Source organism: Synechococcus sp. M16CYN (assembly GCF_040371545.1).
In the GTDB taxonomy this organism is placed as follows: domain Bacteria; phylum Cyanobacteriota; class Cyanobacteriia; order PCC-6307; family Cyanobiaceae; genus Parasynechococcus.
In genome coordinates, this window is record NZ_AP029048.1 from 980,418 (window position 1) to 1,034,499 (window position 54,082).

64 protein-coding genes, 3 tRNA genes and 1 pseudogene (2 of these 68 only partly in view) are annotated in these 54,082 nt (G+C 50.0%); 23 read left to right on the plus strand and 45 right to left on the minus strand.

Translation table 11 applies throughout. The features are described from left to right. The 11 genes in view from rplN to rplC are tightly spaced (at most 35 nt apart) and all read right to left on the minus strand, a layout consistent with a single transcriptional unit that may run on beyond the window. Window positions 1–213: the 5' portion of a 50S ribosomal protein L14 gene (gene rplN / locus ABWV55_RS04720; RefSeq protein ID WP_353291045.1), read on the minus strand. Its footprint begins 153 nt before the window's first position; only the first 213 of its 366 coding nucleotides appear in the window; it begins with the start codon at window positions 211–213; the stop codon falls past the left edge of the window. Continuing rightward, on the minus strand, window positions 210–509 hold the full coding sequence (rpsQ, locus tag ABWV55_RS04725; RefSeq protein WP_353291046.1) for a 30S ribosomal protein S17: 300 nt from the start codon (window positions 507–509) through the stop codon (window positions 210–212). The genes rplN and rpsQ overlap by 4 nt, the downstream gene beginning before the upstream one ends. 15 nt (window positions 510–524) lie before the next feature. Further along, a complete protein-coding gene (gene rpmC, locus ABWV55_RS04730; protein ID WP_353291047.1) occupies window positions 525–734 on the minus strand; it encodes a 50S ribosomal protein L29 in 210 nt (69 codons plus the stop codon). A 3-nt stretch (window positions 735–737) separates the two neighbouring features. Next, window positions 738–1,214 carry a 50S ribosomal protein L16 gene (rplP, locus tag ABWV55_RS04735; RefSeq protein WP_353291048.1) on the minus strand — a complete coding sequence of 159 codons (477 nt, stop codon included), beginning with the start codon at window positions 1,212–1,214 and terminating at the stop codon, window positions 738–740. 15 nt (window positions 1,215–1,229) lie between these two features. Continuing rightward, window positions 1,230–1,958, minus strand: a complete 729-nt coding sequence (gene rpsC / locus ABWV55_RS04740; RefSeq protein WP_353291049.1) for a 30S ribosomal protein S3 — start codon at window positions 1,956–1,958, stop codon at window positions 1,230–1,232. A gap of 18 nt (window positions 1,959–1,976) precedes the next feature. Further along, window positions 1,977–2,348 (minus strand): 50S ribosomal protein L22, encoded by a 372-nt coding sequence (rplV, locus tag ABWV55_RS04745; protein WP_353291050.1) that lies wholly within the window; start codon window positions 2,346–2,348, stop codon window positions 1,977–1,979. 3 nt (window positions 2,349–2,351) lie between these two features. Next, entirely contained in the window at window positions 2,352–2,627 is a 276-nt protein-coding gene (gene rpsS, locus ABWV55_RS04750; RefSeq protein ID WP_353291051.1) for a 30S ribosomal protein S19, read from the minus strand. A gap of 35 nt (window positions 2,628–2,662) precedes the next feature. Then, window positions 2,663–3,526, minus strand: a complete 864-nt coding sequence (rplB, locus tag ABWV55_RS04755) for a 50S ribosomal protein L2 (RefSeq protein WP_353291052.1) — start codon at window positions 3,524–3,526, stop codon at window positions 2,663–2,665. A gap of 17 nt (window positions 3,527–3,543) precedes the next feature. Next, window positions 3,544–3,846 carry a 50S ribosomal protein L23 gene (locus ABWV55_RS04760; protein WP_353291053.1) on the minus strand — a complete coding sequence of 101 codons (303 nt, stop codon included), beginning with the start codon at window positions 3,844–3,846 and terminating at the stop codon, window positions 3,544–3,546. Next, window positions 3,839–4,474, minus strand: coding sequence for a 50S ribosomal protein L4 (gene rplD / locus ABWV55_RS04765; RefSeq protein WP_353291054.1), 636 nt, complete (start codon window positions 4,472–4,474; stop codon window positions 3,839–3,841). Before rplD ends, ABWV55_RS04760 begins: the two co-directional genes overlap by 8 nt. Then, a complete protein-coding gene (gene rplC, locus ABWV55_RS04770; protein ID WP_353292580.1) occupies window positions 4,474–5,130 on the minus strand; it encodes a 50S ribosomal protein L3 in 657 nt (218 codons plus the stop codon). Before rplC ends, rplD begins: the two co-directional genes overlap by 1 nt. A 396-nt stretch (window positions 5,131–5,526) precedes the next feature. On the opposite strand from rplC, the gene ndhN reads away from it, so the two are divergent. The 6 genes from ndhN to recA all read left to right on the plus strand — a co-directional run bounded on the left by ndhN (window position 5,527) and on the right by recA (window position 10,768). Beyond that, entirely contained in the window at window positions 5,527–5,988 is a 462-nt protein-coding gene (gene ndhN / locus ABWV55_RS04775; RefSeq protein ID WP_353291055.1) for an NAD(P)H-quinone oxidoreductase subunit N, read from the plus strand. Next, complete coding sequence (locus ABWV55_RS04780; RefSeq protein ID WP_353291056.1) at window positions 5,955–6,992, plus strand: LdpA C-terminal domain-containing domain; 1,038 nt, start codon at window positions 5,955–5,957, stop codon at window positions 6,990–6,992. The genes ndhN and ABWV55_RS04780 overlap by 34 nt, the downstream gene beginning before the upstream one ends. 22 nt (window positions 6,993–7,014) lie before the next feature. Further along, window positions 7,015–8,445, plus strand: coding sequence for an AAA family ATPase (locus ABWV55_RS04785; RefSeq protein ID WP_353291057.1), 1,431 nt, complete (start codon window positions 7,015–7,017; stop codon window positions 8,443–8,445). A 274-nt stretch (window positions 8,446–8,719) separates the two neighbouring features. Continuing rightward, window positions 8,720–8,791, plus strand: a tRNA-Gln gene (locus ABWV55_RS04790). A gap of 10 nt (window positions 8,792–8,801) precedes the next feature. Further along, window positions 8,802–9,551 (plus strand): HAD family hydrolase, encoded by a 750-nt coding sequence (locus ABWV55_RS04795; protein ID WP_353291058.1) that lies wholly within the window; start codon window positions 8,802–8,804, stop codon window positions 9,549–9,551. Between the two features lie 86 nt (window positions 9,552–9,637). After that, entirely contained in the window at window positions 9,638–10,768 is a 1,131-nt protein-coding gene (gene recA / locus ABWV55_RS04800) for a recombinase RecA (protein WP_353291059.1), read from the plus strand. A gap of 449 nt (window positions 10,769–11,217) precedes the next feature. Here the strand turns inward: recA and ABWV55_RS04805 are convergent, their stop codons facing one another. Continuing rightward, entirely contained in the window at window positions 11,218–11,466 is a 249-nt protein-coding gene (locus tag ABWV55_RS04805) for a DUF2839 domain-containing protein (RefSeq protein ID WP_353291060.1), read from the minus strand. 75 nt (window positions 11,467–11,541) lie between these two features. Next, window positions 11,542–12,987, minus strand: a complete 1,446-nt coding sequence (locus ABWV55_RS04810; RefSeq protein WP_353291061.1) for a helicase — start codon at window positions 12,985–12,987, stop codon at window positions 11,542–11,544. Between the two features lie 83 nt (window positions 12,988–13,070). Here ABWV55_RS04810 and ABWV55_RS04815 point away from each other — a divergent pair, with 83 nt between their 5' ends. Beyond that, window positions 13,071–13,946 carry a prephenate/arogenate dehydrogenase gene (locus tag ABWV55_RS04815; RefSeq protein ID WP_353291062.1) on the plus strand — a complete coding sequence of 292 codons (876 nt, stop codon included), beginning with the start codon at window positions 13,071–13,073 and terminating at the stop codon, window positions 13,944–13,946. Here ABWV55_RS04815 and crtD read toward each other — a convergent pair. Next, on the minus strand, window positions 13,936–15,438 hold the full coding sequence (gene crtD, locus ABWV55_RS04820) for a C-3',4' desaturase CrtD (protein ID WP_353291063.1): 1,503 nt from the start codon (window positions 15,436–15,438) through the stop codon (window positions 13,936–13,938). The two genes, ABWV55_RS04815 and crtD, sit on opposite strands and share 11 nt — an antisense overlap. Window positions 15,439–15,488: 50 nt before the next feature. On the opposite strand from crtD, the gene ABWV55_RS04825 reads away from it, so the two are divergent. Then, on the plus strand, window positions 15,489–16,379 hold the full coding sequence (locus ABWV55_RS04825) for a fructosamine kinase family protein (protein ID WP_353291064.1): 891 nt from the start codon (window positions 15,489–15,491) through the stop codon (window positions 16,377–16,379). 4 nt (window positions 16,380–16,383) lie between these two features. On the opposite strand, the gene ABWV55_RS04830 is transcribed toward ABWV55_RS04825, so the two are convergent. Continuing rightward, complete coding sequence (locus tag ABWV55_RS04830) at window positions 16,384–16,782, minus strand: CAAD domain-containing protein (RefSeq protein ID WP_353291065.1); 399 nt, start codon at window positions 16,780–16,782, stop codon at window positions 16,384–16,386. On the opposite strand from ABWV55_RS04830, the gene ABWV55_RS04835 reads away from it, so the two are divergent. Next, on the plus strand, window positions 16,781–17,347 hold the full coding sequence (locus ABWV55_RS04835; RefSeq protein WP_353291066.1) for a M67 family metallopeptidase: 567 nt from the start codon (window positions 16,781–16,783) through the stop codon (window positions 17,345–17,347). The genes ABWV55_RS04830 and ABWV55_RS04835 overlap by 2 nt on opposite strands. Beyond that, a complete protein-coding gene (moeB, locus tag ABWV55_RS04840; protein WP_353292581.1) occupies window positions 17,301–18,467 on the plus strand; it encodes a molybdopterin-synthase adenylyltransferase MoeB in 1,167 nt (388 codons plus the stop codon). Before ABWV55_RS04835 ends, moeB begins: the two co-directional genes overlap by 47 nt. 19 nt (window positions 18,468–18,486) lie before the next feature. Here moeB and ABWV55_RS04845 read toward each other — a convergent pair whose 3' ends face one another. After that, window positions 18,487–19,638, minus strand: coding sequence for a cob(I)yrinic acid a,c-diamide adenosyltransferase (locus tag ABWV55_RS04845; protein ID WP_353291067.1), 1,152 nt, complete (start codon window positions 19,636–19,638; stop codon window positions 18,487–18,489). Between the two features lie 53 nt (window positions 19,639–19,691). On the opposite strand from ABWV55_RS04845, the gene larE reads away from it, so the two are divergent. After that, the gene (gene larE / locus ABWV55_RS04850) at window positions 19,692–20,573 is read left to right on the plus strand and encodes an ATP-dependent sacrificial sulfur transferase LarE (RefSeq protein WP_353292582.1); all 882 of its coding nucleotides are present in this window, start codon (window positions 19,692–19,694) and stop codon (window positions 20,571–20,573) included. A gap of 54 nt (window positions 20,574–20,627) precedes the next feature. Here larE and speD read toward each other — a convergent pair whose 3' ends face one another. After that, the gene (gene speD, locus ABWV55_RS04855) at window positions 20,628–21,077 is read right to left on the minus strand and encodes an adenosylmethionine decarboxylase (protein ID WP_353292583.1); all 450 of its coding nucleotides are present in this window, start codon (window positions 21,075–21,077) and stop codon (window positions 20,628–20,630) included. 30 nt (window positions 21,078–21,107) lie between these two features. Further along, window positions 21,108–22,202, minus strand: coding sequence for a DNA replication/repair protein RecF (recF, locus tag ABWV55_RS04860; protein WP_353291068.1), 1,095 nt, complete (start codon window positions 22,200–22,202; stop codon window positions 21,108–21,110). A 106-nt stretch (window positions 22,203–22,308) separates the two neighbouring features. Between recF and ABWV55_RS04865 the strand changes: the two genes are divergently transcribed. After that, window positions 22,309–22,382, plus strand: a tRNA-Arg gene (locus ABWV55_RS04865). An 18-nt stretch (window positions 22,383–22,400) separates the two neighbouring features. Here ABWV55_RS04865 and ABWV55_RS04870 read toward each other — a convergent pair. From ABWV55_RS04870 to ABWV55_RS04905, 8 genes are all read right to left on the minus strand, one after another. Continuing rightward, the gene (locus tag ABWV55_RS04870; RefSeq protein WP_353291069.1) at window positions 22,401–22,859 is read right to left on the minus strand and encodes an N-acetyltransferase; all 459 of its coding nucleotides are present in this window, start codon (window positions 22,857–22,859) and stop codon (window positions 22,401–22,403) included. A 3-nt stretch (window positions 22,860–22,862) separates the two neighbouring features. Beyond that, a complete protein-coding gene (ppc, locus tag ABWV55_RS04875) occupies window positions 22,863–25,904 on the minus strand; it encodes a phosphoenolpyruvate carboxylase (RefSeq protein ID WP_353291070.1) in 3,042 nt (1,013 codons plus the stop codon). Next, window positions 25,901–27,043 (minus strand): glutamate--cysteine ligase, encoded by a 1,143-nt coding sequence (gene gshA / locus ABWV55_RS04880; RefSeq protein ID WP_353291071.1) that lies wholly within the window; start codon window positions 27,041–27,043, stop codon window positions 25,901–25,903. The genes ppc and gshA overlap by 4 nt, the downstream gene beginning before the upstream one ends. Then, entirely contained in the window at window positions 27,040–28,560 is a 1,521-nt protein-coding gene (locus tag ABWV55_RS04885; RefSeq protein ID WP_353291072.1) for a chorismate-binding protein, read from the minus strand. The genes gshA and ABWV55_RS04885 overlap by 4 nt, the downstream gene beginning before the upstream one ends. A gap of 61 nt (window positions 28,561–28,621) precedes the next feature. Beyond that, complete coding sequence (locus ABWV55_RS04890; protein ID WP_353292584.1) at window positions 28,622–29,053, minus strand: photosystem I reaction center subunit II PsaD; 432 nt, start codon at window positions 29,051–29,053, stop codon at window positions 28,622–28,624. A 115-nt stretch (window positions 29,054–29,168) separates the two neighbouring features. Continuing rightward, window positions 29,169–30,536, minus strand: coding sequence for a sensor histidine kinase (locus tag ABWV55_RS04895; RefSeq protein WP_353291073.1), 1,368 nt, complete (start codon window positions 30,534–30,536; stop codon window positions 29,169–29,171). Beyond that, complete coding sequence (rodA, locus tag ABWV55_RS04900) at window positions 30,533–31,771, minus strand: rod shape-determining protein RodA (protein ID WP_353291074.1); 1,239 nt, start codon at window positions 31,769–31,771, stop codon at window positions 30,533–30,535. Before rodA ends, ABWV55_RS04895 begins: the two co-directional genes overlap by 4 nt. 2 nt (window positions 31,772–31,773) lie before the next feature. Further along, window positions 31,774–32,853 (minus strand): Mrp/NBP35 family ATP-binding protein, encoded by a 1,080-nt coding sequence (locus tag ABWV55_RS04905; protein ID WP_353292585.1) that lies wholly within the window; start codon window positions 32,851–32,853, stop codon window positions 31,774–31,776. 118 nt (window positions 32,854–32,971) lie between these two features. Here ABWV55_RS04905 and hemF point away from each other — a divergent pair, with 118 nt between their 5' ends. After that, window positions 32,972–34,060, plus strand: coding sequence for an oxygen-dependent coproporphyrinogen oxidase (gene hemF / locus ABWV55_RS04910; protein WP_353291075.1), 1,089 nt, complete (start codon window positions 32,972–32,974; stop codon window positions 34,058–34,060). On the opposite strand, the gene ABWV55_RS04915 is transcribed toward hemF, so the two are convergent. Further along, on the minus strand, window positions 33,990–34,613 hold the full coding sequence (locus ABWV55_RS04915; RefSeq protein ID WP_353291076.1) for an N-acetylmuramoyl-L-alanine amidase: 624 nt from the start codon (window positions 34,611–34,613) through the stop codon (window positions 33,990–33,992). The two genes, hemF and ABWV55_RS04915, sit on opposite strands and share 71 nt — an antisense overlap. 7 nt (window positions 34,614–34,620) lie before the next feature. On the opposite strand from ABWV55_RS04915, the gene ABWV55_RS04920 reads away from it, so the two are divergent. Continuing rightward, entirely contained in the window at window positions 34,621–34,785 is a 165-nt protein-coding gene (locus ABWV55_RS04920) for a hypothetical protein (protein WP_353291077.1), read from the plus strand. Between the two features lie 108 nt (window positions 34,786–34,893). Here the strand turns inward: ABWV55_RS04920 and ABWV55_RS04925 are convergent, their stop codons facing one another. Beyond that, window positions 34,894–35,451 (minus strand): cofactor assembly of complex C subunit B, encoded by a 558-nt coding sequence (locus ABWV55_RS04925; RefSeq protein ID WP_353291078.1) that lies wholly within the window; start codon window positions 35,449–35,451, stop codon window positions 34,894–34,896. On the opposite strand from ABWV55_RS04925, the gene ABWV55_RS04930 reads away from it, so the two are divergent. After that, on the plus strand, window positions 35,450–35,593 hold the full coding sequence (locus ABWV55_RS04930; RefSeq protein ID WP_353291079.1) for a hypothetical protein: 144 nt from the start codon (window positions 35,450–35,452) through the stop codon (window positions 35,591–35,593). The genes ABWV55_RS04925 and ABWV55_RS04930 overlap by 2 nt on opposite strands. A 347-nt stretch (window positions 35,594–35,940) precedes the next feature. Then, window positions 35,941–36,585 (plus strand): ribonuclease D, encoded by a 645-nt coding sequence (locus ABWV55_RS04935; protein WP_353291080.1) that lies wholly within the window; start codon window positions 35,941–35,943, stop codon window positions 36,583–36,585. 26 nt (window positions 36,586–36,611) lie between these two features. On the opposite strand, the gene ABWV55_RS04940 is transcribed toward ABWV55_RS04935, so the two are convergent. Together ABWV55_RS04940 and ABWV55_RS04945 are read right to left on the minus strand one after the other, a co-directional pair. Continuing rightward, window positions 36,612–36,869, minus strand: coding sequence for a hypothetical protein (locus ABWV55_RS04940; RefSeq protein WP_353291081.1), 258 nt, complete (start codon window positions 36,867–36,869; stop codon window positions 36,612–36,614). Between the two features lie 26 nt (window positions 36,870–36,895). Beyond that, window positions 36,896–38,104 carry a lipid-A-disaccharide synthase-related protein gene (locus ABWV55_RS04945; RefSeq protein ID WP_353291082.1) on the minus strand — a complete coding sequence of 403 codons (1,209 nt, stop codon included), beginning with the start codon at window positions 38,102–38,104 and terminating at the stop codon, window positions 36,896–36,898. A 60-nt stretch (window positions 38,105–38,164) separates the two neighbouring features. Between ABWV55_RS04945 and ABWV55_RS04950 the strand changes: the two genes are divergently transcribed. After that, window positions 38,165–38,235 (plus strand) — tRNA-Cys (locus ABWV55_RS04950). A 212-nt stretch (window positions 38,236–38,447) separates the two neighbouring features. Then, window positions 38,448–38,585: a hypothetical protein gene (locus tag ABWV55_RS04955; RefSeq protein ID WP_353291083.1), complete on the plus strand. Its 138-nt coding sequence runs from the start codon at window positions 38,448–38,450 to the stop codon at window positions 38,583–38,585. Between the two features lie 58 nt (window positions 38,586–38,643). Here the strand turns inward: ABWV55_RS04955 and ABWV55_RS04960 are convergent, their stop codons facing one another. Next, window positions 38,644–38,820, minus strand: a complete 177-nt coding sequence (locus tag ABWV55_RS04960; protein ID WP_353291084.1) for a hypothetical protein — start codon at window positions 38,818–38,820, stop codon at window positions 38,644–38,646. A 1,850-nt stretch (window positions 38,821–40,670) separates the two neighbouring features. Next, window positions 40,671–40,835: a hypothetical protein gene (locus ABWV55_RS04965; RefSeq protein ID WP_353291085.1), complete on the minus strand. Its 165-nt coding sequence runs from the start codon at window positions 40,833–40,835 to the stop codon at window positions 40,671–40,673. A 26-nt stretch (window positions 40,836–40,861) separates the two neighbouring features. Between ABWV55_RS04965 and ABWV55_RS04970 the strand changes: the two genes are divergently transcribed. Next, window positions 40,862–41,845, plus strand: coding sequence for an aldo/keto reductase (locus ABWV55_RS04970; protein ID WP_353291086.1), 984 nt, complete (start codon window positions 40,862–40,864; stop codon window positions 41,843–41,845). 9 nt (window positions 41,846–41,854) lie between these two features. On the opposite strand, the gene ABWV55_RS04975 is transcribed toward ABWV55_RS04970, so the two are convergent. Next, window positions 41,855–42,469: a histidine phosphotransferase gene (locus ABWV55_RS04975; protein ID WP_353291087.1), complete on the minus strand. Its 615-nt coding sequence runs from the start codon at window positions 42,467–42,469 to the stop codon at window positions 41,855–41,857. A 121-nt stretch (window positions 42,470–42,590) separates the two neighbouring features. Then, window positions 42,591–43,628, minus strand: coding sequence for a phosphoribosylformylglycinamidine cyclo-ligase (purM, locus tag ABWV55_RS04980; protein ID WP_353291088.1), 1,038 nt, complete (start codon window positions 43,626–43,628; stop codon window positions 42,591–42,593). A 486-nt stretch (window positions 43,629–44,114) separates the two neighbouring features. On the opposite strand from purM, the pseudogene ABWV55_RS04985 reads away from it, so the two are divergent. Beyond that, window positions 44,115–44,432: pseudogene (locus tag ABWV55_RS04985) on the plus strand (septal ring lytic transglycosylase RlpA family protein); the annotation flags it as partial. Further along, window positions 44,429–45,949 carry a bifunctional pantoate--beta-alanine ligase/(d)CMP kinase gene (locus tag ABWV55_RS04990; protein WP_353292586.1) on the plus strand — a complete coding sequence of 507 codons (1,521 nt, stop codon included), beginning with the start codon at window positions 44,429–44,431 and terminating at the stop codon, window positions 45,947–45,949. The pseudogene ABWV55_RS04985 and the gene ABWV55_RS04990, both read left to right, overlap by 4 nt. On the opposite strand, the gene ABWV55_RS04995 is transcribed toward ABWV55_RS04990, so the two are convergent. The 10 genes from ABWV55_RS04995 to ABWV55_RS05040 all read right to left on the minus strand — a co-directional run bounded on the left by ABWV55_RS04995 (window position 45,933) and on the right by ABWV55_RS05040 (window position 52,071). Continuing rightward, a complete protein-coding gene (locus tag ABWV55_RS04995; protein ID WP_353291089.1) occupies window positions 45,933–46,412 on the minus strand; it encodes a low molecular weight protein-tyrosine-phosphatase in 480 nt (159 codons plus the stop codon). The genes ABWV55_RS04990 and ABWV55_RS04995 overlap by 17 nt on opposite strands. Next, window positions 46,412–47,041, minus strand: a complete 630-nt coding sequence (locus tag ABWV55_RS05000; protein ID WP_353291090.1) for a HEAT repeat domain-containing protein — start codon at window positions 47,039–47,041, stop codon at window positions 46,412–46,414. Before ABWV55_RS05000 ends, ABWV55_RS04995 begins: the two co-directional genes overlap by 1 nt. After that, window positions 47,041–47,814, minus strand: a complete 774-nt coding sequence (locus ABWV55_RS05005) for a HEAT repeat domain-containing protein (protein ID WP_353291091.1) — start codon at window positions 47,812–47,814, stop codon at window positions 47,041–47,043. The genes ABWV55_RS05000 and ABWV55_RS05005 overlap by 1 nt, the downstream gene beginning before the upstream one ends. Then, the gene (locus tag ABWV55_RS05010) at window positions 47,815–48,417 is read right to left on the minus strand and encodes a chromophore lyase CpcT/CpeT (protein WP_353292587.1); all 603 of its coding nucleotides are present in this window, start codon (window positions 48,415–48,417) and stop codon (window positions 47,815–47,817) included. Window positions 48,418–48,501: 84 nt separating this feature from the next. Then, a complete protein-coding gene (gene cpcA / locus ABWV55_RS05015) occupies window positions 48,502–48,990 on the minus strand; it encodes a phycocyanin subunit alpha (RefSeq protein WP_353291092.1) in 489 nt (162 codons plus the stop codon). Window positions 48,991–49,037: 47 nt separating this feature from the next. Continuing rightward, entirely contained in the window at window positions 49,038–49,556 is a 519-nt protein-coding gene (locus ABWV55_RS05020; protein ID WP_353291093.1) for a phycocyanin subunit beta, read from the minus strand. A 188-nt stretch (window positions 49,557–49,744) separates the two neighbouring features. Continuing rightward, window positions 49,745–50,518: a phycoerythrobilin:ferredoxin oxidoreductase gene (locus ABWV55_RS05025; RefSeq protein WP_353291094.1), complete on the minus strand. Its 774-nt coding sequence runs from the start codon at window positions 50,516–50,518 to the stop codon at window positions 49,745–49,747. Beyond that, entirely contained in the window at window positions 50,515–51,222 is a 708-nt protein-coding gene (locus tag ABWV55_RS05030) for a 15,16-dihydrobiliverdin:ferredoxin oxidoreductase (RefSeq protein ID WP_353291095.1), read from the minus strand. Before ABWV55_RS05030 ends, ABWV55_RS05025 begins: the two co-directional genes overlap by 4 nt. Further along, complete coding sequence (locus ABWV55_RS05035; protein WP_353291096.1) at window positions 51,215–51,841, minus strand: phycobiliprotein lyase; 627 nt, start codon at window positions 51,839–51,841, stop codon at window positions 51,215–51,217. The genes ABWV55_RS05030 and ABWV55_RS05035 overlap by 8 nt, the downstream gene beginning before the upstream one ends. Beyond that, window positions 51,838–52,071 carry a hypothetical protein gene (locus tag ABWV55_RS05040; protein WP_353292588.1) on the minus strand — a complete coding sequence of 78 codons (234 nt, stop codon included), beginning with the start codon at window positions 52,069–52,071 and terminating at the stop codon, window positions 51,838–51,840. The genes ABWV55_RS05035 and ABWV55_RS05040 overlap by 4 nt, the downstream gene beginning before the upstream one ends. Window positions 52,072–52,448: 377 nt before the next feature. Between ABWV55_RS05040 and cpeB the strand changes: the two genes are divergently transcribed. Both cpeB and cpeA read left to right on the plus strand, forming a co-directional pair. Next, window positions 52,449–53,003, plus strand: a complete 555-nt coding sequence (cpeB, locus tag ABWV55_RS05045; RefSeq protein ID WP_353292589.1) for a class 1 C-phycoerythrin subunit beta — start codon at window positions 52,449–52,451, stop codon at window positions 53,001–53,003. A gap of 57 nt (window positions 53,004–53,060) precedes the next feature. Next, a complete protein-coding gene (gene cpeA / locus ABWV55_RS05050) occupies window positions 53,061–53,555 on the plus strand; it encodes a class 1 C-phycoerythrin subunit alpha (RefSeq protein ID WP_353291097.1) in 495 nt (164 codons plus the stop codon). Between the two features lie 68 nt (window positions 53,556–53,623). Here cpeA and ABWV55_RS05055 read toward each other — a convergent pair whose 3' ends face one another. Further along, window positions 53,624–54,082, minus strand: the end of a protein-coding gene (locus ABWV55_RS05055; protein WP_353291098.1) for a HEAT repeat domain-containing protein. The gene runs 477 nt beyond the window's last position; the window shows 459 of its 936 coding nt (coding positions 478–936); the start codon falls outside the window, past its right edge; its stop codon occupies window positions 53,624–53,626.

The window sequence follows — 54,082 nt, forward strand, 5'->3', positions numbered from 1 at the left end:
ATCGCGACGCAGGGTGGCCTTAGTACGAACCACGACTGCTTTGACTACATCAGACCTCTTGACACCCATGTTGGGCATCGCATCTTTGACAGTGGCGACAATGACGTCGCCCACATGGGCGTAGCGACGATTTGTTCCCAGCACGCGGATGCATTGAATTCGTTTGGCGCCACTGTTGTCAGCAACGGTAAGGAGGGACTCCTGCTGAATCATTGGGTGACCTCTGGGGATGCTCCTTTTGCATTAGCATCGGCAGTGTTCGACTTTGCACTACGACTGAGCACCTCGGCTATCGCCCAATGTTTTTGTCGACTCATCGGTCTGGTTTCCATAATGCGGACCCGGTCACCAATGCGACAGAAATTGTCTTCATCGTGTGCTTTGTAGCGAGTGGTGCGGCTAACTGTCTTTTGATAAATGGGGTGAGGGAAACGGGTTTCCACCGCAACCACCACAGTTTTTTCCATCTTGTCACTTACGACGGTGCCGACCCGTTCTTTGACTGCCATGATTTAGAGTAGGGATCAGGAGATGATGGAGCGTTGGCGTTCTGATTGCACCGTCAGCAATTGGGCCAGCTTGATACGGGTTTCTTTAAAACGGTGCGTGTTGACGAGCTGCCGTGTAGCTCGCTCAAAACGCAGCTGAAAAAGCTCGCGGCGCAAACCATCGATTTTCTCGCTAATATCCGCATCAGAAAGGTTACGAACCTCATTAGCGTTGGTATGGGCCATAACTTAGTGCTCCGCAGTAGCAGCCTTGACAGTGGCCGGAGTTAAGGCTCCAGCGTTCTTTTTTTCTTCCTCTAGGATGATGAATTTAGTTTTTACGGGCAGTTTGTATTGAGCCAGGCGCATGGCTTCTCGTGCAATCTCGGGGGTGATTTCCTCACCACTCATTTCGAAAAGGATCCGGCCTGGCTTGATCACGGCCACCCAGAATTCTGGGTTACCCTTGCCAGAGCCCATGCGGGTTTCGGCAGCACGCATCGTGACCGGTTTGTCAGGGAAAATGCGAATCCAGATTTTTCCACCACGTTTGATATAACGGGTCATGGCACGGCGACTGGCTTCGATTTGGCGCGAAGTAATCCAGCCACATTCTTGGGCTTGTAAAGCAAACTGACCAAAGGCAATGGTGTTGCCTCTAGTCGCGATGCCACGCATACGACCTCGCTGTTGTTTGCGGAATTTGACACGTTTTGGACTAAGCATGGTTTAAATCTCCGATCAACCCTCACTTGAGCGGTCCTCGAACTGTTGAGGCCTGCGACTGGCCCGGCGACGGGGACTAGCCCCCACTGGCACTGTTTGAGATTGTTCGCTTAGCACTTCACCCTTGAATACCCAAACTTTTATCCCAAGAACACCATAAGTAGTTTTGCCCACCCTGGTTGCATAGTCAATATCAGCACGAAGGGTGTGCAGAGGGACGCGGCCTTCGCGAGTCCACTCGGTCCGTGCAATCTCAGCGCCATTAAGGCGTCCAGATACCTGGATTTTCAACCCTAGGACGCCAGCTCGCTGAGCTCGCTGCACAGCCATTCGAATGGTGCGACGAAACGCCACACGTTTTTCCAGTTGTTGGGCGATGTATTCAGCCAAAAGAAACGCATCGCCGTCGACACGTTCTACTTCGACAACATTGATTCGCACGTGGCGACTCTTGTCTCTAACGGTCTTCTGGATTCCAGCACGAAGATCTTCAATACCGCTGCCCTGCCGTCCTACAAGAACGCCGGGACGTGCTGTTTTCAATTCAACTTCAAGTTGATCGGCCTTGCGAGCTATCAGTACATCACTGATACCGGCAGAACCGTATTTCTTGTGAATGAATTTTCGGATCCGATCGTCTTCTTGTAGAAGAGCCGGATATGTTTTACCGGAGGCATACCAGCGTGACCGGTGTTCTTGGGTAATCCCCAGGCGTAGACCGATTGGATGAATTTTATGTCCCATTAGGTCGGAATCCGAGGGTCAGGAGTTGGTCTGAATAGTCACAGCAATACTGATGTGGCAGGTTTGCTTTTTAATTTGGTAGGCCCTGCCTTGGGCCCGAGGCCGGTATCGCTTCATAGAAGGGCCTATGTCGGCACTGGCACGCGAGATGACGAGAGAGGTTGGATCAAGACCGAGGTTGTTTTCGGCATTGGCCACTGCAGATCTGAGCACCTTGGTGATTGGTTTAGTAGAGCGATAGGGCATGAACTCGAGCATGATCAGAGCGTCGCGATAAGTACGGCCTCGAATTTGGTCGAGCACACGACGTACTTTCGAAGCAGAACCGCGGATGAAACGTCCGTGAGCTTGAGCAGTAGGGGCCGTCGTGGGGGTAGTGGACGAAGCCATAGCTCAGCGGCCTCCTTTCTTGTCTTTGGTATGGCCCTTGAAGGTGCGAGTAGGAGCAAACTCCCCCAGTTTGTGGCCCACCATTTGCTCGGTGATGAACACCGGAACATGAGACTTGCCGTTATGAACAGCAATGGTGTGGCCGATCATTGTCGGCAGGATTGTCGAAGCACGTGACCAGGTTTTGATCACAGATCTATCGTTAGTGTTGTTTTGCCTTTCAACCTTACGGAGCAGGCTGTCAGCGATGAACGGGCCTTTTTTGAGTGAACGTCCCATAATGAGTTTAAGAAGCGGCCAAATTTATATAAAATTCAGGAATCACGCCCGCCACGGCTCCGCTTGGACGTCTTGCGACGTTTCCGCAGTACGTATCGGTTGCTAGGTTTATTCCGCTTGCGAGTTTTAAGGCCAAGAGCGGGTTTGCCCCAGGGGGTCACCGGACCAGAGCGGCCGATTGGTGCCCGACCTTCACCGCCACCGTGGGGATGATCGCAGGGATTCATCACACTGCCTCGTACCTGGGGGCGACGTCCAAGCCAACGGCGCCGACCGGCTTTACCGAGACTTGTGTTGCGCACTTCTGAGTTGCCAACCTCACCAACAGTGGCGTAGCACTCACGCCGAATCAACCGAACCTCGGTAGAGGGTAGTTTAAGAGCTACATAATCACCTTCCTTAGCCATTACCTGAGCACTAGCCCCAGCAGTTCGCACTATCTGCCCACCACGACCGGCATAGAGCTCGATGCAATGCACACTGGAACCGAGGGGTACTGACGAAAGTGGCATTGCATTACCGTTTTCAACGGGTGCTTCTGGACCTGAAACCACCGTTTGGCCGACCCGCACCCCTGCATAAGCAAGAATGTAGCGCTTTTCGCCATCGGCGTAAAAGAGCAAAGCCAACCGGGCGTTACGATGGGGGTCGTAGTGGACCCCTGCCACTTTAGCGGCGACGCCGTGTTTGTTACGGCGAAAGTCTACGAGGCGATAAAGCCGCTTATGACCGCCACCGCGATGGCGGCAAGTGATGACGCCGCGGTTGTTACGGCCTTTGTGGCGGTGCTTGGAGACCACCAGGTTCTTTTCCGGCTTGCGGCCGGTGACCTCGCTGAAGTCAGTGACGACGCGGCTGCGCGTGCTGGGGGTATAGGGGCGGAATTTACGAATTGCCATAGTTTGAGTCAGACCCTTCAGGACTCAGGAAAGAGTTGAATCGAGTTGCCCTCAGCTAAACGCACTACTGCCTTCTTAACCCGGGTACGCTTGCCTGTGAAACGGCCCATACGACGGGATCGTCTCGGAGGTATCATGGTGCTAATACCTGCCACTTTTACATCAAAAAGCTGCTCGATAGCGGCTTTGATGTCTGGCTTTGCAGCACGATGGTCAACCTCAAAGGTGTATTGGTTTAACTCGAGAACACGGGTTGCCTTCTCAGTAATCAATGGCTGGCGAATAACATCTGCCAAACGTGATCGGAAATGCTTAGTCATCTCCGTAAACCTCCTGAATGGTTGCAAGGGCTTCCTCCCCCAATAACAAAGTGTTGGCATGGAGTAGGTCGAAGACGTTGAGATGATTAGCTTGAATCAGCTTCACTCTCTGAAGATTGCGTACGGAACGATGTACCACCTCGGAGGGATTCGTCAGGATGACTAGCACCTTGGCATCCTTATTGATGCCCAGACGTCCGAGTGCATCGGTAATTTCACGTGTCTTCGGGGTTTTAAGGGCTGATCCAAAATCCTTCACTACAGTGATGTCATCAACACGAGCCATTAGCGCCGTCCGCAGCGCCAGACGACGCTCCTTGCGATTCATAACGAGGTTATAACTGCGAGGTTTGGGTCCGAAAATGATGCCGCCACCGGGACGTAAAGGGGTGCGAACAGACCCTTGGCGTGCTCGACCTGTCCCCTTCTGCTTGTAGGGCTTTCTACCACCACCACGTACCTCTGAACGAGTGAGAGTGCTTGCATTGCCTTGGCGAACGTGAGCTTGCTGACGCAAAACAGCACGGTGCATGAGGTCCCTAGCAGTGGCTTCTTTCGCTATTTTGAGATCCAAGGTTACCTCACCAGCTTCTCTACCCTGCCAATCACGAACTACACAGCTGGTCATCACTCACCTCTTTGGGCAAGAGAGGCGCCTACGCGCACGGCTGGCCGAATATTCAGCAGCGCCCCAGGTTTTCCCGGAACGGAACCCTTTACCACCAACAAGTTGCGATCGATATTCACTTTGAGAATGACCAAGCCGCGGGTTGTGGTTCTTTTACCGCCGTGCCGTCCTGACATCCTCTTGCCAGGATAGATTCGACCCGGGGTCGTGCCGGCGCCGATGGAACCTGGTTGCCGATGTTTTTTTGAGCCATGGGTCATTGGACCACGTCTAAAACCGTGGCGTTTTTGCAAGCCTGCAAAACCTCGACCCATAGTGTTGCCGCTAATGTCCACTTTTTGGCCAACTTCAAATTCGCCAACTGTGATGGAACCACCAAGTTCGAAGCCGTCAACATTGTGAATGCGGTATTCGCGAAGGTGGCGCAAAAGGTTCTCGCCTGATTTAGTGAGGTGACCTTTTGAAGGTTTATTGATCAGCTTCTCGCGAGTTTTGCTGAAGCCGATCTGCACCGCGGCGTAGCCATCAGTGTCATCGTTTTTAAGTTGTGTGATACGGCAGGGACCGGCCTCGATCAAAGTGACGGGGACCGCTCTGCCTTGCTCGTCGAAGAGCTGGGACATGCCCAACTTCTTCCCGAGAATGCCGATTGACATGGAAGGGAAAAGCACCAACTGGAACAACCACTCTCCGGTTTCCCGGATGGGGCAAAAGTGCCGATCGAAAAACACAGCCACGATCCGAGACGATGTTCCGAAATTGAACGGCTTTCGAACGGGACTAGCGTTTGATGACTCAGCGAGGCTAGGACTTGCTTAAGCAACTGCTTGCTCAAAAAGTTTCCCGGCGGATGTCAAGTCTCAGAAAGAGAATCTAGTGACCGCTTTGGCCCAAAAATCCGGCATAATCGCCGAATCTGCTCTGTCAGCCGAATGCCCGGCTAGCGGACGGGCACAGAAGTGCAGAACGGTCACTTAGTCTACACCACTAACTAAAAAACGGCCCCCTTGTTTGCTTAGCTGCCAGACTCTTGCGATTGTTATACAACCCCCATGCCCCTACTCATCAACAGCCGGGGATTTCGCCGTGATCTCGAAGCCAATGGGTGCCTTGCTGTTCACTCCCCACTTGAAGGGGGGTTTGAGACGCGCTTATTGCGACGACTCCGCTGTAGTGGTTACCGTACCCGGATTACTTCGGCACGAGGCTTGGGTGATCCTGAGGTTTTCCTGACTCGAAAGCACGGGATTAGACCGCCACACCTCGGTCATAATTGTGTCGGTCGTGGCGCTGCTGTTGGAGAAATTCAACAGGTTGTTCCATTGATGGGGGATCTGTTCGATGGTGTGGATTCTGTAGCGCTATGGCTTTTAGAAGGCCAAGTTCTTTCGCGGTCTGAGCTGTTATCTCTTTGCGATCTCTGTAAGCGTGAATCTCGCCTTCACATAATTGTGGAGATGGGTGGAGCTCGTAGCCTTCGATGGCAATCAATGCAGGCCTTACTCAACGTTTAAGCCCGGAGGAGTCGCTGACTCATGGCTGTTGGGTCAAATTAATCTGTGGCGCAAGCAATCAAGACCTGCCATCAATCACAGATCTTTGTGCAGTTTATTCCATGGTAGGCGTGCACTGCATTGATGTTGCTGCCAATCCAGCGGTTGTTCATGCAGCACGTCTGGGTCTTGCTTGGGTCGAGGAGCGCAGTGGTTACCGTCCCTGGTTGATGGTCAGTCTAAGTGATGGGTTGGATGTTCATTTTCGCAAGGCTTGGTTTGACCCAACCCATTGTCCACCAGAATGCAAACGCCCTTGCCAGCATGTCTGTCCTGCCGAAGCTATCGCTGAGTGGGCGGCTGTCGATCCACAACTTTGCTATGGCTGCGGACGTTGTTTGCCGGCTTGTTCTTACGGTTTGATTAAAGAACAAGATTACAGTTTCAACCTTGAGGCTGTCGGTGATTTACTTGTGACGCTCCAGCCTGATGCCGTGGAGATTCATACGGCACCAGACCATGATCAAGGTTTTGATGTTTTGATGGGAAGTCTCGATAAAGTTTCGTTGTCTTTGCAACGACTTGCGGTTAGTTGTGGTCTTGAAAGGCGTGGGATGGGAATGGTGCCGGAGCGCATTGCAACAACCCTTTGGCGTCGTCACGCTCGATTAAGACACAGCGGTTTTCGACCGCTATGGCAGCTGGATGGAAAACCAATGAGTGGCGATATTGGAGCAGGAACTGCACGCTCGGCTGTTAAGCTGTGGCGAGCAATGAATTCTATAGCGCCTCCAGGCCCTCTTCAGCTGGCTGGTGGGACAAACCATCATACACTTAAACATCTCGACTGCCAAGAACGCCCTGCCGGGATCGCTTTTGGTGGTGCGGCACGACGGCTTCTCATGCCACTGTTAAGAGAAGCTCAGCACCGTGGTATTTCCTTAAGAGATTGGCCCGAGGGTTGGGAGCGAGCCACGACTTTGGCGCAAGTGTTGGTAGCGCCGTGGATCAACCGATCTTGCTAAAAATCCCTGAGAGACCGATCCCATGGATACGCATCGGGTCACTGACGATCTCGATCGACTTCTCGATCTGCTGCCAGAGGCAGTGCGGGTCGAGCTGTCTAGCGAAGAGAGCCACAACCAACTTTTGGAAGTCGTTCTGGATTTAGGGCGAATTCCTGAAGCTCGCTATCCAGATCGTGCTCAGGCGTTGGGAACAAATCCCATCACTCGAGTGGATTTGAGCGACTTGGTTGATCGCTTAGGCCAGTTTGGTGCTGACAACCGCGCTGGCATTGAGCACACGTTGCACCGGATCAGTGCGATTCGCAATCGACAGGGGGAAGTGATTGGCCTCACTTGCCGCGTAGGCCGTGCCGTCTTCGGAACGGTAGCGATGGTGAGAGATTTACTTGATAGCGCTCAGTCCCTCTTGTTGATGGGGAGACCGGGAGTGGGCAAGACCACGGCGTTGCGAGAAATAGCCCGAGTTCTTGCTGACGAGATGCAACGTCGAGTGGTAGTCATAGATACTAGTAATGAGATTGCAGGCAACGGCGATATACCCCATCCGGCGATCGGCCGCGCACGTCGAATGCAGGTTTCTAGGCCTGAACAACAGCATCAAGTCATGATAGAGGCAGTAGAAAACCACATGCCCGAGGTCATTGTAATTGATGAAATCGGGACGGAACTTGAGGCCCTGGCAGCACGCACCATTGCTGAACGCGGCGTGATGCTGGTTGCTACAGCGCATGGCAATGCGCTTGGGAACTTGATCAAAAACCCTACTCTTAGCGATCTAGTAGGGGGAATTCAGTCGATCACACTTGGTGATGAAGAAGCGCGTCGCCGGCGTAGCCAGAAAACGGTACTTGAAAGAGCAGCTGAACCGACTTTCCCTGCGGCAGTAGAGATGCATACTCGACATCGTTGGTCAATTCATGCTGACGTGGCTTCCACTGTTGATCAGATGTTGCGTGGTCGGCAACCCAGGGTTGAACAGCGTGAGCTCACGAGCGAAGGGAGGGTCCGGCGGCTGAACCCTATAAAAGCAAAGAACCTACTTCGGCGTCCGGCTTTGGCTGTTGCTTCTCCACCATGCCCTTCGCTACCGCCTTCTTCAATTGATTCTTTGCAACCTCAGGTGGACAATGGGACAGAGCGCAGCAGTGACCTACAGGTTCTTTGCTGTGGCATTACTCCGCAGTTGGTGGAACAGGTAATTTGGCGACAAAGTTGGCCAGCGCGTTTAGTAAGTGATCTCAGTGATGCCGATGTTGTACTGAGCGTGCGTCAAGGACTAGGTCATAAGTCTGGTTTGCGCCGTCAAGCAAAGGAGCAGCGTGTGCCAATCTTGGTGATCAAGGCAGACACGCTTCCTCAAATTGATCGCGCTTTAGAGCGTCTCTTGAGTCGTCGAGCGTTGTCACCCAATCTTGATGTTTCATCTGTCGATTTAAATAATCTGATTTAAACAGTCAAAATGATGAATTGGTTCAGTCTCGAGGAGTTTTGTCTTGCTCTTGAGCATTTTGAGCAACATAGTGACGTTGCAAAGTCGTCTTCCGGAGCTACTTGCTTGCATGAGGAACAGGTTTAGAGGATGCAGCCGATTCGGTGAATCGTTATCGCTTGCGTAGCAGCTTGTCTAGCGTGAGTAGGCTTAGGTAGATTGATGAAGGTCGGCATGGTGTAATCAGCACACATTCTCAGGTAAAGTCGATGTGGTCAGTTACATCCGTAATTGATGGGCCGTCGCCAAGCGGTAAGGCAGCGGGTTTTGGTCTCGCCATTCCTAGGTTCGAATCCTAGCGGCCCAGCTTTTTTATCATGCTGAAACGTCGCCTCGTTGTTTTTGATTTCGATGGAGTCATCGTTGATGGCATGGCTGAATATTGGTGGAGTGCTTGGCACAGCAGCTGTTCGCTCGGTGCTGTCCTATCAGATTTCAGTCCAGATTCAGTTCCAGAGACCTTTCGGTTATTGCGTCCTTGGGTTCATTACGGCTGGGAAATGGTGCTTTTGGCGGCTGAACTTCCACGATTAGATATGCAGCTTTGGATGACGAGTTATGAAGAGCAGCAACGCCGAGCCATGGCTCGGCGTTGCTGGCATCCCAAACAGTTACAAACCACTCTTGAGCAAATACGACAGAACGCAATCCGATACAACTGTATGGCCTGGTTAGCTTTGCATCGGCCTTTCCCTGGCGTGATCGAGCGTCTGCAGTCGCTTGATAATGAGAAGACTGACTGGTCAATATTAACCACCAAAAGTGAGGCCTTTGCTACTAAGCTGTTAGAAAATCTTGGGTTGAAGCCTTGGCATCTAGATGGGCGAGAAGCAGGGGAAAAGCCTGAGGTGCTGCGTCGTTTACAATCCCATCGCCTGCTCTACGCCCTTGTTGAAGATCGTCGTGCAACTTTGGAAACGATTTGCTCTATCTCTGGGCTCAAAGTAATAAATTGTCTCTTAGCTCGCTGGGGTTACCTTAAGCCTTCTGATCTAATTGGACTACCTTTAACAATTAAACCGATTGATTTCAAGGTCTTTGCAAAACCATTAAACGAATGGCCATAGCATATCGGCGTACACTCATACTGTTTGAGCCGATTCGACGCTTCCGTGGCATTGGATCTCTCGTTCCTTAGCTTCGAGTTGTTCTGATGCCTGTTGATGTTAAATCAGTCATTTCTGACTCCGGTGCTCGTTGCTCCGAAGAGCGTGATAAAGCGCTGAATCTAGTGCTCGGTCAAATCGAGCGTAATTTTGGTAAAGGTTCAATCATGCGCCTTGGGGACGCCTCCCGAATGAAGGTGGAAACCATTTCGACTGGCGCCCTGACGCTCGACTTGGCTCTTGGCGGTGGATATCCAAAAGGTCGCGTGGTTGAGATATATGGACCTGAAAGTTCTGGTAAGACAACGTTAACGCTTCATGCGATTGCAGAGGCTCAAAAATCTGGAGGTGTGGCGGCTTTTGTTGACGCGGAGCATGCGCTGGATCCCCTTTATGCGGCGTCGCTTGGGGTTGATGTGGAGAACCTGCTGGTATCCCAGCCAGATACCGGTGAAATGGCGTTGGAGATCGTTGACCAGCTCGTTCGTTCCGCAGCCGTAGACATCATCGTAGTGGACTCTGTTGCCGCTTTAACTCCTCGAGCGGAAATCGAAGGTGAGATGGGCGACGTTGTTGTTGGTAGTCAGGCGCGTTTAATGAGTCAGGCCATGCGCAAGATCACGGGAAATATCGGCAGGTCTGGTTGCACGGTGATCTTCTTGAATCAATTGCGCTTAAAAATCGGGGTTATGTATGGAAATCCTGAGACAACGACTGGTGGCAACGCTTTGAAGTTTTACGCTTCTGTTCGTCTTGATATTCGACGTATTCAAACCTTGAAGAAGGGCACAGAGGAGTTCGGGATTCGGGCTAGAGTAAAGGTGGCCAAAAACAAAGTGGCACCTCCGTTCCGAATTGCCGAATTTGACATTTTATTCGGACATGGCATTAGTACCCTTGGTTGTCTCCTTGATCTCGCCGAGGAGACGAGCGTTGTTGTTCGCAAAGGTGCCTGGTATAGCTACGAAGGTAACAATATCGGTCAAGGCCGAGATAACGCGATCGTCTGGATGAAGCAAAATCAGGAGACTACAACCACCATAGAAACCTTGGTGCGTCAGAAGCTCAATGAAGGCTCCAAGGTGGCAGCCAATTCGATAGATTCCCCCGCCGTGACAACTACAGGATTGGCTACGGGTGAAGAATCAGACACAAAAGACACGGGTACGGCGGCTTGAATAAGCTTAATAAGCGGCCTGATTTGAAATGCTTATTTTCGCTAAGTTGCACCTCACTAGTAATATCCATTACAACTTGTAGATAGTTTTAGCGTCTTCTTAAACTTAACTAAATTATCGCCTACTTTTCCACCTTTTAATTTAATCAGGTTAATACTAATAATGTGGTAAACCAAGAAAAGCGCCACTTAATTTTGACAGTAACTGAATTTCCGTGATTATCTTTTAATCATTTCCAAGCGAGAATTAAGTGTCAGTAACTTTTGTCTATTTTAAGTCCTTAGCCAAAAGCCAAGGCCTCATTATCGAGCCCTGCGCAAAGGACCCGTTGCCAAAAAATGTAACTAATATTCTCAAAATTAAAGTGCCGGAGCTGAAATTAGGGACTTATTCCAATCCTAATGGCTGCAACTCCTCGGCAGTGATGTAGGTGTCTTGCGTGATCATATCTAAGGATTATCGGCAAGAGTCCACCATCCGCTTGCCGGACCAACGAATCGTACTATAACCCAGAACACTATCATGGCTCCGATGCCGATCCATGTTCCTCTCGTAGCAATGGACATGAAACGTCGAGTTTGGTCGTTTGTGATCGGCAGCCAGGAAGCCACTCTTGGTGAAGTATCTAAGTGCTTCGAGTTTTTCTGCGGCTTGCGTGGAGGTAAACCCTGAGCAGCGCGCCGGCGAGCTTCTCCCATCTAAGGAATCTGCGACGGTTCAAGGTTAATGAATAGGGCAATTGTTTGGCTTATCGTCAATGGTTAGTTGATTTGTCAGTCTGGAAGTAGTCGTTTCAATGGCATCCAAGGCTCCAATTGTTGTAACACCTGATCGCCCCAGGGGCGGCCGCGCAGTCGTCCATCAAGAATGGCTAATCGACCTCCTGCCCGGCGGAGCGGAGCGATCGCCGCGGGTAAAATGCACAATGCTTCTGGCAGAAGCATTGTGCGGAACCAGTCCTCGCCAAGACGCTTTAAGCGTTCCACGCGAGAAGCGGTAAGTGGAGAGGTCAGACTTGCTAACGGCAGTAACGCCACGATTAACTGTTCAGGTGCTGGTAGTTGGTCATGGTGCCGTAGCCACCAATCCCAGCGGGCACTGATCACACCATTGCTTTCCGGAGTTGTGGATTCTTCAACAACACGCTGTCCAAATTCCGCCGCCAGAGCACTGGTGAGTTGTCTCCTTAATTGTTGATCATCAATTAGCACTATGGCGAGTCCAGTGCGACCCAGGATCAAGCGGCGACTCTGCTCTAAAAGGTGCTGGGCATAAATCTCAGTATTAGGTAGAGGTTGGCGATGTGGGGCGTATAGCGGCAACGGCTCTTTTAACTCTTGCTCTCGCAAAGTAGCTGTTACTCCTACAGTCACCTGAGCTTGGCTAAGTTCAAGTTCTATTCGGGAGCATTTGCCGGATTCGGTCAGCATTAAGATTGGTCGTGTGTTAAGTAAGCCGTTAAGAAACTGCAGTGGTTCCAAGGGTCTGAGTTGCCAAGTCCATTGTAAGAGACGATGGTCAAGCTCAGCCCATTCAGCCCATTGGACCGGATCTGTCGCCAATAATGCTGACCAGGGAGGAGGACAAGGTCCAACCAAGCGCAGAAGATCGCGCAGTGCTTGGGAAGCACCACCTTGCAGCCGTACGCAGTCATCATTTCGTGTTGATTCTTGGAAGAGCTGTCGGCTGAGGCGTTCGTGAAACTCTAGTATTATTTGGTCTAGCTCAGGGTGGGCTTGTCGCAGTCGCTCCCAGTCGCTGTTATTAATCTGAATCGCAAGGCTGTGCCGCAAGCGCTGACTTAGTCGCTCTACATTCGGAATAAGCAACTGGCGATCACCCAACCGATCCTGTTGATAGACAGTGACCAATTCGTTTGTATCAAGAATCCAAAGCTGATCTCCTGGAGATTGTGCAATGCCTTGCCAGCAAGGTAAACGCAACCCGTGTTGTTTGAGACGAGGCAGTTCGAGTTGCAACAGTCTTTTCCGCTGGGCGAGTGTTAGAACCAATGCTGTAGCACCTGGGTTGAGGCATAAGGGCACTAACACTCCCAGCCACCAGCGTTCACCACTACTTGGCGGAAGTTGCAACAGCGTCGTGTCTCGTCTGCGCAAACTTCGTCCCACCAGACGACTGACTGTTAGATGATGAGGCCAAGTCGACCCCTCCTGCCTCAAGAGGGTTTTGAGTCGTTGGTGGGCCTGAGCTTCCAGCATGCATAAACCATAAGCAACGTTGTTAAGCGGAATGGTTTATCGCTATCCATCCATCAGTATGGCGTTATGACCAAGCGAGCGTGATGGCGAGAAAAACAAAACGCGTCGGCATCGTTGGACTGGGACTTATCGGGGGATCATTGGGTTTAGACCTTCAGGCATCTGGCTGGAATGTACAGGGTTTGGTTAATCGCCCAGCGACTGCTGAGCGTGCGATGGAGCGCCAGCTAGTAACGGAAGTGAGTACGGACCCAGCTTGCTTGGCCGATTGCAATTTAGTGATCTTGGCGTTGCCTATTCCCGTTCTGCTACAGCCAGAGACATCACTAGTCAAGGCCTTACCAAAAAATGCTGTAATCACAGATGTTGGATCGGTAAAGCAGCCAATTCTTGAGGTATGGCGGGAGCTTCATCCTCGCTTCGTGGCTAGTCATCCAATGACTGGAACTGCCTTGGCAGGAGTTGAGGCAGGTATTGCGGGTTTATTTCGAGGACGTCCGTGGATTGCCACACCTGAGCCAGGAACAGATGCATCCGCTCTGTCATCAGTGCAGTCGTTGGCAACTAGCTTGGGCAGTCATTGGCTGACGGTTTCTGCTGCTCAACATGATCAGACAGTAGCTCTAATTTCCCATATGCCCATTTTAGTGAGTGCGGCGTTATTGCGAGTCGTTGGGAACGAGCGCGATCCAAAGATCCGTCGTTTAGCGCTTATCCTGGCTTCAAGTGGATTCGCCGATACCACGCGAATTGGCGGCGGCAATCCAGATCTTGGTGTGGCTGTAGCATCCAGTAACCGCGAGTCTTTGTTGCGCGGTCTTGCAGCGTATCGCTGGAGTCTCGAACAATTGGAGGATACTGTGCTGCGGAAGAACTGGCCTCAACTACAGATCGAACTGCAACGCACCCAGGCGATTAGGCCTAGGTTCTTGGGGTCCCCAGACGGCATCAACCTTTGAAACTCAACCGAGCTCTTCGATGCTTCATAAGTTGTTTGCAGGCATTCAGTGCGGAGAGGGTGACGCCAGCTGTTCCTTCGCCGGGATAGAGGCTGTCTCCGCACAACCACAGTCTCGAGAGAGGGGTTCTACTGGCAAGTCCAAAGGGGCCAAAACGGCTGGGATGCTGTCCTAAGCCTCCCACTACTCCCCGAGGCCGTCCGGTCCAGCCAGCAAACCCCCGAGGGGTGGCTAGTTCTGTATGAAGCCAAGCACTTTCGGTAAGACCAAGCCAACTGCTGAGTTCTTGTTTAATTAATCCCAAGATTTTTGCTTTACGGATTTGATAGGTCGACTCTTCGAGTGCGTACCAATCAGATGTTGGTGTAAAAACGCTGGCGATTAGGGTGGCCTGACCAGAGGGTGCGCGGCCGTCTCCTTCCCGACTAACGGAAACAAAAAGTGACCCAAGCTGCTCTGTTCCCCGTTGCAGATGCCCTGGACATTCCACGGGTAATGCTGTCCTGTGGACTACTCCGTATAGAACCAACGCTCCACTTGGTTCAGGTAAGGCCTTGAGCCGTTGTTGGTAACGGTAAGGCAAATATTTTATCGGTATAAGGTCTAGAAGACATTGCGGCGGGAGGCTGCAGATGACATCACTAGCTTTCCATTTCACTGTTTGCGCATCAGCTCCTGTTGTTACGGCTACCCAACCCGAAGACGAGGGATAGATGCTAGTGACCCGATGACGCAGTCGGATCTCTCCGCCACCAGTCTCGATGGCATGCACAAGTTGCCTACTCAAGACCTGCATCGATTCTTGAAGATGCCAAAGCCCTAAAGGGGCTTGCGCCATGTGCAGTACAGTGGCTCCATAGAGAGCTGCCGTACGGTTTGCCGGTTCTTGGGAATAAAGCTTCAGTTGGAGATCTAAAAAACGACGGAGTCGTCGGTCCTCATTGCAACCGCACAATTGCAATAGATTTGCGACTGAGAAAAAGGTGAAGAGCCCTGAGGCTAAAGTCGCGGGGCGTAGCGCTGTGATTAACGTGCCTAATTCCCACCAGGAACGCGGTGTTACTATGGGATATCGTCTTGCGAATGACCAATTACTGGCATGTAAAAATCCACAGAGTTGCCAAAAGCGCTCGCTACCGGGGAACTGACACTCGCGTTCTTCTGCCCACCGCTTCGGATCATGCCAGAGGTTAACAGGCTGGGACCCATCTCCCAGATCAACTGTACAACCAGGATCAAGAAGTTTTGCCTCGGGTAAGGCCAGTCCCAGATGCCTAAACACACTGGCATGACTGCCTCCAGGTTCGAGTCCTGCCACTTGAGTCGCGCCAACGTCAAAAATCCAGGAACCACGACGGAAGGTGCCGGCACATCCTCCTGTCTGATGGTGTGCCTCTAGCAACGTCACTGGCACTCTGTCATGAGCTAGTAAAGCTGCAGCTGTGAGACCTGCGACGCCTCCACCAATTACGATCACGCGGTTATCTGTCAAAATTTAGCTTTGAATCAGGTCATGCTGGCAATAGTGGCGGCGCCTTGAGAGTGAGCAGCAATCTTTGGGACGATCTCATGGCGACCGATGGGCCTTTAGCAGGTTCTGAGCTCACCAACGCTGTGCCGGTGGGAGGGGGGTGTATTCATCAAGCTTGGCAGCTTCAACTTAGTGATGGACGCCAGATATTCGCCAAAACAGGTCCTACAGATGCCATCAAGTTGTTTGAGGTGGAGGCCGAGGCTCTCGATGCTCTTGCTCACTATGCAGATCCGGACGTTTTAATCGTGCCTCAACCTCAGTCATTGATTCAACTGCGCCATGGCGCAGTTTTACTGCTGCCATGGCTAAGGCTAGAAGGGAATAATCAGCAGTCTCTTGGCCATGGCTTAGCCCTGATGCATCAGACTTCAATGCATCAGGGCCATCAATACTTCGGATGGTATCGGGATGGATACATTGGCGCCGGTCCCCAGCCGGGGGGATGGCGAACCAGCTGGGGTCAAGCCTTTGTAGACCTTCGCCTACGTCCTCAGTTGAACCTGTTGAAACGTTTTGGAATAGATGCCGCTGGTTTAAAAGATTTTTTGAAGGCTCTAGTACGCCACCTTGATCAGCGCGACGTCGTTCCTGCATTAGTTCATGGCGATCTATGGGGAGGAAATGCTGCTTCCTTAGTTGATGGCCGTGGCACAATCTATGATCCAGCGACCTGGTGGGCGGACCCTGAAGTTGATATGGCAATGACCCACCTTTTTGGAGGATTTACCGAAAGTTTTTACCGTGCTTATTACTCGATTTTGCCTGCTGCGCCCGCCGCCGAAGAGCGAGTCGAGATTTACAACCTATACCATTTGTTAAATCACGCCAATTTATTTGGAGGTGGTTATGTGAACCAGGTCCGAGCCTGTCTAAATCGACTGGCCCGGAAACTGAGCTAAACAATCAACTAAAATATTCATGGCGAACCGTTTGAACCCGCTGGATAAGATCAGTGCGTTTCTCACTTGTGGCTAGGTTTTTCCAGCTCCATTGACCAACCACAATGAGGCCGAGTAACTCCAATATACCAGGAATGATTGGTAGTAGATTGATCGTGTCGAGGACACCCTTGATTAGAATCTGGGCAACGATCACAGCGGTAAAAATTCCAATAATCTTGCCAATACGCCCCATCTGGTTCCAGTCCACCTGATCGAGGATTTGGTTTACACTTCCCAGAACATCGCTGTAACGACTAGCAAAAGAGGTTTTCTCTTCCTCGGGCGATGCTGTTGAGCCGACATTTGACCTCCAAGTGTCGCTAGTGGAGTCTTCTTTCACTTCGGTGGTGGCATCACTCATGGGAAAAGTAGAAGTCTTAACTCAGTCAGCAGAGCGTATCGGTGAGCGGCCCTTTGTGCCATCGTTGCTGCGTTTCGATCATCAATGCCTCACGATTCTTCAGCGTTCATCGCTAGTGGTAAATCCTTACGAAGGATGTGGGTTGCTTCTCGGGACAGGTTGTTGGACCCCGTTGTTAACGCTGGTGACGGTTTGGCCTTGTTGCAATGTTTGGGGTATGAGCGAATTTTCAGTTAACGGCTCAGGGAGAGGAAGTCGCCTTAGCCGTTTCTCTTTAGATCCTCGTGAACAGATTGCTGCTCAGCGCTGGGCAAGATCACGGGACTTGCAAGTTCTAGGTGTCTACCATTCTCATCCTCGGACGCCAGCAAAACCATCGAATTGGGACCGTTGTTTGGCTGAACCCGAGCGCTTAATGTTGATTTTGTCTGGTATAGAAGGTTTGCGTGCCTGGTGGATGGGTTCGGATCGGAAACCGTTAGAAATTCTCATTGAGGTCTGTGAGAATCATCACACTTATGCAGCAGAGCCAACCCTCCTCGATGCAGAGTCTGTCCGCGAGTGAGCAGGGACGCTACGCCCGGCATCTAATTCTTCCCGAAGTGGGAACGTCTGGTCAGGAAAGACTTAAGGCCTCTTCGGTGCTTTGCATTGGGGCGGGTGGTCTGGGCTCGCCATTGCTCCTTTACCTCGCTGCAGCTGGTGTAGGTCGAATTGGCATCGTTGATGGAGATGTCGTAGAGCTCTCCAACTTGCAGCGCCAGGTTATTCACGATTCCACTTGGTTAGGGCGCTCAAAAGCCCAATCCGCTGCCGCGAAACTTCGTGAACTCAACCCTAACTGCCAGGTTGATGTGCATGAGGTAATGCTCGACATCACCAACGTCATGGACTTGATTGCTTTTTATGATTTTGTTTGTGACGGCACAGATAATTTTCCTAGCCGATACTTGATTAACGATGCCTGTGTTTTATTGGGTAAGCCACTTGTTTATGGTTCTGTTCAGCGATTCGAAGGTCAGGTCACGGTCTTCAATATCGACCCCCATAGCCCGAATTATCGAGATCTGTTACCTAAACCTCCTTCACCAGGGGTAGTTCCCTCTTGTGCTGAGGCTGGTGTGATGGGGGTGACTCCTGGTCTGATTGGTCTCATTCAGGCTGCCGAAGTGATCAAGTTGATCACAGGAATCGGTTGTTGTTTGAATGGCCGCTTGTTAGTAGTCGATGTACTCACCCTGCGCTTTAGAGAACTCACCCTGCGCCGTGATCCAGATCGCCCTCCGATTAAAGGCCTGATTAACTATGAACAGTTTTGTCATCCAGCAACATCAGAAATGACGTCTCCTGCACTTAAGAGCATCAGCGTGACTGATCTGAAGATTTTGTTGGATAGTGGCGCGGATGATATCGTGCTTCTGGATGTTCGCAACCCGGCAGAGGCCGAGGTGGTTGCCATCTCGACAGCAACCCTGATTCCCTTGGCAACGATTGAAAATGGGGAGGCTATAGAGCGTGTGCGGTTGTTAGCCGAAGGAAGTCAACTTTTTGTACACTGCAAGTTGGGCAGTCGTTCTGCACGTGCGGTCCAGATTCTCGCTGACCATGGCATAGAAGCCGTCAACGTGACAGGAGGAATCGATGCCTGGGCAAAAGAAGTCGACCCCACTTTGCCACGTTACTGAAAATTCTACGATTTACGCTTTAGTAATCCACGCCGCGTTTGAGATCCACACCTTGTTCAGCGTAGTGTTTGTGGCAAACTATCTCGGAGTGGATACTGGCTAGACCAAAATAGGCAGGTGGATGTTTGCAGCGGCCCGTGATAATTACCTCGGTTTCGGCTGATTTTTGCAGAAGTGTTTGCACAATTGGTTCCGCTGGGAGGAGTTCCAGATCCACAGTAGGGTTGAGTTCATCCAAAATAACTGTCTTATAAAGACCACTCAAGATGGCAGCGCAGGCGATCTCCCAAGCCCTTTCGGCTTCAACGTAATCAATAAGCTTCTGTTGGCCGCGCCAGACAATGGCATCCCTACCAGAACGCAAGTGATCTACCAAATGAGGATAGCTCTCCCGGAGAGCAGCTATTGCCGCATCCTCAGTGTATCCCGTGCCGCCCTTAAGCCACTGCAAAATCAGTACCCGATGACTTTCATCCTGGCTAATACCTCGACCAATTGCCTGTAGGGCCTTACCTAAGGCACTGGTGGACTTACCTTTACCCTCTCCTGTGTAAATCTCGATGCCACTACCCTTGACCTTAAGGGGGATTATCCGTTCGTCTCCAATCTCAGAACAACTGTGAGCGCGTATTTCTGAATGAAGATCTGCTTCCCGAACGAGTGCAGAAGGGGCATTTCGTCCAGTCACAATGATCTCCATCCCTGCCGGTCGATTGCTCAGAGTGTGCACCACGTCGTCGACATCGAGCAAACCTAGATCTAGAACTGGGTTGAGTTCATCGAGAACCACTACGGAATAGAGGGCGCTGGCTATTGCCCCCTTCGCAATTACCCAGCCACGCTGAGCTTCATCTCGATCAAAGCGTGTGGATTCATCCGCTGTGAAGTAGTCCGCGCGGCCAGTGTGCAAATGATCGATGAGGTGAGGAAAGCCTTGTTGCAGAGCTTCGATCGCGGCGTCTTCATCGTAGGCGCGATCAAGCCCTTTGAGAAAGCGAAGCAGTAGTACACGTGTGCGCCGTCGTTCGCAAATACCGAGACCGATTGTTCGAAGAACTACTCCTAAGGCTGCTTGACTTTTACCTTTTCCATCTCCGTCGTAGATATGCAGCTGACCGTGGCTGCGTTCGCGACTGCCTGCGGCGGTGACAATGCCGATGCTTTGTGGCATGGAGTCGGCTCCTACCGTTGGAGCCTAACGACATTGTTCGATTTCATTTGCTGATGTTCCGATTGCAGAAGTTATTACCAAATAAAGAGAAGCAAGTGCTTGCAAATCTTCGCGACTGGATGCAAGAACACTCATCGCTTTGCATCGCTTATTCGGGAGGGGTAGACAGTACTCTGGTGGCAGCCATTGCGTACGAGTGCAAAGGCGACTCTGCTCTAGCCGTGACGGGGGTTTCTCCCGCTTTGGCTCCTCATCTACTGCAAGAAGCTCGTTATCAAGCGGGTTGGTTGGGAATACGTCATCAGGAGCTGATTACCTCTGAACTTGAGGATCCCAATTACAGTAACAATCCTATTGACCGTTGCTTCGCTTGCAAAAAGGAATTGCATCGCCATCTCAAGCTAATAGCTACAGCTAACAGTGCTATGCAAGTGGTCGACGGTGTAAACCTAGACGATCTTAATGATTATCGGCCAGGAATTAAAGCGGCCCATCAGGCCGGCTCGCGTTCTCCCCTAGCGGAGCTCCGTATCGATAAGATGACGGTACGACGGATCTCTCAGGCTTTGGGTTTCCCATGGTGGGACAAGCCAGCTCAGCCTTGTTTGTCGTCGCGCTTTCCTTATGGGCAGGTTATCACGGCAGAACGCCTTTATCAGGTCGGCCGGGCCGAAGCGTGGCTGACCGCTCGGGGCCTGACCAGTGTTCGGGTTCGCAGTAATGGTCTTGAAGCACGCATCGAAGTGCCTAGCCAGCAGATTGATGTTGTTTTAGCCTTATCACAGACCGATGGTTTAGTAAAATTCTTCCGGTCCATTGGATTTATCTCGGTTAGTCTAGATCTTGAAGGGTTGGTGAGTGGCAAGCTGAATCGTCATCAACAAAGCACCGTTCGAACTGGTGCCGCTCTTCAGCCACCCTCCCAACAGCAGTAACATCGTTAAAAGGTCTTTGTGTTGTGTTTACTGAGGTGAAGGCCAAGTGGTGATCTAGACAGGTGAAGGTTCGCGAGTCCTGGTGGCTATCTTAATGGGGGTTTCCCGGAGAAAGCTTCTCAGAACGTGGCGCTTAGCTAACAGAGATTCACAAAGCACGGCGCAGGCCTGTTCTGGCATGGTGTGATCACCACAGGTGAATACGTCTACAGCCGCATACCCGGATTCGGGCCAAGTGTGGATCGAAATGTGGGATTCAGCTAGAAGAGCCAACCCGGTCACTCCTTGAGGCTCAAAACGGTGGGCAATTAAATTGAGCAGCGTTGCACCAGCACGTTTCGCAGCTATCGCGATGCTATTTCGTAGGAAAGATTCATCGTTGAGCCGGCTGGGATCACACTCATACAGCTCGAGAATGCAATGCTTACCAACCATGTCGGTGGTCTGAAGCGTGGTGTCCCCCCGTCCCGGGTGGGGATGCAGGGCAGACAAGCTCTGCTCCATCAGGCGAAAAATGAAAAACAAGTGAAGAGACTATCCGACATTGAATCCATCTCTAAGTTCTTTTTCTCCGAAAATCTGAGCCCCTTGACGCCAACCGCCATGAAAGCCATCAAGATGCGTGGCACTCACCAAGCATTGGTGATCATTCCCCACCGCTTCTAGTAAGAGTTGTTGTCGAATGGGATCCAGTTCAGCGAGAACGTCATCAAGTAATAGAAGTGGCGGTTGTTTACAAAGTTCGGTTAACAACTCCAGTTCGGCCAGCTTAAGTCCCAGCACAAGAGAGCGCTGCTGACCAGCTGAACCGAAACGTCGCGCAGCGTTATTCCCCAAAACCATCGCGATTTCATCTCGATGCGGTCCAATGCGACAATTGCCCCAACGTTCTTCCTCCGTCCTTTGGTTGCGGAGTTGCTCTGCAATCGCCATACGCCAGGGTTCTTCTGCTTCTTCTCCTTCTAGTCGGCTTCCAGGCTGATAGCGGAGTTGGAGGAGTTCTTTGCCACTGCTCAAATGCGATTGCCATCGCTGAGCAATCGGTTCCAAGCGATGTAACGCCCTGCGACGACGACGATGAATGCGTGTACTGATAAGTGCCATTTGAACGTCGAAGGCATCGAGAAGGCCATTGCGTTCTGATATACTTTGCCCATAGCTACGCCACAGCTGGTTCCTTTGTCTTAATAACCGGTTGTATCGGCTAATCAAATCTGCATAGATAGGTTCAATTTGTAAAACAATGCGGTCAAGCCATTGACGGCGTAGGGCAGGCTCACCACGAACAAGGTCAAGATCGAGTGCACTGAAGCTGATGCAGCTCAAGGGACCAACCAGATCGGCCTGTCGCTCTAGAATTTTACCGTTGCGCCGTGCTTGGCGACCACCGCTGCGACGCAATTTCAGTTCCAAGTGATCATCGTCACCCACATCAGCTTGAAGCAAGGCTACTTGGGCATTCCACTGTATGAGGTCACGATCTTGATTGCAGCGATGGGAGCGTAAGCTGCCAAGCAATTCTACTGCTTCTAGTAGATTCGACTTACCGATGCCATTAGGACCAATGATTAACAAACGTGACTCGGTCAATTTCAATTGCAAAACGGAGTAATTCCGGAACCCCCGCAATTGAAGTTTATTTAGCCGTATGGGTGATGAAGCGATGCTTGGGTAAGGTACCTCTCAAAGATGGGTCTGTTAGCCGATCTTCTACTACGGTTTTAAACCGATCAGTGGGCATGTAGCTCAGTTGGATAGAGCATCAGATTCCGGTTCTGAGGGGCGGGGGTTCGAGTCCCTCCATGCTCGTATTTTGTCGACTACGACCTAGTTTAATTTGAGTCCCATTGCGCGGATGCCATTCGGGTCAATCACAAAGCCATTAGACCGCAGGGCGCTAAGAGCAGCCGATGGTGCTAATACAGAAAAACTACATCCCGGAAGGTCCTGACGTAGAGTGTGAAGAGCCCGATGAACGAGTACAGCAAACAAATCTGGTTGATCAGGGCCTGGTCGCGCCGCAAGATTCCAAAGATTGGCATTAAGGGCTAAATCGCTTGTGGCTCGTACGAAACCGACCAGCTCTTCTCCGGCCTCCTCGATTATGCTGATTTGCCATAGGCTGCGCTCAAGGGCAAGGGGCCATCTTGCTTCGTCGTGAGTGGCTTCTTGGCATGCACGCAGCAACCGGTTGATAGAGGTTGGTGAGGGAGCCGTCGTTGTATCGAGCCTGTATCCGCTTGGGAGCTTTGGGGCTGCTGCTGGTTGTCGAAGGAAGGGGAGCAAGGTTCAGCCGGTGTTGCGCATACCAGCAGCAATGCCGTTCAATGTGAGCAGTGCCCCACGCAGAAGCTCACTGCGGCTGTAAGTACGGATACAAGTATCCCCTGTTGGTGCTCCTGGACTTTCGCTCATGGGTGGTTGACGGTTTTGATCCCGCAGTCGTTTCAGAAGGGCAACCTGGAGAAATCCCAGCGGGACGATCGTACGATTACGCAAGTCTATAGAGAGCTGTAGTTCTTGATCCGCCCCAAGTAATCGGGGTTGTCCGGTAATCTCTAAGACAAGTCTTCGTGTTAAGGAATACTCCTGGGCAATGATCCGGAAGATCGCTTCAAAAGCTTTGCGTTGTTCTAATTTCCCAAGGCTGTTCATATAGTGGTGGGCTAGGTCAAGATCCACTTTTGAGAGGGTCATCTCCACTTTGGAGATCAACATCCGGAAAAAGGGCCAACGCTGGTGCAATCGGCGTAGAAGATCTAGTTGGTCGGGGTCCGTTTTAACCTCTTCGGCTAGGGCTGTACCAAAGCCGAACCAACTTGGAAGCAGGAAGCGGCTCTGAGTCCAGCCGAATACCCAAGGAATAGCCCGCAAACTCGCAAGGTCCTTTGCTCCGGTTTTACGACGGGCTGGCCGGCTGGAAATCTGTAGCTTGCTGATCTCCTCAATCGGTGTTACCTGTTGGAAAAAAGCCACCAAGTCAGGGTTATCGTAGACCAAGGCGCGGTAGTGTTCACGTGAGCGTGCCGAAAGTCGATTCATCACTTGGTTCCAGCTTAGGGTCGCATCGAGCTGATTGGTTACTAAACTGTTCTGCACAACTGCTGTCGTAATAGTCTCGAGGTTATAGAGAGCGAGTTCCAGCAGACTGTACTTAGAAGCGAGTACCTCACCTTGTTCTGTGATCTTGATGCGGCCTTGCAGTGTGCCGCTGGGTTGGGCGAGGATGGCTTGATAAGCCGAACCGCCACCACGGCTCACCGAGCCACCGCGTCCATGGAATAACCTCAAGGCGATACCCTGCCGACTAGCTCGCTCCTGGAGTGCAATTTGAGCTTGGTGGATTTCCCAGTTACTCGATAGAAAGCCAGAATCTTTGTTGCTATCGGAGTAGCCGAGCATTAGCTCCTGTAAAGGCTGGCTCCGCATTCCCACCCTAGGCAAAAGATCCTTATAAAGGGATGTATTAAACAGCTCGTTCATAACGGCAGGAGCGTGCTGTAAATCCTCCACGGTTTCGAATAGTGGTACCACCAGAAGAGACGCTTTGCAAGCAGATGGATCCACCAAACCCGCTTCTTTCGCAAGTAGTAAAACCTCTAATAAATCGGAAGCCGTATGACTCATTGAGATCACGTAAGAGTGGCAAATCCGTTGGCCAAATTCCTCCTGAAGTCGACGCAACATGTGGAAGACGGCAATGATTTCTGCGGTAGTCTCAGACCAGTGAACTGCCGTTGGAATTAGAGGTCGTCGAGTACGAAGCTCCTCCAATAGCCAGGCCACTCGCATAGGCTCTTCCATATCGTTGTAGGGTTGTGGTAGCTCGAGGAAACGCGTGAGTTCGTCGATAGCGTTGCTGTGTCGAGTACTCTCCTGCCGAATATCAAGACTGGCTAGTGAAAAGCCGAAGATATGCACTTGATGAAGCAGAGTATCGAGTTGCTCACAAGACAGCCCAGTACTAATCAAACTATTGCGAATCAGTTCCAAATCATTTCTAAACTGATCGATTGAGGTGTAGTGCAGCGCTCCCAGCCTGGAAGGCCCGTCTGTTGGAATAGCATTCTTCGGGCTCTGCCATCCAGCATCTGAAAGCTGATCGTTACGTTTGAGAGTACGCTCCAATCGTTCCGAGATATAGCTTAGTTTGAGGCGATAGGGCTCAAGTCGGTAGCGAGTGGCTCTACGCTCATAGATTTCTGGGAAACGCAGCCGGTCCATCTCCAGTGATTCGAGCAAGGAGGGCGCCACCTGGCTCCACTGCATCGAGATACTTAGTTGATCACGTAAAGCTTGTACGGAGTTAATATACAGTTCGAGCATGAGCCGACGCTGATAGCAGGCAGTGCGCCAGGTAATGTCAGGTGTCACGGAGGGATTACCATCTCGGTCAGAGCCAACCCAAGATCCGAATGTACAGAACGACGTTTGCGGGACCTGTACGTCGGGGTAGTGACTGAGTAAGGCAGAAGTGAGTCGACGACGTAGCTGAGGCATTGCATCAAACAACACCTGTCGGAAGTAGTGAAGAGTCGAATCCACTTCGTTTAGTACCGTTGGTTTGAACTGATGGAGTTCATCAGTACGCCACCAAAGGCGGATTTCTTCTTCAAGTTGTTGGCGTAAACCGTCCTTAACTCGGTGCGCCAAGGGCGCATCAGACTGTAGTTGTTGAAGAAGGTTGGCCACCCGTCGCTGTTTGTGACGAACGGTGTGGCGAACAATTTCCGTAGGATGAGCCGTAAATACCAGTTTGATATCTAACTCCTGGAGTAGGGCTTCTATCTGAGCCGGCGGTACGTTCATGCGTCGCAAGCGCTCAAACAGCTCGCCGAATGTGGCCGGATCTGCCTGGTTTGCTAACGGTGGTGCAAATGGGTCAAAAACTTCCCTTTTTTCGCCTTTTGCTGGTTTCTGAGGACTAAGGCTGTCGAGATAGCTGTCTTCTTCGATGCGTTGCTCAAGAATGTTGATCAGCTGAAAATACAATGAGAAAGCCCTAGCCGCTGCAATTGCCTCTGATAGATCCATGGCATGGATCAGTTCGATAATGGCTTCGCTTACACTGTTGCCTCCCCTTCCTTCAAGAGCAACAGGATCACTCAACTGTTTGAGTCGCAATAGACGAGCACTTTGATCAGGCGGGCATTCACTACGAAGGACGGTTTGCCATAGATCTTCTACCAGTGCTAGACGGTTCTGTAGCAATCGCCCAGCATTAGAAACCACACCACTATCCCTGTTCCTCTTAGGCTGCTTGCCTCGGAGTGCATGGGCAGTAGGTTCGGGCATGAAGATTCCATGCTGCTCGGGGTTGACCATGATCATCCCAAAGAGAGGCCTGCTGTGAGTCTTGCTTTTTCTTGCTCTTTCATTTCAGCAATTGCCGTCTGTAGAAGTTCCGAGATTTGATGGCCTTCCGCATAGGCTTCAACCCAGCGCATAGCTTGGTTTCCACTCTTGAGGACAGCATGGAGCGGTGTCAGTACCTGTTCAAGATTCAGTGTTGAAGCCAGGGGAGTTACGTCATCAATCAGCGTTTGTATCCAATCTCGGCAGCGGATGCGCTGACCGTCTTTCCAGCCATGGAGCTCGGCATTAAGACTCGAGTATGCAACGGAAGCGTCGTTAGCATCGCTGAGTGCTGCCAACTCTTCAGTGGAAAGAGAGCTGCTAAAAAGAGGGTCGAGACTCTCGCGATTGTCCTTTAGAAGTAGCAGTCTTAGTTCGACTAGTGCCGTGATGGCAAGGAGCTCAGCAGGGTCGGTAACTAGATCGCAAATTCGTAGTTCGACTCGATTTAATTCATGGGGACGATTTGGACCATTGGGTCGGACAGATGTCCAAAGGTGTCGTTCATTCTGCATGGCACCAGAAGCCAATTGTTCTTGAACCCAATCGATGTAATGGCTGTGATTACGAAAAAGTGGTACTTGTGCCGGCGTGAGAGGGAACTGTTGCCAACGTTGGGAATGATGCCCAGTTGCACGCCCGTCTAAAAATGGTGAACTGGCGCTGAGCGCAAGCAAAAGGGCTGCTTCACAGCGCACCAGACGTACAGCTGCGAACAACCAGTCTGGATCAGTGATTCCCAGATTAATGTGAATGCTCGCTGTCACCACACGGGTGCCGTAGGCCGACTCGATTAGATCGTGGTAAGGATTCGTTGGATCGGAGCGTTCGAAGCGACTGCTATCTCCAAGACTAAGAGTGCTACCTGGAAGTAAAGTGAGATCTCGCCTAGCGAGCCAAGTTCGCAAACGTAGACGAGGTCGTAGAAGTGCCTCATTGAGTTGCTGATAATCAGCGATTGGCGCTGTGATGTACTCCACATTGCGACGGTCTGGTTCGGTAACAAAGTCATCGAGAGCATCAGCAACTTCACTTGCAATGCCGACATTTTGCCCGGAGGGTAGGCCTGTAAACAGTTCGACTTCAAAGCCTTTCAGTAACAAAGAGGAAGTCATAATCCCACCGGATTTAAACAGGCAAGAGCGGTGAGCATGGCGCGAGCTTTATTAAGTGTCTCTTCAAACTCCGCCGTTGGTTTGGAATCGGCAACCACGCCGGCACCAGCTTGAACTTTTACGCGACACCCACCTGTACTATTTGGCTGCACCACCATTGTGCGAATAGTAATGGCGGTGTTGAGGGCTCCCGCCAGGTCGACGGAACCATAAACTCCTGAATAGGGGCCTCGGGCATCCGGCTCCAGGTCATAGATCAGCTGCATGGCGCGAATTTTTGGCGCGCCGCTCACAGTGCCTGCGGGGAAAGAGGCCATTAGGAGATCCCAAACGTCACGGTTTGGATCGAGGCGTCCTTCCACCTGACTAACAATATGCATGACATGTGAATACCGCTCAACCACCATCAAATCTTTAACGAAAACACTGCCTGGCCGACAGACACGGCCAAGATCGTTTCGGCCCAGATCAACGAGCATTACGTGTTCGGCACGCTCTTTGGGATCCGCTAGCAGATCTACCTCCAGTTCACTGTCTTCTTGCGAAGTTTCCCCACGGGGACGCGTACCGGCAATCGGACGCAGGTTAGCTTGAATTCCATTTGCTACTTGTTCTGCTTGTACCATCGCCTCTGGACTCGATCCGATCAGCTGCCAATCACCGAAATCGAAGAACGCCATGTAGGGCGAGGGGTTAACCATCCGGAGGCTTCGGTACAGCTCTAAGGAGCTTTGAAACACTTGTGTTTCAAAGCGCTGACTAATGACCAACTGGAAGACATCCCCTGCTGTTATATGGTTCTTGGCAGTGTTGATTGCTGTTTCAAATTCAGCCTGGCTGCGGTTGCTGGTTATATCAGGTAAAGAGCGGGCGTTGGTACTCCAATTTAATGGCTCTGTCACTGGCAGTGGGGCATCCATGCGCTTGCGCAGCCGTTCTATTCGAGCCATAGCTTTTTGCCAGGCCTTTTCTTCGTTCTGCTCATTGATGAGATCACCGAAAGCCACTGCTGTGATTTGTCGCTTCACCTGATCGAAGATCAGAATCGCGTCCATCATCATCCAAATTCCATCTGGAGGATCGGTGCTTAGCCTTGGATGAACAGGTACAGAGGGCTCAACCCATCGGATAAGTTCATAGCCCCACATGCCGTAAATTTGGCCCAATGGAGGTAGTCCCGGCAAGCTGACGCATCGATATGACCGTAGACGAGTACGCAGGGATTCAAGCGGGTTACCTTCTAGGCTGTCTTCACGGCCATCGCGCCAGCGCCGAACTAGGCGGTTCCCTCGAGCTGACGCTGTCCAGAGTGGATCACTGGCTATCACGCTCCATCGACCGAGAGTTTCACCCCCTTCGATGGACTCTAGCAAGACTCCAGGCGGGCGGCCTGCCCCCACCTTGATCCAAGCGGTGAGTGGAGTCTCGAGATCCGCCGGCCAGCTCTTAGCTAGAGGAATCAAGTTGGCGCCGCTGGCTACGGCTCTGTGAAAGGTGTTGCGATCAGGACTGAACATGCATCTTTTTGGACCCGTCCTGGGAGCTAGAGTCTAAAACCCCCAGGCAGTACCGCAGAAGTCAAGTTTCGTAGGTGTTGCGACCGCTGAATTTGATTGTAGATGGGTTCACATTCTGACCGATGCGGCGTGAGTTATGACCAACCATAGAACGCCCTTCATTCACCTTTTCGGAGAAAACACCATCTTTGGGATGTAGGAATTCCGTATCACCACCCGGATATATCCTGTAAATCTTGTAGTCTTCCATTCTAGGTTTGAATTTGGTACGCAACTGGGTGCCTAACGCAAGGCACTGCTCCTTGCGGGCAAAGTACATTAAATTCTCGCCGGTATTCATCATGGCAGCACCACCTGTAGGTAGCTCGAAAGCCTGAGTTGAATTACTGGTCCAGGTAATAGCGTACTTTTCCTCTGTTTCTGCAGAGTTAAGTAAACCCCCTGTACTGGCGATATATTGAGGGAGTTGACCGTTCAAAGCCGATGCTGTCATGGTTTCGAAAGTCCAGACTGGCCGATACGGCCGAAAGCTAGCATCATGACTTGGTCTCGACTCAGACGTCGACGACAAGCTTCACACGCTTGAACAACTCGCTGTTGCGTCTTGCTCAATCGGAGTTGCCGTCAATAGGAAAAAAAACAGTAAGATCTCGATCACGTCGGGGTCTGTAATGACCACCAAGACTAGCCATCATGCGACGCGTGGCATCCTGACTGAGTTGGAGGCTGCCTGTAGTTGGGTCCCAGCTTAAAAGTGTTCCGAGCTTTTCTCGAGTTGATGCTGAGGTCGGTGTGTTTTTTATGCTGTTGGGTAAAACAACATGGAGTTGAAGCTTCACACGGAGTCCAGCAGCCTGAAGGCCTAGTTTTAGCTTGCTTCCTGTAGGAAGGCCACGGCTGCTCCTGTCAATCAAACCGCCCAACATGGCCTCTAATCGGCGGGAGTCGCTCAGTACCGCAGGTAAATTATGATCCAAATCAAGAATTAGACGAATTCCTCGTCGCTTGAGTTGCTCGCTCCATGCTAGGGCTAAGGCTTCGAGAATCGATTCTAGATTCGTGCGAGCTAGAATGGTCTCTGTAGGTTGCCTTTGCAACTCAGCAGCGTGAAAAATTAAGCCAAACCGGTCGATTTGCTCATTGCACTCGACGTCGATTTGCTGCAGTCGTTGTATGGCCAAATCGGGTAAATCCTTACGCCGCAACAATGAGCGGATCAATGTGCGGATCGTGGCCAAGGGTGTCCGTACTTCGTGGGTTAGAGCTTCTAGTAGGTCGAGGTCATCCGATCCATTTTGGAGCTTGACCTTTGGTGGCATCGCTGGCCTAATTATTGACTCTGGTTCTGATACCGCGAGACGTTCTGCTAGAGTAGACCAAAACCGCTCGTTCAGTTGTTTGTCGCTGTGCAATGGCCCGAGTGATTCAAGGGCAATATGGAGCTGTTCCGCTTGTTTGGGCGACTGTTCTTCTAAGCGACGTTCTAGAAACGCTAAGACCTCACCTAGGCTGGCGGGATCGCAGCGCATCAGCAGTTGACGTTGCTGGGGTTCGCCATGCAGCGCCACGACCACCTGGAGGGTGGGCGTAATCACCATTAACACAGGATCGTGACCATCGTCAGGAAGCAACGCCAAGCACTGATAGTTGAGAAGAGAACCACCCTGAGCTTGGGCCCTTACTGTTTTATTACCCCCCAGATGATCGGGCAGAGCAATGATTCTTCTTTTAAGCCGGTTAAGGTGTTCAGGTGCCCAAACCCATCCCTGCAGATGCTGGAGCAGTTGAGGTTCATGAAGAGCTGGAAGAGGAGCAGCTAGCCACATCCCTTGCGTGACATTAAGACGAATGAGCTCTTGTTGAAGTGTGTCCAAGGCAGCCCGCCACAACCGACGAACGCCAATCTCGTCGCATTGTCCAGGAGGAACTCCCTCTGCAAGTCGTTCACGCAGTTCGGTGAAGGTGGGTGAGTTCAACGAAGGCCAGCAAAGGGGCGGCGGCTTTGTCGTAATACCGATAGACACAAACCAAGGGCAACAAAGTTCACAACCATCGCAGAGCGTCCATAACTCAGGAACGGCAAGGGAATTCCCGTAACAGGACCGAGACCGATAGTCATGAAGATGTTTACAACCACCTGAAACATCAGCATTGTTCCGATACCAACAACCACGAGTGACTCAAAATCAGAGCGTGCATTTCGGGCAACTTGAAGCAGACGTGTCATTAGTAGGGCAAAACCAAGAATGACAAGAAGGCATCCGATGAAACCGGTTTCTTCCCCGAGGGCACTGAAAATGAAATCGGTGTGTTGTTCGGGAATGAACCTTAGTTTTGTCAGCTGACCCTGGAGTAGTCCTGTTCCAACAAGGCCGCCGGATCCAATGCCAACCATGCTTTGCAAAAGATGGTATCCACCCCCTAAAGGATCCTGGCTGGGATCGAGAAACAACACGAGCCTGTCTCGTTGGTAATCCTTCAAGCCATGCATCCAAAGCCATGGAGTAACCTTTGCCATGGCCCCGTGAATGGCAATAGTGACTACAGCGGTGAAGCGTTTCCGAGAAAAAGATCGATAAGCTAAGAGTGCCGCAAGAGGAATCCATAGGGCTATCATCCAGGGTAAGATGCCTGCAAGTAGGGCTGTAATCAGAGGGGAGAGCAGTAAAACGACCCACTCAATCGGCATTCCTGACCAATAGAGCGTTGTTAACATCAAGGCTCCGAAGACCAAAGATGTGCCAAGATCAGGCTGGATGAACACCAGAAGCCACGGAAGCGCAATCACTCCAAAGGGGCGTAATAGGTCAGTTGGTTGCTTTACTGGATGCTTCGAGAGCACAGCGGCCAGCAACAAAGTTACAGCGATTTTGGCAAATTCTGAGGGTTGGATATGAACGGTTCCGATACTGATCCAGCGCTGAGCTCCAAGTGCGGTCGTGCCTACGAGCCGCACAGCCACAAGGCTAGCCACAGTCAGTCCATAAATCGGAATAAGGAGAGGTTTGAGATGCTTCAGCGGTAGTCGCTCTAGGCTCAATGCCACTGAAGCGCCGAATCCTGCCGTAATCCAGTGGTGATACCAGTCGGCATAGTCTGCCTGGCGCTGTGTGCTCGCAATAAGAAATCCAGCGACGGCGGTCATACCGATAGGCACTCCCCAAAGAACCCATTCTCTCTGTGGTTTTCGGAAGTGACTCCTGACAAACATGCTCAGGCTGGCGAGCTCACCTGTCGAATAACCCGTTCAGCAAGGACACGAAATTCCAAAGCACTGGCTGAGTCGCTGCAGCCGATAACTATTGGACGGCCGCTATCGCCTCCTTCTTGCACAGGCATCTCCATTGGGACTTGGGCTAATAAGGGGATCTCGTAGTCTTCTGAAAGGCGACGCCCTCCCCCGCTGCCAAACAGAGGGTAATGGCGATCTGGCATGTCGGGTGGGATAAACATGCTCATATTTTCAACCACCCCAAGTACAGGAACTCCAATCTGCCGGAACATCTCTAGGCCACGGCGGGCGTCTTGTAATGACACCAGCTGAGGCGTCGTGACAATCACAACCCCAGCCATTGGTACGGATTGTGCGAGAGAAAGTTGCGCATCACCTGTACCTGGGGGTAAATCCACCACAAGAATATCTCGCTCACCCCACTCAGCCTGGTAAAGGAATTGACGGATAATTCCATTGAGCATGGGGCCGCGCCAGATCACCGGTTGGTGTTTATCAATTAGCAGTCCCATGGACACCATGGCGATACCACAACTTTCAATCGGTTTGATACGTTGCGTGTCGCCGCTGCCTGTGACTTCGGGTGCTTGGTCGACAATTCCTAGCATAGTGGGCGTATTGGGCCCGTAGATATCGGCATCCAAGAGCCCAACGTGCAGGCCTTGCTGTGCCAGAGCACACGCGAGGTTCACAGCAACTGTGCTTTTGCCGACTCCGCCTTTACCACTACTGACGGCAATCACTTGACGAACGCCTGGAACAGCCTGGCGTTCAGCGAGTTGGCCATGACCAGATTGCCCAATGCCTCCTCTTTGAATTGAAGGTTGTCCGATTTCGATTTGCACCTCATCAATCCCGCTAAGACTGAGTAGAGCTTCACGAGCTTCTGAAACAATACGGTTGCGCTGACTTTGGGCAAAACCAGGCAAATTTAACCGAAAGACTGCGCGCGGAGGGGTGATGCGGATTTGATTAATCCAACCAAGTTCCAGTGCCGTTTTGCCGCTGCCCAAATCTCTTACCTGTTCGAGGGCGCTGGTCGCCTGCTCGGCCGAAGTCATCCGCTGCTCAAGTTCAGTGCGAATCTTAGGAGCGCTTCCCATAACAGACCTTCACGAGGTCTTGTCTAGAGCTAAGCCGACTTGTTTAGGTTTTATTATCTATACTCAATCTAAAGGCATGGTTCGCTCCTTGATTTGCCGCGTTCTAGGACGCAAGGAGACAGGGAAGTCGACACCTCAACTGGAAGTCCTCCCAAAGGATTCGCGTGATCGTGTCCGGGCGATGGTTATGGGATTGCAAGATGAAATCTGCGCGGGTCTTGAGACACTGGATGGGGGAGGGCGATTTGCAGAAGAGATTTGGATCCGCCCTGAGGGAGGAGGTGGTCGCTCCCGTGTGATGCGCGAGGGACGCATTTTTGAGCAGGGAGGCGTGAATTTCTCAGAGGTTCAGGGGAAAGAGTTGCCGCCCTCAATTCTCAAGCAACGCCCAGAAGCGGAGGGACACCCCTGGTTTGCTACGGGCACGTCTATGGTGCTACATCCGCGTAACCCCTACATTCCCACAGTTCATCTCAACTACCGTTACTTCGAGGCTGGACCAGTTTGGTGGTTCGGTGGTGGGGCCGACCTAACGCCTTACTACCCTTTTTTGCAAGATGCCCGCCATTTCCATCTTACCTACCGGCAGGCTTGCGACTCAGTTCATCCAAACCTTCATAAGGTATTCAAACCTTGGTGTGATGAATATTTCTATTTGAAACATCGTGGCGAAACCCGTGGCGTTGGTGGGATCTTCTACGACTATCAAGATTCGGGAGGCACTCTCTACAAAGGCCAGAATCCGAACGGAGTAGCCGCAAGAATCTCCTCAGAACTCGGTGATAGCTCATTAAGCTGGGAGCAGCTTTTCGCGCTCGGGCAGGCTAACGGTCGTGCTTTTCTTCCATCGTACGCACCGATCGTTGAGAAGCGTTATGCAATAAGCCACAGCGATCGAGAAAGGAAGTTTCAGCTTTATCGTCGTGGCCGATATGTGGAGTTCAACCTGGTGTGGGATCGGGGAACAATTTTTGGACTCCAGACCAATGGCCGAACCGAATCGATTTTGATGTCACTCCCTCCGCTTGTGAGTTGGGAGTACGGTTACACGGCTGAGCCAGGCTCTCGGGAAGCTTTGTTAACCGACCTTTTTACTACGCCCCAGGACTGGTTGAGCGATACGTCTTTAGACGAGCGCTGCCGGCCGTATCAGGCGATTGATTAATGCCTTTGACAAGAGCATTGACAACGCGGAAACCTAAGCACTCAATTGTTTGGGCCCGCGTTTCAATGTTGCGAAGCTTTTCTTCTAGAGGAGGTTGGAGCATACCAAGTTCAAGAATGCCGATACCTCGCAAGGGACCCCCAAGACCCCCGCGAAAGAGTCTGGGAAAGCGCCCAAAAGATTGAGCAAGGGATTCATCCACGGTGTTGAGAGGGCGATTAATCGCTGGTATTAATCCCGATCCGGAGCCATGGGGGCTATAGGCATCGAAGTGAATTTCGATTACATAATGTCCCTTGCTAGATAGCAGACTGGCCTGCGACCAATTAGTCTGCGGGTCTTTATCATCCCAAATGGTTCGTTGGGAAGGGGTGTAAGAGATGATATTGAGGCCTTGCTTTTGGCCGAGATGAACAATAGCGTTCTGCGCCTTAAGATTCCAATAGAGCTCGTCACGCATGGAGCGATCTATCGGTAGCTGTCGGCGAACACTAACTGCATAACCAGGTGTCCCAGCACTGATCATATTTTGAGAGTCAGCGTGACCAGCCATTACTACGATGGGAAGATCGGGCCGTACTTACTCTGCACCTAACCATTGTCCTTGTTTTTTGGTGCGGCGACCAAGTAGAGGATCTGGGTCAGCTACAGGAGGGCATCGCTTTGCATTCTCAATACGACGCTGCGGAGGTATTGGCTTCTCTGCAGGGAGCCAATTTTGTTGACTTTTAGCCTGGGTCTGGGTCGTTGCTAAGGTTGATCACAGATAGAAAGCTAATTATGAGTGGAATAGTGAGTTTTACAAGATGCATCTGACCAAGCAAAAGCATATTTCAGATTGGTGATGATAATAAGGAGCCATCACTGGCGAGTTGGAGCACCTCCGCAAGTTCTAGCTCGATCACAATTAATTCATCCCGGTGTGCGCGTAGCCTTAAGGAACTACCTCCCTGGGGCGGAGTTTCTAGTAATTGAAGTTCTAGGGACTCGGTCCGATTTGCTCGGCGATTGTAAACTAGACCAGCAAGGGGGCCTAGACCAATCAAGGGAAGTAGCGGCCACCCGCCCAGCTGGGGTATGAGTTGCTGTAACACCAATCCAAAACAGCAAGAGCCAATGGTGCCCAAAATGGACAGTAAAATGGCTAAGGCTTGGCTAGAGGCCACGCGACCACGAAAACGCAAAACCTGTTTCTCAGCATCGCCACCATCACGATTCCAGCCACGTTGTTCCAGCCAGGTGCTTAATCCTTCCAGAACCGTCAGTGGAGATTGAGGAGATGTGATGTCTACCACTGTGGTGCGATCTTTGGTGGCAGCACGTAGGAAGAACACGAGCCCAATCGTTATTAAGATAGTGAGCAGCAGGATTGATTGGAAGCCTGAAGGCATGGATCGCCCGAAGCAGTTCCTCCTTTCTAGAAGAGTACGCTGCGAATCGGTTAGGGATAACCTAGCTACGTGCGTCAAGGGTCCATCAGTCGCCCTGCCTTGTTATGCGCTCTTGGTTAAAGACGTGAAACCCGACCCTTAACATCCTCTCGAACAATAGTGCTAGGTGCAGTTGTTGACTGACTTATGTCGCTTAAGGTAGTCTGACACTTGTTGGAGTGCGGCCTTAAAAAGGTGCAACTTGAATTTGTCTCACAAAGGTAGTTATACCGCCGCATCCTTCTATTAGACCTCAACAGATTCAACACACCACCAGATCACAGTCCAAAGGGTGAGTTACTTTAAGTACCTAAGGTTCTAGGATCGAGATTTGGAAGAGAAGGATGCTAAATCTTATCAGGACTGATTTCATTTTGAAATTCCAGATGGGTTAATTCAGGTTTTCCGTGCCTCTGCCAGCGAGACTAATAGGCACCATCCATTGCTTCTATGGCCGGTTCCCTTTCAATTCCTGCCGAGTTCGCTGTTTTCGATGGGGACTTAAATGAGTCCTGGACAGAGCGCTACCTTCAAATGCCTTGCCTGGCGGTTGATACGGAAGCGATGGGACTAATCCATGGTAGGGATCGCCTTTGTTTGGTTCAGATCGCTGACGCGCAAGATCATGTCGCCTGTGTACGCATCGGCCTTGGTCAACTCCATGCACCAAACCTCCAACATCTGTTTGAGGCTTCGAGCGTGGAGAAGGTGTTTCATTTTGCTCGTTTTGATGTGGCTGCTCTTGCCACCGGGTTAGAAATCTCCGTTCGGCCTTTGTTTTGCACCAAAGTGGGTAGTCGTTTGGGACGGACATACACTCCGCGACACGGTCTGAAAGATCTGGTAATGGAGTTGGTGGGAGTAGAGCTGGATAAAGGTGCGCAGAGTAGTGACTGGGGAAGAGTAGAAGAGCTAACTGACGTACAACTCGCCTATGCAGCAAATGATGTACGTCACCTATTACCGGCACGGGATCGGCTTGAAACAATGTTGCGTAGGGAAGGCCGTTGGGATCTAGCAAAGCGCTGTTTCGCCTGTATTCCAGTTATTGCCGAGCTAGATCGACTGCGTTTTAATCAAATCTTTGAGCATTGAATACAGATAAATACGGACAGTGTCAATTAATCTTCGAGAATGAAGTTACCGTTGCCTTCACTGTTTTTAAGCAGGCTATTGAGGTTAGCGACGCGGTCATTGCCACTTCTGTCTAGTGCATCCAGCATCGACTGAACAAGAGCTCGCCGCGTTTGAACATCGCGTTTACCCTCCTTAGCCGCTGCTTGATCCACTTGGTTTCTGGCACTAGCCAGGCTGATACTCAATTTGCTAGCGAGTTTTGCGCAGAGTTTTACGTAGAGAGGGTCCTGAATAGTAGCCATCGCTTTCTGTTACGGTTCCTTCAGTATTAATGCAAACGGTTAAGTAACATGGTCGCAAGTCGATCACTTCCCCCGGACCTTCCCATACGCTGGCGGCCGATATACCCCAACTTCCGTCGCAAATTCTCATCTGCAAGCAGGCATTCCAATGCTATGGCCATCTCGGTTGGACTTGTGCAGGGACGCACTGAGCCGCCGAGTAATCGGCTTTGTCTATAAGCAAAGCTTTTTTTGAATTGGGGTCCTGGGCCTGGTGATGAGAGAGCTGGGATCCCGAGACCGACAAGTTGCTCGGTAGCAGTTCCAGCAGTCGCAAGGCCGACTTCAGACCAGCCGCTCCAAATGTCGAAGCAGGATTGGCCGATTAAAAGTATGCAGGGTCCTTTGACCCAGCAAGCCTCTGCTCCGAGTTGATCAGATGGCGGCAAGCTCTGACGGAAGCCTTGTTTTTGAAGAATGTCTCTCATGCTTTCTGTGGAAGGCTGGCCGCCTATTGCTACAAGTAGGGCTATTGGTACGGCTGAGTGCATTAGGCTGATCGCGTTTAAGATGCGATCAAAATTAGTTTGAGCTTCGGGTATTCGACTTCCACAGAGAACTAGTATTCTTCGGCATCCCTTGAGAGCTGATGGTACTTCTCGTAGTTCAAGGCCATCCATCATTGGATTGCCTGGTGCCACAGCAGGAACTCGATGACGGCGTAATCCACGCGCAGTAATTAGGTCTCGCATCGCTACCAGTCGACAACGCTCTGAGCGCATCAGCATCCATTCCCATGGATCCCATTCACTACCCTTCAGTTGGTGATAGAGATCGCTCAAACTCCGGCCTGGGCCACTGCGCCAGGTATAGTCGCTTTTGGGGGTGCCGATAAATCCGAACGGAGCTCCACTACTCCAGGCCATTAGAAGTGGGAGTACGTCTCCAATGGCCACCACGCTACGTCGTTGACGAGCTTGCCGTTTCACTAACTGCCACTGCCACCAGCTTAGTAACGGCAGTCCTGCCCAAATATCCCGAACCATGCCTCGAATGCTTTGATTGCTGAATCCTCCGCTCGGAAGATTTGCTACAGGTCCGATTCGATTGAGCCATCCTGCTGCAACTGCTGCATCAAATATTCTGCCATAGCCGAAGAGAGGCAAAACTTCTAAAAGAAGTTGAGGTCTCTGGCGATGCAGTGCTTCAAGGACACGAAGAGCAATAAGATCTTCGCCATGGCCATTGCAAATCACTAGAAGAGCAGTAGGACCATTACTGATACAGTCCCGTCTGGGGGGTAGTGATTTTTGTGCGGCGGCATGGCCAAGTGGTAAGGCAGAGGATTGCAAATCCTTTATCCCCAGTTCGAATCTGGGTGCCGCCTTTGAGAAAATCCCTGAGAGTACTGACAGGTCATGAATTCTCGGGGATTTTTTGTTTAACGGCACTGCAAGATGAATAAAAGGTGAACCGGCATTGATGAGTCGCCTGGGGAAAAGTCTCCCAAATTCACCTTCCTAGCGATTAGAAGGGAGCATGAGCGTCCCTAAGGGGTCATAAGGTTACGATTTACGAGATGACCGTCTCACAGGAGATGTGAAAACGCCTGCTAACCGTCGTTTTGGCACGCGTCTTGACGGTCCGATAGGTATTCTATTGTTGTGCGTTTCACCCCGTCGATGTCACGTGTCAAGTTTATCCTGCGGATTGGAGAGTGAACTTTATTTGCCTTGACGCAGTGCTTAGATAGGAAGGGACATGGGCAGCGGGGGTAGAGAATAGGACTTCATTTTTAGTTCGAAACCTTCTCCATCACAGCATCCTTCACTCGATCCCACAGTGTTTTACCTTCCTTTGCGGGGGCAATGGCATCACCAGCAGCACGTAAAAGATCTGCCGTGATCTGTTTAGTGCCCGGATTAGAGAAGAGCAGGAAACCGAGGACAATCCCTACAAGGATCTTTGACATTAGAAAATCTCTGTTTGAATACTACTTTTGAGCTTCAAAAAACAAAAAGAAGATTTTTATATTTGGAAAAACCAGTTTTTACTAGTTCTCGTGATAATCTTTACATTTTCCTTTAATTGTTGCTTGGCAAGCGTCTTGGTTATTTGACCTCGCAATTGATGCTCTGCAGAGATAAATTGATTGAAAATAAACCATATTTTTATGGAAAGTCTCTTTTCGTGAGAGGTGGTCAATCATACTTATTTGCTGCTCACTCGACTTAAACATTGAACCAAACCAGGTCGAGTGTACTTGGATCGAGTTCACAGCCTATTTAGTCAGGATACCTCATCTTGAATTATCTTCGGTCCTGCTATAGGAGTCAATATTAAAGTCTGTCTTGTACCCCATTTCTATTAATGGGATTCACAAGCATTATAAATATCAAGCGAATGGGGACAACCAACTGGAGTCCCAGCTACTTGATTTTTCAGGTACACTAGGTTACAAACTTTTAAGTTATCAATGCCTGATTTTGCTTTTCATTTCATTATACTATTTCTTAAATTTATCGCTGAATTACTTGCTATATCGTCATGGCAGTCACACTTAATCCCTGAAATTATTATTGTCTATCTATTGCTTTATTTGCATACTTTTATTGCTACCGCTAGATACTCAAAGACATAAGTTCTCTTTTTACTAAATTTAGTCTTGCAGGATTTTGCGACCTTCTTATCCCAAGTGGCAGTTCATTAATTGGTTTATAGAGAAGCGAAAATTTTGATAAATCAATACTAAAATTAGTATTTAGTTTATCAGCTTATTAACATTTTTTAAACGATAAAGACAGATAGTTCTTAAGATGTGGGATGATTCATTCTATCCAATAAGAGTAGCTATTTGTTGCTAGAAAAAGCGAGAAAGATTAAGTCACTACTACAGTACTAGGTTACTGTAGGGGAAAATACGCAATATATTTTAGGTTAAAAAACTTAAATTAGATTTTAATAGTTAGTTCTCGTCTAAAGTATTAATATTTGATCTTGAAATTAAAAGCAAGTGTTTATTATACATAATAATGAAAAAAGATTATGGCTGTAAAGAATATAATAAAAGCTACTATTTTTGTTTTTTATTATTAATTGCTAGCTTATTAACTAATAAATAAAGAGATATTTTTTCTATTAAAGTTTACCTAATAGAACTTAATATTTTTCTTTAAAAAGTAAACTTTTTAAAGAAAAATATGTAATATCTTTATGAATAAGAGAGCTAAAAGAATGTTACTGCTATTTAAGGATTGTTATTATTGAAAAATCTTTATGCTTTTGTCTTTATTAATTAAAGTTAGTATGCTATTATGCATTAGATTTAGTACCAATTTTTGGTATTATAAGAACATTAAAGAGTTAGGCATCAGCCATGAGAACAAAGACTTGCTTAGAGCAATAATAAAATTATGGTTGGTTTCAGAAAAATACTTAGGTAGCTAATATGGTTAAAAAATATAAATAATAGTGATAAAACTCATTTTTGCTGTGTTGCTTTTTAGCTAGCTGTAATCGCAGCAGTATTAAATACTATTTGCTTATCTTTTTTATTGCAAGATCTTGTCATTAGGGCACATCCTAACTGAAGGAGTCAAGCAGAATTATTGATAAGCAAAGCAACCTGAGCGATTTCTTAACACCTATAAGAGGCCTTGACTTATGGTTCTACAATCTTTTCGGAGTTGGTAAATGTATTGGCGATTACCCTTACTAAAACTTTGGAACTAGCCTACATCCTTAATAGTGTGGCATGCAAAAGTTAAGTTCCTCTGGTAAACCGTAACCGGAACCATTGTCAATAATTAATGCTGGTTTGTATTAGTAATCGCTGTCAGCAACGCACATACCAATGCAACGAATGCCATTATCGGCGGTTCGTTGGCAATGATTGCAGAGCACTAGCTTGACTTTACTGCGGTCGTCTTTATGAGTCGACGGAGTCGGAAGGTTGGAAGAACGCTCTAATGCTTTGGGGTTAGGCATTGAAAATTTAATCTAGAAAAGTGATCATGACTGGCAGCGGATTGTACCAAGTGAACAGTATTGGTTTTGGTACCTGGGCTTGGGGCAATGCTTTTGTTTGGGGTTACAACCCTGAGAAAGACGATATGCGGCTTGCCGCTACGTTTCGCCAGGCTTTGAATGCAGGCATTAACTTGATTGACACAGCTGATTCTTACGGTACCGGTTTTTGGAATGGCCGCAGTGAATCTCTACTTGGCCGTTTTATTAGCGCATTACCAGCACACCGTCGGTCTCATTTGTTAGTGGCTACGAAATTAGCCCCCTTTCCATGGCGCCAGGGGAGAAGGGGTTTAGATAGAGCGTTTGCTGCCAGTGCGAAACGCCTAAACGGTAATCTTAGACGGGTTCAGTTGCACTGGAGCACGGCACGCTACGCTCCGTGGCAAGAAGTAGCACTTCTCGATGGCTTAGGAGACTTAGTTCAGAAGGGACAAGTTGAAGAATTGGGTTTGTCGAACATCGGTCCGCAGCGCTTGGCCTGGATGTATGACCGGCTCATTGCACGAGGCATCAGCCTAAGTAGCGTGCAGATTCAGTGGTCGTTAGTTTCGCCGGATGAACCACGAACGCAAGAACTCCTGGATCTTTGCAGCGAACTGGGAATCGAGGTATTGGCTTACAGCCCCTTGGCTTTTGGGATGCTATGTTGCGAACCAGGCCGAGAACCTCGGCCGACAACTTGGGTGCGACGACAACTTTTTCGACGTCTTTTGCCCGACAGCTTTCGAATTCGGCAGTTGGTTTATGCCATCGCAAAAGAGCGAGGAGTTCCTATGGTTCAAGTAGCTTTAAACTGGTGTCGAGCCAAGGGAACTACCCCAATTCCTGGTATTAGGACGCCTAAGCAGGCTATAGACGTGGCAGGAGCACTGACGTGGAATCTCCTTGAGGACGAGTGCATTGAGCTCGATCGTGAAAGGAGTAGGTGTGTAACGCGCATGCCATCTAATCCTTTTCAAAGCCGCTGAGAGATACTTTCAAGCTTCAGAAATCGATTCAGGCGTCGGACTAACTACAACAGGCAAGCTATCGTCATCATTTCGAATTGAGACTATTTTTTCGCCCGCCGATTCCACTGATTGAGAGGCAGCAGCTTGTTGTTGTTCACAAGCAGTTAGCGCCTCTTGGAGCAATGAGTCGAATGTGGCACCTGGCAAACGGTGACGTGCTACTTCAAGAAACGTCCTAGGAAGCGACTCTCCTGCGGCATGTCGAACGGCAGGATTATTGCGCCGTTGCTCCTGTTCATCTTGGATTGCACGTAGAAAGCGTCGTGTAATGTCACGCTTGGTTGATGCCTTGATTAAGGTATCCCGATCCTGAGGGCTGTGACTGAGTTCTTGTTCAAGCTCCTGGATGCGACGTTCGAGGCTAGCGAGCACTTCATCGGCTTCTTTACTTACATGGGAAAGCTGGCCATCAGAGAGATGAGGCATGTCTGCAACAAACACTTTCCCATGATCGCGAAGCGTTAGAAAGGTCGGTCGAGGGGTTTGACGGTTGCTATAACCAGGCTCAAGGGGACGCCGTGGGGGGACCGGACCAGCAGAGGAGCGACGCCGAGTAGCTCGTTGAGGCTTATTAAAAGGCATAGAAACAAAACAATGTGTCAACGTTGTTATCGGGGAAATCTACAACTCTCTTACCTCAATATTATCAAGTTAATTCTCTCGCGGAGTGGTCTAATCCCGATCAGGTTGAAAGTTGACGCAATCAGCTAGGAATCCCTTCCAAAGCTTGACTGTTTACTGATGATGCAGTGACGACCTCCCCAATTACCCATGCTCGATGGCCGTGCCGATGGCATAGCTCAAGTGTTAGATTCTCGGCCTCGTTTGGTATGACCAAACAAAAACCAATGTCTAAGTTGAAGGTGTGCCAAAGGTCGCGCTCTAGAATATTACCAGTGTCCTGAAGCCACTGGAATAGCGGGGAGCGTGACCAAGTCTTAGGATCGATGCGGGCGGTTGTACCCTCTGGGAGACATCTGGGTAAATTCTCTGGCAGCCCGCCCCCGGTGATGTGGGCCATGCCGTGGATGGTCACAGAGTTGTTTAGTAAGTGTCGGACAAGCGAAGCATAAACCTTTGTTGGGGTGAGGAGATCTTTTAACAAAAGGCGTCTACCCTGATCGTAGCGTGTGGATCTATCAGCATTGACTTGATCCAAAATCTTCCTTACCAGACTGAATCCGTTGCTGTGCACTCCACTGCTGGCGATACCGATGATGTGATCTCCGGGGGTGATACGATCCCCTCCGATCAATTTGTCTTCTTCGACGACTGCGACGCAGAAACCAGCTAAATCGTATCTCCCTTGGGGGTAGAAACCCGGCATCTCTGCGGTTTCTCCTCCCAGTAAAGCGCAACCGCTTTGGCGGCAGCCATCGGCTATCCCTTCAACTACCTCAGCCATAGCGTCCGGACTTAGAACACCGGTGGCTATATAGTCAAGAAAGAACAACGGAGTAGCACCACAGGTGATCACGTCGTTGACGCACATCGCTACAAGATCGATTCCGACACCGCGATGGCATTGATAGTTTTGAGCAAGCTCAAGCTTGGTGCCGACACCATCAGTTCCTGCAACAAGCACGGGCTTGCGCAGTCCGGCTGGTAATCGCATTAGTCCACTAAACCCTCCTATTCCTCCAATAACTTCGGGGCAGTGTGTAGCCTCTATCGATGCTTTGACACGCTGAATAAAAGCTCGCCCAGCTTCTACATCAACGCCAGCCCTTTTGTAGTCCATGGAAATAAATCAGGTTTGATGGCCTTACTCTGCTCTTTAAATTATGTGCTTTTTGCACAATCATTTCCGTATCGATACACTTATGCTTACATTATTAATCTGAGCCTTAACAGTTGAGATACAAAGCAACTGTTAAGGCTTTTAACCGTACGTTAAACGGAAGGCTAAGCTGCATAGCAGGTCTGATACTTTATTCTTGGCAGTCTTCGTGCTTTTTATTTAGGGTGAAAACACGTCAGAGTATTTGCCTTCTTTCGTGTCTAGCGCCGTCTCCATTCGCCTTGATTGTTGATCACATCTGCATTATTGATTATCAATAGTACCCTTGCAAGCAACGAAAGCGTTGCTTGCACCTGTTATCACCATTGATTTTTTCAATCAAGATATCTTCAATACGATGAATCTGATTCTGAAGTTTGTATTTGCGCATTTCCTGAAGAGCTAAAAGATACTAGTATCTTATTCATAACTGTTCTTCAAGCACTAAAACCGAAAGTTCTCCCCCAGGTTGTATGTATTATTACTGGTGAAGCCAGTTGGTATGGACCGAATTTTTTGGAAACCGCACCGTCAACGGTGAAGTATATCGACGTGGTGCTATGACAGCCCCGCACCGGCTACTTCCCTTTTTGCACTAAAGTACGAGTTACCAATCTTCGAAACGGCAACTTCGCAGTGATCCGCATTAATGACCGCGGGCCTTTTGTGCACTATCGTATAGTCGACCTGGGCCATAGGGTAGCGAACGTTCTTGACTTGACTGCTTCTGGAGTTACCCAAGTTCAGATTGAGGTTTTGCGCTGAGTCTCTCTGTTCTTCACACCATAGTTGAACTGGCCACTTGGATCATGGTTAGACGCGGTGATCTCCAGTTCGTTCCCACTATGGGTGCACTTCATGCGGGACATGGAACCCTCATCCAACGGGCTTCTTTGGTTGGACCAGTGCTGGTCAGTGTTTTCATTAACCCTTTGCAATTCGGTCCTAATGAGGACCTCAGACGATATCCTCGCAGTCTTGAATCAGACCTTAAGCTGGCGGAGGAATGGGGTGCTTCGGCTCTTTGGGCTCCCGCTATCGAGGATATTTATCCATCGGGAAGCGATATTAGCCCTGCTGCTATTCAAGTTCCGTTCTCATTACAACAGCATTTATGTGGAGCCACTCGACCTGGGCATTTTGATGGAGTAGCCACTGTCATTGCTAGGCTGTTGACTATAGTTCGCCCCAGCCAACTTTGGCTTGGCGAAAAGGATTGGCAACAGCTTGTGATTCTTCGTTGGTTGGTGGCCCATTTGGCTTTGCCGGTGTCTGTTCAAAGCGTCGCTACGGTTCGGGAAAATGATGGTCTGGCGCTTAGTTCTCGCAACCAGTACCTGTCTTATGACCAGCGACGGTTGGCTGTGGCGTTGCCACGAGCACTGCAGTCTGCATATGGATTGGATCCGATCACATCTGTAGAGACCAAGCTCAGCGATGCGGGACTCAAGGTGGAGTATGTACAAAGAGTCGACCCTTGGACCCTTCAGCCCTGTGGGCATGAGAAGGCAATCTCACTGCTCGCTGCGGCTGTATGTTGTGGATCAACTCGGTTAATTGATCATGTATTTCTAATGACTCGCCAACCTCTAGTTGCTATCGATGGCCCCGCCGGAGCTGGCAAAAGCACTGTTACGCGAGCGTTTGCTGAGCGCTTGGGGCTCGTCTATCTCGATACCGGAGCCATGTACCGCTCGGTGACCTGGCTTATACAACAACACGGCGTTGACCCTTCTGATGGGATTGCGATCGAACCATTTCTTACAGACTTAAATATACAACTGAAGTCATTTCGAGACGGTGAGCAGCAAGTTTTGGTCAATGGTGAGGATGTCAGTATGGCGATTCGATCGCCAGAAGTGACGGCATCAGTATTTATTGTATCCACCCATCGTTGTGTTCGTCAGGCATTAACGGCTCAACAGAAATCCATGGGTTCTAAAGGGGGACTAGTGGCTGAAGGACGAGATACTGGGACAGCTGTTTTTCCTGACGCCGATCTAAAAGTGTTTCTGACAGCCACAGTCGCCGAGCGAGCACGACGCCGCGCCTTGGACCTCGAGAACAGGGGTTTTGCTGTGCCTGAGCGCGCAAAACTCAAAATTCAGATTTCCGAACGCGACGAACTTGATAGCAATCGAAAGGAGGCACCTCTCGTGCAGGCCGATGATGCCATTAAGCTCGTGACTGATGGTATGTCTATCAACACTGTAGTCGATACGCTTATACAGCGCTTTCGTGAGCGAATAGCTGAGGAGGCTTGGCCTACCCCTCAACAGTGAGTTCATCGAGGAGCGCAGAACAGGAATCTTCCAGCAGATCAAGTACGTGCTCAAAACCAGATTCACCCCCGTAGTACGGGTCTGGCACTTCTGTGTAGTTAAATCGCTTAGCAAAGCTCAGTATTGGTTTAATACTTGCTGTGGCACTACTACCAGTTTCGTGGGCCAGGTTTTGCACATCCAATAAATTGGCATCGTCCATAGTGACTATGAGGTCAAAGTCACTCAGGTCATCAAGTCTAATCTGACGAGCGCGACTCGGTAACTGAATACCTCGGCGATTGGCAGCTGCCTGCATGCGCCGGTCTGCAGGCCTCCCTACATGCCAGCCGCCCGTTCCCGCAGAATCCACGACAAATTGATCGGCTAGGCCGCGCTTAATGAGCAAGTCCAAAAATACCCCCTCAGCAGCTGGAGAGCGACAGATATTGCCGAGGCAAACAAACAGAATCTTTTTCTTCATCAGGCTTGCAAGCGTTTCAATGCGTGCTGCGCTCGAAGTCGTACCACCTTCACCTTCTCAGAATCAGAAGCCAGGGACCGTAACAACACCCTAGCCTGCTCGTCCAGATCATGATTGGAAGATCTTGGGGTAAACCTTTGCTCGATTCCGAAGGCGGCAGCGTAACGCACCACCCATTCGTCGTCTGTTGCAGCTTTGAATATGGCCTTGCAGCATCGTGAAAAATCTTGGAAGAAAGTGGGGCCTCCGAGCTCCATCTCGGCTAAACCACGAGTAGCAGATCGTCTTACACTCGGCGCGATGTCAGTGCTGATTGCGCGTTCAAGCAAATCTAAACCACGAGAATCCCGGAGCGTAGCAATAGCTTGGATGGCCCAAGCGCGAGCACTGTAATCTCGTTCATCCAGATTGGTCAGTAGGACTGGTACAACGTTGCGGCCAAGAGCTATCAGACCTTGAATGGCAACAGCCGCCACAGAAGGGTTGTTGAAGCCAAGCACCTTGATTAAAGTCGGCGCCGCTTCCAAATCCATCAGGGCACTGACGGCTTGGGTGGCACAGATAAGCTCAGAGGTTGTCTGTGCCCGATTTAACTCAAGAATCGCACTTTTAAGGTCCGAAGCCGCCATCAGAGCAGACGATCCATCGCATTGAACACTCTTATGTCCCCACTGTGTTCTTCAGCTAACCCACGCAAAGCAACCAGCTTTAAACTGGCCTCAACTGTTGCTGCTTCGATGGCTGGAAGGGTAGCAATCCATCCGGCGGCACCTAAGTCGAGTAATACTCCGCGTCGTACTAATGGCTCAGGATGTTTGAGAAGCCGCTCCAACTGAGTAGCCCATCGCTGTTGTTTCATGAGTTGAAGTAATGCGCGGCAAGCCGCTGCCTGAATCAATGGGCGAGGATGCTTGGAAAAAGGAATGATGGCGTCTAATATACTGGGATTGCTTACCCCGATGTTTCCTAGGGCCTCTAGCAAGGATTCATAGGGTTCATCAACCGTAGAGAATTCTATTCGCTTTTGATCCGAGGATTTTGGCTTTTTTGTCAGTAGTTGGCATATTGGTGTGATCGCAGCCTTGACTTTCATATTGCCAAGGCTACGGGCCGCCTCTTCACGCACAATGTAATCCGCTGATGCAAGCAATCGAATTAATGGATCACAGGCGGCAGAATCACAGAGAAGTCCAAGAGCGCGAATCGAGTTGAGAGCGACACCGCGACGATCAGGATCTACAGGGTCATGACTAAGATTTGCAAGGGTCTTTAGGAGTAGCGGTACAGCATCAGAGTGCTTGCTACGCATCTTCCCTAACCACCAAGCGGCATAATATTGAGCAGATGTATCGTTTTGCTGACTCAGATTAGCAATCACCTGGTTCTCATCGAGAGGTTTCATTTAAATCCAAGCCATTGGAATATCGCTTGACCAATTTGCCGTTCGTTGGAAGCGGAATTCGCCCGCGACCGACCCCCAACAATGTTCATTGGTGTTGGGGTCATAGCCCCGGTCTAATGTTGTTAAAGAATCATTTTTCAAGCTGAAGGTACTCACCAATACGGTATCCCGACCGCTGTTGTGAACGATGCAACGACAACCAGGCTCTATTTCGCCACGGTAGCCATCATTTTTTTCGGTAACTTGATAGTGACATTGGTTTAGACAAATTAGATCGCTCTGTTGAATTTTTCTGCGACACATTTTGTCAAAAGTTGCTGAAGCGAACCGCTGCGGATCCCAGAAGGTGTGGTTCCAAAGTTTGATCACACCTGGAGAATGTTCTTCTGCACGAACCACGCGTAGCCGATAAGGAGTCTTAGGACTAACGGCGTAGGTTTGTTCTAAAAGGATCGAACCGGATTGGAGATGTTCAAGAGGCCGATATCTCAGAAAGATGTGAGCAAAAAATGGGGGGTTGTCGAGAGCTTGTTGCCGGTTACTGTATTCTCCACAAAGCAGGCTTAGAAAACGTCTTACGGTTGAAGTAGTCTTTACGTCCATTTCCCTTGAGCCTTGAACAGTAAAGAAAAGAGCCCCTAGGGGGGCTGGTTTTAGGGGCACTTGGTGCAACTTTGCTTGATCAGATCAAATCAATGCGTTGACGGCATAGTCAATATAACTGTTGGCTTCGGTAGCAACATCGCCACTAAGACCGTGGTTAGACTTGATGTACTTCAGGGCTTCTACGTACCAAGAAGGTGAAAGCTCAAACGTGCGATTAATTTCACTAAGACCAGCAATTAAATAATCATCCATTGGACCAGTACCACCTGCGATTAAACAGTAAGTGATCATGCGCAAGTAGTAGCCAATATCACGAGAACACTTAGCCTTACCTTCAGGCGTGGCAGAGTAATTAGACCCATCCATTTGGGTGGTGTAGGGAAACTTGGAGTACACGGCCTGGGCTGCACCACTAACCAAAGTTTCGGCTTTAACCGTTAAACCCTTCGCAGCATCAAGGCTGGCTTTGGCACGATTGAAACGACCGGATGCTGCCTGAACCTCGGTATTGCTTAGGAAACGTCCCTGGGAGTCAGCTGCTGCAACGGCTTCGGTGAGGGGAGTTTTCATAATGAGTGACTCTAAAAATAATTGAGATGAGAGATTTGTGTCAGGGTTCAGGCAACAGAAGCAGCTGCACGGTCGAAGTAAATGCCAATCTCGCTGCTGAGTGATGAGCAGTCACCAGCAGTGATGCCATCGCTATCGTTAACTATGCTTAGAGCAGCCTCTTTCATAAGGTTGACGCCAGTCGCTACGGAAGCACCAGGGGTACCTAGTGCTAGGTAGGTCTCGCGAAGGCCATTGAGGCAGCGATCTTCCATAACGGAAGCATCGCCCGTAAAGATGGAATAGGTGACGTAGCGGAGAATGATTTCCATGTCACGCAGGCAAGCAGCCATCCGGCGGGAGGTGTAAGCGTTGCCACCTGGAGCTATGAGGGCAGGCTGTTGCGCGAATAGTTGACGAGCGGCACTTGCAACTATGGTTGAAGCATTGCTGGAGATGCGATTCACAGCATCCAGACGCTTGTTACTGCCAGAGACGACGGCGGCTAGAGCATCAATCTCATTGGTGCTGATGAACTGTCCCCGGGCGTCGGCCTGGGCGACAACCTTGGTGAAGGCGTCGAACATTTTGAACTCCTCTTAGCAGCGTCTTAAGGTGGTGGTTACACAGATCAGAAGGACATCACAAAAATGGTCCCTGCTGGATCTGAGCCTATTCTCTCGAAATGACATTAGGGCATTCGACTGCTGTTCATAATGCTTAATCCCCTTTGAGAGACAGGGATTTTTTGTTTGATTTGGTCTCGTAATGCATTTCAAAGGTCAAACAGAACCTGGTGTATGTATCTTTCAGTCCAGTCACTCCCATGAAATCGCGTGAGCATGCGCCGGGCTGGATCCTTTTCAGCTCGATAGTTGCTGTAGCGTCGTTGTCCGGCCAGTAAATGTTGGCGGCGTTCGTCCGTAACCGGCTTCGCAGCCACCGCTAACTCCAAATAAAGATTTAAATACTCGCCAAACGCCGGTCGTACAAGAGTTTCGATTAGATGATCCCCTTCTCTGCCTAGTGGTAAGCGTATCCACAAGAAGCCTGGTGAAAAGAAAGGTTGGGCTTCTTGTGGGATCAACCCTCCATCAGGGAGCTTGGCTCGCCAACGCTTAAAAATCGGCATTAATTGGTCCCATACGGGTTGTGTATGGGCGGCATCGGACTTATCCGCGGGCTGAAGGTCAAGAGCTAGAAGATGGCCTGACGGGAGCGTAACAAGATCACCTCCAAAAAATGGAAGATCAAACCGTGGCAACGGGTTGATGACGAAATTCAGAACTGATACTGCAGCTCCCCCATCGACGCAGGCTGCTCTAACCTGCCTAAATTTCTCGGTTTTGCATCCCCAAGTAGCTGTAGTAACTGTGACCGGTCGTGCTTTCGAGCCAGCTTGGTCCTGTCTAAACAAAAACTCCTCAGCGACCGGGTAGGGCCGAGGAGTTAACGGTTTGAGAGCGTTAATAGCGTCCTCGAGGAAAGGCTGCCAACTCCATCCAGGGATGTTTATGGGATCAGTACTGGAGTGCCGTATTGCGTTCATCTGTTACCTGATGCAGGGAAAAGAAATTCGTGCAGGAATCGATCGGACCAATCTTTGCCAAAATGACTGATGAACAATCCGTGGGCCGGATCACGTTTGGCGCTATATACGTCGTAAGCGTCTTGTAGCTGCTTTACCTCATCCGGGGTGAGCGTTGAATTGCCATTGCAAGCCTCATCATGCAGTGACCAGTAGGCTTTTAAAAATGCACTGAAAGCCGGTTGAAGAGATGTATCGGCTTGTTCTGCCCCCCCCCGACAGAATAGAAGCCAAGCGGAGAAATATTGATTTGGATCGAATGAATGCATAGTCTCCTCACCGTTTAAATCTGGGAATTGACGATTCAGAGCCTTTAGTCCGTCAAAATAACGATCGAAATAATCTTTATTTTGGATGAGAGGTTGGAAATCCAACACTGCAACTAACTTTTGACGCACACCAAACCACAGCAGATCGATACCCATGAGCGGATGATCGAATCCGTAGTCGGGATAAGCGACGGAATTCAAAACCTGCAGGCTTTCGCCTGCATCTAATCGAGTGACTCTCCAGCGGCGAAACCCAGGTACTTGCCAGAGCCAGCTCTTAATAACGCTGGTGCGTTTCTTTGAACGGCGTTCTGCCAGGTCTTCCGAAACGTTGGCAGCTGTTCCTCCCCTAGCGGTGATATCCGCGTGCAGTTTATCGAGGAAAGAGTCAAACACGATCAAGACCAGCTGATTTGGACGGAAAGATGTCAGCTCGTGCTCTTGCAGTAGCTGATAGTTCTAAGATTTCGGATAAGTTTGGGCAACGGAACTCTGTGCAGTATGTCGTCATAGCTACACCATCCAGAAATTGAATAGAACTCACTCGCATTCTGATCTGGTCGCTGACAAACCAGCAGCGTTCAATTCCTACATTTGTGTCGTAGCGAGTCTTAATAGTTAAGACTCCATCCTCTGCGAAGTAATAGGTGCTAATAACCGATTTTTTTTCCATGTAACCAATATCTCGAAGAAGAAACCCTCTCGAATGGTCTTCTGGATCTGGAGCATCAACTACAACAGCTGCGTAATCTTTATTTTGTGCTTCCTGTATTAGATTGCCCTCCCACCAAAACCTGGCACCCCCTGATGCCTCGCTAACTTTGACATTAAGATCCTGACAAATTTTTTTGATAACTGGATCTGTCGAGCTAAAAGGTTCAATGATTAGATTAGAGTCGGCAGTCTCATCATCTTGACCGTCTAAATGATGTACCACTCGTCTGTTTAGCCAAGTTCCACGACTCGCTTCGAAGAAGTCCGCTATAGTCCTTGGTGTAGGGTCAAGATAGTTCATGAACCAATGGCCCGAGTGTCGCGTTGGTGTTTAAGTTGATCCAGGAACTTATCGATACGTGTCAGTTCAGGGTGATCTTTGATGGTTGCATCAATTTTTTTTTGGGATAAGCGAAGCTTTTTCCCCAGACCGACGACATCTTTGTAAAGGCGTTCGCGGTAGGCAAAAAGCTCATCAATTGATTCTTGCAGTTCATCAACTGTTGGCTCCTGATCGGCTTGATCAGTCATACGACAAAATGCTGAGAAAGATTTCGATTTTCGAACCATACCCCGTCGAATCACTGCGACCATCACTAAGTGTTGCGTTTGGTGATCCTATGAAGTTGGCGGTTATTTTGATGAAAGGCGAGTCATGCTGTGATTTAGGGGCTTTTGAGAAGGACTTCTTATTTATTCTGGTGTGATACCAAAGTCGCCAAGATGACGAACTCTTGCGTGATCGGCAGATCCCCTGCCGCTACTTAGTTAGGCTGGCTTACTTTGCTTAAGCGCTTCAAGTCCTTTGAGTTCATTAGCCGCTGGTTAAGGCTTCATTCTTTGAATGTCTTTCCCTCGGCTGCTCGTAGCACCGGAAGCTTCCTCTCCATAAATTGTCTGGCCCCCCAATGCTCGACGCATTTTCCCGCTCGGTCGTCAGCGCTGACGCCAAAACCGCGCCTGTTGGTGGTAGCGGCCTCGCTGATCTGCGGTCCTATGTTAGTGAAGGTAACAAGCGCTTGGACGCCGTTAACGCCATCACCTCCAACGCCTCTTGCATAGTTTCCGATGCTGTAACAGGCATGATTTGCGAGAATACCGGTCTGATCCAAGCTGGTGGCAATTGCTACCCGAATCGCCGCATGGCCGCTTGCCTGCGTGATGGTGAAATCATTCTCCGCTACATCAGCTACGCCTTGCTAGCTGGCGACGCTTCCGTGTTGGATGACCGTTGCCTGAATGGTCTCAAAGAGACTTACATCGCCCTGGGTGTGCCTACTCAATCCGCTGCTCGTGCTGTGGCCATCATGAAGGCTTCTGCTACTGCCCACATCGGCGAAACCAATACCCCTGGCTTAGGAGGCAAGCGTTTCCGCAAGATGGAGACTACTAACGGCGACTGCTCTGGTCTGGTAGCCGAAGCCGGTGCGTACTTTGATCGAGTTATCGGCGCCGTTTCCTGAGCAGTATTTTTTGCCTTTCTCTCAGACACCCTCCCCCATAGAAAAAGGAATCCAACAATGAAGTCTGTCGTTACTACTGTCGTGACTGCTGCAGATGCAGCAGGGCGTTTCCCTTCTCAAAATGACCTTGAGGCTGTTCAGGGCAACATTCAGCGTGCTGCTGCTCGTTTAGAAGCTGCCGAAAAGCTTGCTACTGGTTTGGATGCTGTTACTCGCGAAGCAGGTGATGCCTGCTTTAACAAGTACACCTACCTTAAACAGCCTGGTGAAGCCGGAGACAGCCAGATCAAGATTGATAAGTGCTATCGCGATCTTGGTCATTACCTACGCCTAATCAACTACTGCCTAGTTGTTGGTGGAACAGGTCCCCTCGATGAATGGGGCATTGCCGGAGCACGCGAGGTTTACCGTAGCTTGGGTCTTCCTACTGGCCCTTACGTTGAAGCCCTGGTTTACACGCGTGACCGCGCTTGCGCACCTCGTGACATGAGTCCCCAGGCTTTGAACGAGTTCAAGAGTTACCTCGACTATGTGATTAACGCTTTGTCCTAGGCATTAATCACACGAGTATATTTGGTTGGGGTGCTGATGCACCCCACTTTTTGCCTTTAAAATATTGTTTAAACCTGCCCGATTTTTTCGAGTTGATTAATTGCGAGAGTCATAACGTTAAGCAAAACTTGATCTTTTTCACTTTTTATTTGTTTTTTTAGGCTTGAAATCGAGTCCACCGCTTCAAGTTTTATTAGAGCAAGAGCGCTATTCTTTCTGACCCAGTCATCAGGGTCGGAAAGCGCAGGTATTAGTAAAGTTTCGGCCCAGTTAACTTCCTCAAGGTTACCTAATAATGTAGCAGTTTCAGCACGTATTTCAGCACATGAGTCACTCATTGCATCAGTTAGCAATTCCCTTACTTGTATCTCATCTAATAATTCAATTTGACTACCAAGTGCTGAGATTGCTACCTTGCGCACGTAAATATTTTCTGAATGTGCAGCTTGTCTAAGAGCTCCTGGAACATAATCACTGATGAACGCCAGAGCCCAGCTAGCCAGTCCTAGCTGCATTTCAGAACTATC

Coding starts and splice junctions, on each gene's coding strand:
- ABWV55_RS04805 (WP_353291060.1), bottom strand. CDS start 11,466: ATGGGAGAAGCTCGCCGGCGCGCTGCTCAGGGTTTACCTCCACGCAAG.
- ABWV55_RS04925 (WP_353291078.1), bottom strand. CDS start 35,451: ATGCCTTCAGGCTTCCAATCAATCCTGCTGCTCACTATCTTAATAACG.
- hemF (WP_353291075.1), top strand. CDS start 32,972: ATGGTTCGCTCCTTGATTTGCCGCGTTCTAGGACGCAAGGAGACAGGG.
- ABWV55_RS04885 (WP_353291072.1), bottom strand. CDS start 28,560: ATGTTCAGTCCTGATCGCAACACCTTTCACAGAGCCGTAGCCAGCGGC.
- rpsC (WP_353291049.1), bottom strand. CDS start 1,958: ATGGGACATAAAATTCATCCAATCGGTCTACGCCTGGGGATTACCCAA.
- ABWV55_RS04810 (WP_353291061.1), bottom strand. CDS start 12,987: ATGCTGGAAGCTCAGGCCCACCAACGACTCAAAACCCTCTTGAGGCAG.
- ABWV55_RS04760 (WP_353291053.1), bottom strand. CDS start 3,846: ATGACTAAGCATTTCCGATCACGTTTGGCAGATGTTATTCGCCAGCCA.
- rpmC (WP_353291047.1), bottom strand. CDS start 734: ATGGCCCATACCAACGCTAATGAGGTTCGTAACCTTTCTGATGCGGAT.
- ABWV55_RS04915 (WP_353291076.1), bottom strand. CDS start 34,613: ATGGCTGGTCACGCTGACTCTCAAAATATGATCAGTGCTGGGACACCT.
- rplP (WP_353291048.1), bottom strand. CDS start 1,214: ATGCTTAGTCCAAAACGTGTCAAATTCCGCAAACAACAGCGAGGTCGT.
- cpeA (WP_353291097.1), top strand. CDS start 53,061: ATGAAGTCTGTCGTTACTACTGTCGTGACTGCTGCAGATGCAGCAGGG.
- ABWV55_RS04920 (WP_353291077.1), top strand. CDS start 34,621: ATGGGAAGATCGGGCCGTACTTACTCTGCACCTAACCATTGTCCTTGT.
- ABWV55_RS05020 (WP_353291093.1), bottom strand. CDS start 49,556: ATGTTCGACGCCTTCACCAAGGTTGTCGCCCAGGCCGACGCCCGGGGA.
- rodA (WP_353291074.1), bottom strand. CDS start 31,771: ATGTTTGTCAGGAGTCACTTCCGAAAACCACAGAGAGAATGGGTTCTT.
- rpsS (WP_353291051.1), bottom strand. CDS start 2,627: ATGGGACGTTCACTCAAAAAAGGCCCGTTCATCGCTGACAGCCTGCTC.
- ABWV55_RS05040 (WP_353292588.1), bottom strand. CDS start 52,071: ATGACTGATCAAGCCGATCAGGAGCCAACAGTTGATGAACTGCAAGAA.
- ndhN (WP_353291055.1), top strand. CDS start 5,527: ATGCCCCTACTCATCAACAGCCGGGGATTTCGCCGTGATCTCGAAGCC.
- ABWV55_RS04935 (WP_353291080.1), top strand. CDS start 35,941: ATGGCCGGTTCCCTTTCAATTCCTGCCGAGTTCGCTGTTTTCGATGGG.
- ABWV55_RS04940 (WP_353291081.1), bottom strand. CDS start 36,869: ATGGCTACTATTCAGGACCCTCTCTACGTAAAACTCTGCGCAAAACTC.
- ABWV55_RS05035 (WP_353291096.1), bottom strand. CDS start 51,841: ATGAACTATCTTGACCCTACACCAAGGACTATAGCGGACTTCTTCGAA.
- ABWV55_RS04830 (WP_353291065.1), bottom strand. CDS start 16,782: ATGAGTGATGCCACCACCGAAGTGAAAGAAGACTCCACTAGCGACACT.
- ABWV55_RS04780 (WP_353291056.1), top strand. CDS start 5,955: ATGGCAATCAATGCAGGCCTTACTCAACGTTTAAGCCCGGAGGAGTCG.
- gshA (WP_353291071.1), bottom strand. CDS start 27,043: ATGACTTCCTCTTTGTTACTGAAAGGCTTTGAAGTCGAACTGTTTACA.
- ABWV55_RS04965 (WP_353291085.1), bottom strand. CDS start 40,835: ATGCCTAACCCCAAAGCATTAGAGCGTTCTTCCAACCTTCCGACTCCG.
- ABWV55_RS04785 (WP_353291057.1), top strand. CDS start 7,015: ATGGATACGCATCGGGTCACTGACGATCTCGATCGACTTCTCGATCTG.
- ABWV55_RS04835 (WP_353291066.1), top strand. CDS start 16,781: ATGGGAAAAGTAGAAGTCTTAACTCAGTCAGCAGAGCGTATCGGTGAG.
- purM (WP_353291088.1), bottom strand. CDS start 43,628: ATGGACTACAAAAGGGCTGGCGTTGATGTAGAAGCTGGGCGAGCTTTT.
- ABWV55_RS04995 (WP_353291089.1), bottom strand. CDS start 46,412: ATGAAGAAAAAGATTCTGTTTGTTTGCCTCGGCAATATCTGTCGCTCT.
- ABWV55_RS04970 (WP_353291086.1), top strand. CDS start 40,862: ATGACTGGCAGCGGATTGTACCAAGTGAACAGTATTGGTTTTGGTACC.
- recA (WP_353291059.1), top strand. CDS start 9,638: ATGCCTGTTGATGTTAAATCAGTCATTTCTGACTCCGGTGCTCGTTGC.
- ABWV55_RS04975 (WP_353291087.1), bottom strand. CDS start 42,469: ATGCCTTTTAATAAGCCTCAACGAGCTACTCGGCGTCGCTCCTCTGCT.
- larE (WP_353292582.1), top strand. CDS start 19,692: ATGTTCCGATTGCAGAAGTTATTACCAAATAAAGAGAAGCAAGTGCTT.
- moeB (WP_353292581.1), top strand. CDS start 17,301: ATGCAGCAGAGCCAACCCTCCTCGATGCAGAGTCTGTCCGCGAGTGAG.
- cpeB (WP_353292589.1), top strand. CDS start 52,449: ATGCTCGACGCATTTTCCCGCTCGGTCGTCAGCGCTGACGCCAAAACC.
- rpsQ (WP_353291046.1), bottom strand. CDS start 509: ATGGCAGTCAAAGAACGGGTCGGCACCGTCGTAAGTGACAAGATGGAA.
- ABWV55_RS05010 (WP_353292587.1), bottom strand. CDS start 48,417: ATGGACGTAAAGACTACTTCAACCGTAAGACGTTTTCTAAGCCTGCTT.
- rplV (WP_353291050.1), bottom strand. CDS start 2,348: ATGGCTTCGTCCACTACCCCCACGACGGCCCCTACTGCTCAAGCTCAC.
- ABWV55_RS04815 (WP_353291062.1), top strand. CDS start 13,071: ATGGCGAGAAAAACAAAACGCGTCGGCATCGTTGGACTGGGACTTATC.
- ABWV55_RS05025 (WP_353291094.1), bottom strand. CDS start 50,518: ATGAACGCAATACGGCACTCCAGTACTGATCCCATAAACATCCCTGGA.
- ABWV55_RS04960 (WP_353291084.1), bottom strand. CDS start 38,820: ATGTCAAAGATCCTTGTAGGGATTGTCCTCGGTTTCCTGCTCTTCTCT.
- ABWV55_RS05000 (WP_353291090.1), bottom strand. CDS start 47,041: ATGGCGGCTTCGGACCTTAAAAGTGCGATTCTTGAGTTAAATCGGGCA.
- ABWV55_RS04795 (WP_353291058.1), top strand. CDS start 8,802: ATGCTGAAACGTCGCCTCGTTGTTTTTGATTTCGATGGAGTCATCGTT.
- speD (WP_353292583.1), bottom strand. CDS start 21,077: ATGGAGCAGAGCTTGTCTGCCCTGCATCCCCACCCGGGACGGGGGGAC.
- ABWV55_RS05005 (WP_353291091.1), bottom strand. CDS start 47,814: ATGAAACCTCTCGATGAGAACCAGGTGATTGCTAATCTGAGTCAGCAA.
- ABWV55_RS04845 (WP_353291067.1), bottom strand. CDS start 19,638: ATGCCACAAAGCATCGGCATTGTCACCGCCGCAGGCAGTCGCGAACGC.
- rplC (WP_353292580.1), bottom strand. CDS start 5,130: ATGTCAATCGGCATTCTCGGGAAGAAGTTGGGCATGTCCCAGCTCTTC.
- ABWV55_RS04890 (WP_353292584.1), bottom strand. CDS start 29,053: ATGACAGCATCGGCTTTGAACGGTCAACTCCCTCAATATATCGCCAGT.
- ABWV55_RS04905 (WP_353292585.1), bottom strand. CDS start 32,853: ATGACTTCGGCCGAGCAGGCGACCAGCGCCCTCGAACAGGTAAGAGAT.
- ppc (WP_353291070.1), bottom strand. CDS start 25,904: ATGATCATGGTCAACCCCGAGCAGCATGGAATCTTCATGCCCGAACCT.
- rplB (WP_353291052.1), bottom strand. CDS start 3,526: ATGGCAATTCGTAAATTCCGCCCCTATACCCCCAGCACGCGCAGCCGC.
- ABWV55_RS04930 (WP_353291079.1), top strand. CDS start 35,450: ATGGATCGCCCGAAGCAGTTCCTCCTTTCTAGAAGAGTACGCTGCGAA.
- cpcA (WP_353291092.1), bottom strand. CDS start 48,990: ATGAAAACTCCCCTCACCGAAGCCGTTGCAGCAGCTGACTCCCAGGGA.
- rplD (WP_353291054.1), bottom strand. CDS start 4,474: ATGACCAGCTGTGTAGTTCGTGATTGGCAGGGTAGAGAAGCTGGTGAG.